This window comes from Moorella mulderi DSM 14980, from assembly GCF_001594015.1.
GTDB classification, from domain to species: Bacteria; Bacillota; DSM-521; order Neomoorellales; family Neomoorellaceae; genus Neomoorella; species Neomoorella mulderi.
This window is the reverse complement of sequence record NZ_LTBC01000015.1, coordinates 1-56841: the sequence shown is the minus strand read 5'-3', so window position 1 is coordinate 56841 and position 56841 is coordinate 1. Positions and strand designations below refer to the sequence as shown.

Genomic DNA, 56841 nt, shown 5'->3' with positions numbered 1-56841 from the left:
GCAAATTACATAAGCACGGCATATTAAAGAAGAACCGGAAGCCAAGAGAAAGGAAAATTCGTCACGCTTTTTTATACGGGAGATGGATTTTTTTATCCTGGGTTCCTGTACGGTATAAGTGCTACCATTGTCATAAGACTTATACCCTTCGTCCTCCGGATACCATCCCCTGGGCCAGATTTACAAAACTAGGAGTACAGACAGTAGTGTATTATGCCCAGAGGATGAGCTTTACCTATGCAGCCCAAATATTAAACCTTACTCCTAGTAGGGTTATAAAATTACTAGACAAGTATATCCAGTTTGGTCTTCCAGCAGATGATACTCAAGAGCCCATAGTCTTAACCTTAGATGAGCTGTCCTTTAGCGGGAATGATTTTGTATGCGTAGTAGGGCGCTTGGAACCGGATAAGAGGCCTTTGACGATTTTGGGTGATGACAGGAAAGCAACTATAAAGGCTTACCTGGAGGGGCTCAAAAAAGCCGGGGTTAAAGTAGAAGCAGTAGTAATTGATATGAAAGACTCCTGGCGCAAGTTAATAAAAGCAATCTTTCCTTCAGCCAGGATAATAGTAGACCCTTTCCATGTAATCCAGGACGCTAACCGTCGCTTAAATGAAGCACGCAAGATAGAGCAAGAAGCAAGCAAGGAGAATATACCCCGACTGCCCTTGCTTAAGGCCAAGGAAAAACTTACTCCCAGACAACAACAGCAGCTAGAGGAAATTAAGAATAAGTACCCGTCCCTCTATGAACTATACCAGCTAAAAGAAGATTTAAGACAAATCATAAAGATGGACCGGGTTGAAGAGGCAGAAATTGCCTTAAGCCGTTGGCTTATAAATGCAGAATGCGCTGAAAATGTAGAGGGACGGGTATGGGCTCGTACTATTAAGTCCTGGAGGTCAGAAATATTAAACCTGGTTAGATACACCCAGCAAGGCCGCCGGTACACCAATGGTTATATAGAAGGCAAGAATACTTTAAGCAAAATGCTGAAACGCTTAAGTTTTGGTTTTAGGAACCGTAATCATTTCATCAAGAAAATTTTCCTGGGATGTTGCCCCCAAAATTTAATCCCACAACTATTGACATAGAGCCGGCGTACCCGGTTTCATTTTTGGGGACTCAGGTAACCTGGAAGTTACAGCAATCTAAAACCAGCTTAGCGCTGGCATAAGTTCCTGGCCCCTTCTACAAAGGGCAGGGCGCCCTCCCGGGTCGGCATAAAACACGGGCCGCTACCCTTGACAGTATTTTAACCCCGCGTTATATTTGAAACAACTTGAGGGGTGATACCTTTGCGGACCCGCATCCTAGTTGTTGATGACGATGCTAAGATTACCTCCATGCTAAAAAGGGCCCTGACCTACGAAGGTTATGATGTAGAAGTCGCCAGCAACGGTCACCAGGCCCTGGCTCTGGCGGCCAGCCAGCCCGACCTCATTGTCCTTGATATCATGCTGCCCGGCATTGACGGCCTGGCCGTATGCCGGCAGTTGCGGGCCCACAGTGATATTCCCATCCTCATGCTGACGGCCCGGGATGATACCGCCGACCGGGTCCTGGGATTGGATACCGGGGCCGACGACTACCTGGTTAAACCCTTTGCCCTGGAAGAACTGCTGGCTCGCATCCGCGCCCTCCTGCGGCGCCGGTCCCGGGGAAAAGAGCCAAAAATCCTCCAGTACAGCGATTTAACTTTAAATACAGCCACAAGGGAAGGAAAAAGAGGTGAAAGAACCTTTACCCTCACAGCCAAGGAGTATGAACTACTGGCTTATTTCCTGCAAAATCCCCTCCGGGTCCTTACCCGCGACGAGCTCATGACCCGCATCTGGGGTTATGATTTCAGCGGCGAATCCAATGTACTGGAAGTTTACATTGGCTATTTACGCTCCAAGCTGGAAGCGGGGGGCGAGCCGCGCCTTATCCAGACGGTCCGCGGGGTGGGCTACGTCCTCAAGGAGCAACAGCCATGACCCTGCGCTGGCGCCTTACCCTTTTAGTTACTGTTATCCTGACCCTCACCTTTCTCGTCCTGGGAGGCCTGGTCTACCTCTTCATGGGGCGCTACCTGACCAGTGCCGTTGATCGTTCCCTGGCTTTCCGCGCCCAGGAGGTCGTCAGCTCCATAAAAGTTGAAAGCAATTTCCTGCGCCAGCAGCGTATCACCCTGCCCGATGTTAACGTTTTTGCTGCTCCCGATATCTTTTTGCAAATAGTCGACAGCGAAGGCTTTGTGGTTACCAGGTCGTACAATTTAGGCCGCCAGACCCTGCCGGTGGGACCCCAAACGTTAATCCAGGCCCGCCAGGGTATTGCTTTCTTTACGACAGAGGCCATCGATAATTACTCCTTAAGGGTTTACAATGTACCCCTCCTTCTCAGGGGCCAACCGGTGGGCTTGCTCCAGGTAGCTACCATTTTGAGTACCGTGGAAAAAACCCTGGGCAACCTGCGCCGGGTACTTATCTTCCTGGGCCTGGTTGCTGTTTTAATGGCTACCATCCTGGGCTATATCCTCGCCCGGGCAGCCCTCAGGCCTATCGAGCGCCTGACCCAGGTGGCGGCACAGATAGGGGAGGGGAGGGATCTGGCCCAGCGCGTTCCTTACCATGGCCCCATGGACGAGATCGGCCGGCTGGCGGCCACTTTTAATGCCATGTTGGGCCGCCTGCAAAGGGCCTACACCCGTTTGGAGGAAGCCTACAGCGCCCAGCGCCGCTTTGTTGCCGATGCCTCCCATGAATTGCGTACCCCCCTGACCACCATCCGCGGTAATGTGGATTTACTGCGTAAAATGAAGGGTGCGGACATGGCAACCCAGGAAGAAGCCCTGGCTGATATAGCCAGCGAAGCCGAACGGATGAGCCGGCTGGTGAATGACCTCCTTACCCTGGCCAGGGCGGACGCCGGCCAGGAAATTAAACGCGAGCCCCTGGAAATAGCCGGCCTTTTACAGGAAGTAGCCCGCCAGGCTCCCTTGCTGGGCGAGGCCTACTTTACGGCCACCGGCCTTGAAAACCTGGCCGGCCGGCAGATCATGGGCAACCGGGATTATTTAAAGCAATTACTCTTTATCTTACTGGATAACGCTTTTAAATATACTCCTGCCGGGGGTGAAATCGAGCTGGCGGCATCTGTTAAACCTGAAGGACTGGTTATCGAGGTGAAGGATACTGGGCCCGGCATTGCTCCCGCAGATCTAGAGCACATTTTTGAACGCTTTTACCGGGCCGACACCACCCGCAGCAGCGGCGGTACCGGCCTGGGGCTGGCCATTGCCCGCTGGATTGTCGAGCAACATCAGGGACAGATTAATGTAGACAGCAGGTTAGGGGAGGGTACGACCTTCAGGGTTATCCTGCCGTTGTTGAGGAGCGCATAATTTCTTATGATTTTCTCAGGTTAATTTCATCTTTTTTTCAACATAGGTGGATAAAATAACCTCCAGAGAGGAGGTGATGAACTTGGCTAAAATCAAAAAGTACCTCAGCCCGGTTTTAATCCTGGTAGTGGTCCTGAGCTTGGCTGCCGCGGGGATAGCTATGGCCCAGGACAATTCCTCTTCCCAGCCCCGGACCAGCTTGAAGCAGCTTTATCTGGAAAAACTGGCCGCCAACCTGGGAATAGGAGTAGACAAGCTCCAGGATGCTATGAAAAATGCCGGGCAGCAGGCCCTTGACGCCGCTGTATCTGCCGGTTTAATGGACAGCGCCAGGGCAGAGAAGCTGCAAAAGTCCATTGCTGCTGAAGACTGGCCATGGTTCGCAGGGCACAAACCCGGACCTCACGGACGGCAGCAATTCCCGGGTAACGCCATTGCCACCGCCCTGGGAATGACGCCGCAGGAGTTGCGCCAGGAACTCCAGAGTGGTAAAACCCTGGAGCAGATAGCTACTGAAAAGGGCCTGACCCTGGCACAGCTCAAAGAAAAGCTAATTAATGAGGCTAAAACCAAACTGGATCAGGAAGTCGCCAGTGGCAAGCTAACCCAAGATAAAGCCGACAAGATTTTAAGTCGCCTGGAGCAACTAGACCTGAGCAAATTTTTCCAGCCAAAGCAGCCCCGTTAGCGCTCCCCTCATACCTCCTCTAGCCATAGATTATTTTTAGGTTCACCAGGCCAGCTCGATACCAGGGTAGAAGTCACCAAACTCTCTTAAATGACCACCCCGGCATTATGCCGGGCTTTTTTCTTTGGCAAAGGATTGACAGATATTTTACCAAGTGATAGGTTAGAGAAAATACATACCACAACCCGGAACCGCAAAAGAACAAGTTTTGAATAGATACCGGTATTAAGCCGGTTTTTACGGAGGATTCCCCCATGAAGACTGGTGCTTATAACGGTGAAGGCATGAAAATGCTGCGCCTGGGAGCCCACCTTTCCATAGCAAAGGGATTACCAAAAACCGTAACTATGGCGAAAGAGATAAAGGCCAATACCTTCCAGTATTTCACCCGCAACCCCCGCGGCGGCGCGGCCAGGGAAATCCCGCCTTCAGAAATAGCCGCCTGGCAGGAGGCCAGGCAAAGGGCCGGCCTCTATCCCATTGCCGGCCACCTGCCCTATACCGTCAACCTGGGAGCTGTGCCGGGCAGGCAGCAGGAATTTGCCCGTATGGTCCTCCATGATGACACCTTGAGGGTAGCTGCCATTGGGGGAGAATACCTGATCACCCACCCCGGCCACCACGAAGGCGACCGCGAGGCCAGTTTAGAGAGGATTATCCAGGTGATTAAAGAGTCCTATTTAAGTATCCCTGAACCAGGCCCAATGCTTTTACTGGAAACCATGGCTGGGCAGGGAAAAGAAGTAGGTTCCCTTGAGGATTTGCGTTCCATCCTGGCATGCCTGGAGTGGCCGGAAAAGGTGGGTGTTTGCCTGGACTCTGCCCATCTATTCGCCGCCGGCTGGGACCTGCGGACCCCATCCGGCTGCCGGCAACTGGTAAAAGAGTTAGAAGCAAAGATCGGCCTGGAGCGGGTTAAGGTCATGCATTTAAATGATTCCCTGGCGCCCCTGGGCAGTCACCGGGACCGCCATGCCGGTATCGGCAGGGGAGAACTGGGGGAGGAGGGGATAGCTGCTATTGTCAACGATCCTTTTCTAGGTGAGTTGACCTTGCTTTTAGAAACACCAGTAAGCACCTATGAAGAATACGGGGCTGAAATAGCCCTGGTGCAGAAACTACGTCTTGACGGCTCCCGGGAACCTGTGCTATAATAATCCCCGGTTGAGGCCCTATCGTCTAGTGGCCTAGGACGCCGCCCTCTCACGGCGGTAACCGGGGTTCGAATCCCCGTAGGGCTACCAGATAATTGCAGAACCAGGTTCCTCTAAGGAAACCTGGTTCTTTTAATTTCAATAGATTATAAAGGAGGGGGCTTAGCCCCCGGCTAACCGGCTGGTTCTTGTTGCTGGCGGCGTCGCAACCATATACTTAACAAGTAACCATCCAGCAAGCCCATGGGGTAAGCCAGTACGGTGAGCCACCAGGGCCAGCCGCGCCGCTGCGGGCGCATGCCCATGGTATAACGGCCTCGAAACACCTGCACATCCCCCCTTTAAAACTTATTATCATACCAGAGGGCAGCGTCTATTCTCTATTTTATTAACATAATACCGGGAATTGCCTGCGTAGAGGTAAGGTAAGGTACATAAACTAGCGATATGAATTACTTTAGAGCTCCGAGGCTCAACTTTTACTCAATAATTAGCATGACCAAAAACCGGTAAAACTTTTTGCAAGGGGGGGAAGAGATGCCCAGGCGTTTTAAACTAAGCCGTAACGGCCCCAATCAGGACCGTCGTTCAAAGGTAAGGGCCAGGGAGCTTCATCATATCCGCGGCAACCAGGTTATCATTGATCCTGAACGGGGCCCGGAAAATAAATAATAAGAGTAGTATTGCTGGTCCTAAAACCTTACCCGGGTTTAACGGGCCAGCTCTTTTAATACTTAAATAAGAAAGGGAGTACTCATAATGACGCATGAAGTCTGCGGTGGTAAAGGCAGGGAAGCTAACACGGCTTGCCCGGTTTGTGGTACAAAGGGGCAAAAAGTACCGGGGATAACGGTAGCTAGTTTACTTAATACGGCAGTAGCGGCTTCTTTTAGCGATATCCGGTACAATTTATGCCTGTCACCATCATGTAACGTTGTCTACTATAGCGATAATGGTACCGTATTTACAAAGGAAAATGTCCGCGTACCGGTCTGGTTTAAAGAAGAATTGCCCCGGATAATCTGCTACTGTAATAACGTTACGGATAGTGAGATATTGGACCACATTGTAACCAGGCAATGCTGCCACAATTTAAAGGATATCCGGGAACATACGGGTGCTAATGCCGGTCATGACTGCCTTACCAAAAACCCGGCCGGAACCTGATGTAGCCCGGCGGTGCAATCGGTGATTGCCCATGGATTAGCTATGCGTGCTAACAAATAATCCGGTGCAGGCACCGGTTTATTTTTATTCCCACAGAAAAAATATCGCCGGGGATTTTGCCCTGACTTATATTACCCTCTCTATTACTTTACATAATAATTATTATAGGAAGTTGTAGCTTCTACAGATTAGTAATCTCCTTCATTTACCTGCTAATCTTTTAGCTGCAAAATACCGGTTGCTGCCTCTGCCAGCAATGTGCGCAGGATTTTAATTTCTGGTATTGCAGGACCTGTGCCTGGATTATTTTCCATACAAATATCAGAAAATATTTTGCTGTTCTTGTAACGAACAGTTGTTTACAGGGTAAAAATATGTTAGGATAAGTTATAGAATGAACCTGGAGGGATTGAGGTTGACGTCCGATTTAACGCCCAGGCAAGAAATGGTCCTTAACTATATCCGCCATTTTATCGATGTGCACGGTTACCCACCTACGGTCCGGGACATCTGCCAGGCTACTGGCCTGCGTTCAAGTTCTACCGTTCACGGCCATTTAAACCGGCTGGAGAAAAAGGGTTACATCCGCCGCGATCCCACCCGCTCCCGGGCCATCGAAATCCTTACTACCTACCCGGGCCCTTCCCATACCACTAGAAACATGGTTTCCGTCCCCCTGTTGGGCAAAATTACCGCGGGTCAGCCCATCCTGGCCGTGGAAAATATCGAAGAAGTCTTCCCTCTCCCCTCCGAACTGGCCGGGAGTGAAGACGCCTTTATGCTCCAGGTCCAGGGCGACAGCATGATTGAAGCCGGTATCCTGGATGGTGATTACCTCATTGTCCGGCCCCAGGACAGGGCCGAAAACGGTGATATTGTCGTTGCTCTCCTCGGTGACGAAGCTACCGTTAAATATTTCCACCGCTATGAAGACCATATAGAACTGGTCCCGGCCAACAGCCGCCTGCAACCCATTAAAACCCGGGAAGTAACCATCCTGGGTAAGGTCACCGGCCTTTACCGCCGTTTCTCCTGAAGCAAACCCCGGTTTACCATTTCCTGGGCCGCCATCAGGAGGGCGACCCTGGTATAGGGATAGGCCTGTCCCCCCTGGAGGAAAACGGCATAGGGCGGCCGTAAGGGGCCATCGGCGCTGAGCTCAATGGAAGAGCCCTGGATAAAGGTCCCCCCAGCCATGATGACCTGGTCTTCATAACCGGGCAGCAGGGCTGGTTCCGGTACCGTAGTCGCCTCTACCGGGCAACCCTTTTGCAGCCCCTGGCAAAAGGCCAGCAGTGTTTCCCGCTGTCTCAGGATAATACATTGTACGATATCCCGCCTTCGTTCCCCGGGCAAAGGGTCAACGTCAAAGCCCAGGCCTTGGAAAAAGGCAGCCGCAACGATGGCTCCCGTAAGGGCTTCCCTGACTACCAGGGGAGCCAGGTATAAGCCCTGGTAATAAAGGCGTTTCTCAGTAAAGGCCCCCAGCTCGCCCCCCAGGCCGGGTGCGGTCAGGCGCGCCGCCACCTCCTCTACCAGGTCCTCCTGTCCCACTATATAGCCACCGCCCGGTGCCAGACCGCCGCCGGGGTTTTTAATTAAAGAACCCACCACCAGGTCGGCCCCTATCTCACCCGGTTCCTGCTCCTCTACCAGCTCCCCGTAACAGTTGTCGACCAGGCAGACGGTTTCCCGGTTGGCCTCTTTAATGGTGCTGATTATCCGGGCCAGTTCCTGGATACCCAGGGAAGGCCGTAAGCTATAGCCCCGGGAACGCTGGATAAGGCACATACGGGGCCGCATGACATCTACAGCCTCGGCCAGCTTTGCCAGGTCCGGACGGCCTTGGGTATCTAAGGCTACTTCGGCGTATTTTATTCCCCATTCCCTTAAGCTTCCCGCTACCCGCGGGCCCAGGCCGATGACCGTAGCCAGGGTGTCGTAGGGGCGGCCACAGGCGGACAGTAAGGTATCACCGGGTCGCAGAAGGGCACTTAAAGCCAGGGTCAGGGCGTGGGTACCGGAAACAATCTGCGGGCGAACCAGGGCAGCATTGCCGCCAAAAAGGCTGGCAAAAAGCCGCTCCAGGGTGGAACGCCCCAGGTCACCATAGCCATAGCCCGTGGAATCCTGGAAATGGTACTCGTTTATCCCCTGCCTTTGAAAGGCCTGGAGTACCTTTAAGTGATTATAGGCGCTGACGGCATTTACGGCCGCGATTGCTTCCCGGCTGTCATTTTCGGCTGCCTCTAGCTTCTCTACCAGCCAGGGGGCAATGGGAAAAAACCTGGTTATACTTTGTGCCAATCCAATTCTTAACCCCCACACCTCAAACTACCGGGAGTTATTATAGCAGATCGGCGGTCCCCCGGGAAGATTGCTTTCCCCTTCCTTTACCCCGGCCGGCAGGGCCGGTCGCAACAGGTCTTCCCTTTCAATACTCATCAATTCCTGCCGGGTAAGGTTTTTCTTATTTACCAACCGCAAGGCCTGGCGGCGCATGGCCCTTTCGATAATATTGCGAACCATGCGGGCATTACCGTTATAGCGGTGGCCAAAAAGGACTTCCCGGCGTAAAATCTTTTCTAGCTCCCCGGCAGCCGCTGGCGTAAGGATATATTGTTTTTCAGCCAGCATCACCTGGGCAATGGCCAGCAATTCCGGCACGGTATAATCGGGAAATTCCAGCTGGATAGGAAAACGGGAACGCAGCCCCGGATTTGTCTCCAGGAAATAGTCCATTTCGTCTTTATAACCGGCCAGGATGAGAATCAGGTTATCGCGGTAATCCTCCATACCCTTGACCAGGACGTCAATGGCTTCGCGGCCAAAATCCTTCTCCCCGCCCCGGGCCAGGGAATAGGCCTCATCAATAAAGAGTATGCCACCTATGGCCTTTTTTAGCTGTTCCCGGGCTTTGTGGGCCGTGTGGCCGATATACTCCCCCACCAGGTCGGCCCGTTCTACCTCAATCAGGTGTCCGTAGGACAAGACGCCGAGTTCTTTGAATAACCGCCCCATCAGCCTGGCGACGGTACTTTTCCCCGTACCCGGGTTGCCTTTAAAAATCATGTGCAGGGTATTGGCGCTGCTCACCAGCCCTTCCCGCTGGCGCCGGCGTTGAATCTCGACAAAGGCCCTTAATTCCTTGATTAAACCCTTGACATTCTCCAGGCCGATCATTTTTTCCAGCTCGGCCATAACAGCATCCACCCGCCGCCTGCTGTTTAATTCATTTTCCCCGCTGCCCCGGTCACGCTGGAGGGGGCGAATCAGGGACCTGTTACTTCCTTTAGTGTTACTGGTGCCAAATTTAACCTGCAATTTTCTCACCCGCCCTCCCCTGCTCTCTTTATTTTATTTATACGCGCCACCGGGCCGGGTAAGAAAAAAGGCCGGTAGAACCGGCCCTGCTATTTCTTTCCTGCTTAACTTTTGCGCTTAAAGGTAAAACAGTTGGTATCCTGGCTTTCGTCGGCATTAACGCCGACCACATCAATCTTTTCGGCCTTACAATGGTTTCCTTCCGCCCAGTAAGTACAGGTATTGACGATACAGGTAACAGAAGGATAAAGTTCTCCTCCTGGCAGGAAGGTATTGCTCACCAGGCCACCCCAGTTGACATTATCCAGGGAGCCCAGCAGGTTGGCCAGCCCCCGGCGGGCATAAAAGGTCTTGCACTGGGTCTGTTCGGGATTCTGGGCCATCTTGCCCTCTTCTTCATGTATAATATCAATATTGCCTGCCGCACAGAGGTCGCCGTTCATCCAGTGGTTGCAGGTATTTACTTTGCACTTTACTTTGGGTCCGGGCATGTAAAATTCCTCCTTGGCCCTATTTTTTAACCTGGAACCGCAGATTATACCCGTCCCCTTAAATCATCCTGACCCGACAGAAAAAACTCCCCGGTCCAGGCCGGGGAGTTCCGGGGGTGGTAAGTATTATTTGGCTTCCGCCTTGCTCTCGGCCATGAGATTAACCGGCCGGAAGGGCATGATGGTGGAAATGGCATGCTTGTAGATCATTTGTTGCTTGCCATCGGCATCCAGGACCACGGTAAAATTGTCAAAGCCCCGTACTACCCCTTTCAGTTGAAAACCGTTAACCAGGTAAATAGTGACGGGGGTATTGTCCCTGCGCAACACATTTAAAAACAAGTCCTGCAGGTTCCCTTGTGTTTTATTCATTTTGTACCCTCCAGGTTGGTATTTTTTGTTTAGTATAACCCTATTCTACATTAATATCAAGGTGTCCTGCAATATAATTAGCAATCTCTGCTGATATTTCCTCTATCCTCCCGGGTTCTACTTCCCACCAGCGCAGGCGTGTATCCCGCTTAAACCATGTCAGCTGCCTTTTGGCCAGGCGCCTGGTATTGCGTTTCAAGAGGGCTACAGCTTCCTCCAGTTCCATCTCACCGCGGACGTAAGCGCCAATTTCCTTATAGCCCACGGCCTGGAGGGCTGGCAGGCGGTAATCATATCTGGCCAGTAAGCCTCGGACTTCCTCTACCAGCCCCCTGGCTATCATGGCATCGATCCGGTTTTCTATCCGGCGGTAAAGTTGCGGCCTGGGCATAGTCAGGGCAACTGCCGCCAGGTGGTAAGGCGTTTCTTGCCGTCGCCGCCATTCTAAGGCCGCCGAAATGGGCTTGCCTGTCATGATATAAACTTCCAAAGCTCTAACCAGCCGGCGCCGGTCATGGAGGTGAATCCGCCGCGCCGCTTCCGGGTCAACTCTTTTTAACTGTTCATAAAGGTATTCATTACCGCGGCTCCGCGCCTGTTCCTCCAGGTGCTGCCGGATTTTTTTGTCCCCGGGCATGGGAGTAAAAAGGTAGGGATCGACTACCGCCTGGTAATAAAGGCCCGTTCCCCCTACCAGCAGGGGCAGGCGTCCCCGTTGGAGAATGGACGTTACCGTTTCCCGGGCCAGCCTTTGAAAATCAGCTACACTAAAGGGCTCGTCCGGATTAACAATGTCGATTAAATGATGGGGTATGGGTACTCCGTCAGGGCCCACCCGTTCTGCCGGCGTTAATTTGGCTGTGCCAATATCCATACCCCGGTAAACCTGGGCGGAATCAACGGAGATTATTTCCGCCTTCAGCCTGGCAGCTACCTGCAGGGCTATGGCCGATTTACCGGTAGCCGTGGGCCCGACGATGGCCGCCAGGGGTTCCTTGGCAGTCAAGTTTTTACATCCTCCATTTACGCTAAAGGCCGGTGAAAATAACGGGCGATGGTGGCCTGGTCCAGGCGGACCACTGCCGGCCGGCCGTGGGGGCAGGTATAAGGCTGGCTAAGGCCCTGCAGTTCTTCCAAAAGCTTTTGCATCTCTGCCCCACTGAGGGGGTCCCCTGCTTTTATGGCCCCATGACAGGCGATGAGCTTCAGGAGCCTTTCCCCTGCCGGCAGATTATCGCCGGCCAAGAAATCCTCAAGGACTTCCCTTTCTTTACCCGGCGGTACACCTAAGGGCACCGACCGCAGTAAAAAGGAATTGGCGCCAAAGGTTTCAACTATAAACCCCAGCTCCCGCAAGGTCACAATCTGGTCAATGAGTTTCACCGTCATGGCCGGGGCCAGGTGTAAGGTCAGGGGGGGCTCCAGCATCTGCGCCGGCCACCTGCCGGAGTTAACCCGTTTTTGCAGGCTTTCAAAGCGACAGCGTTCATGGGCCGCGTGCTGGTCAATGATATAAAGGCCATCCTTGCCTTCAGCCAGGATGTAGGTATTAAGTAGCTGGCCTATGGCCCTTAAAGGCGGTAGGACCTGGCCGTTCGCATCCACCGCTTCTGTTTGTAAGTCACTCCGGCCATCAATTTCCATATCAGGTTTTACCGCCTGAACTTCTCCAACCTTTTCTGCCCTTTTTTCCTCATCCGCAGGCCTTTCCTTTAATATATATTCTCCCCATAACCGGGCTTGTACTTCCTTTCGCTGGAAAGCAAAATCCTGCTGGAGGGCCCCCGGCCCGGCCGCCTTTCTTCCCTCCAGCCGTCCAGTGGTTACCGGCGCGGCGGCAGTGGTTGCCGGCGCGACGGCCCGGGGAGTATGCAGGGCCCTGTTTACCAGGGCGGCTACCTGCCGGGCCAGCTCGTATTCCTGCTGGAAGCGCACCTCCAGTTTGGCCGGGTGAACATTGACATCCACCAGGCGGGGGTCTATAGCCAGTTGCAGGATAAAAAGGGGATGGCGGCCGCTGGGAATAACGGCCTGGTAACACTCCTCCACAGCGCGGGTGAGGAGGCGGTTAAAAATATAGCGACCGTTGACTGTTAACACCTGCTGGCTGCGGCCGGCCCGGTGCAGCCAAGGGGGCGATATGAAACCCTTCAGCGTCCAGCCCTCGCCCTCGCCGGCCAGGGGCAGTAATTCCCGGCCTGTTTCCAGGCCGTAAATGGCCGCCACTACTGCCTGTAAATCACTATTACCCGGGGTAGACAGCAGGCGCCTTCCCTCCAAGTGGAGATTGAAGGCTACTTCCGGGTGGGCCAGGGCCAGCTTTTCTACAGCAGCAACAATGGCGCGGGCCTCGTTAGCCGGTTTCTTTAAGTACTGCCGCCGCGCCGGAGTATTATAAAATAAATCGGTCACTGTAACCGTGGTACCAGGAGGGCAGCCGATTGCAGTAACCTCCGGCTCCCCGCCACCGGCAATCCTTACCCTGGTACCGGCAGTCTCTCCTGGGGGCCTGGTATCCATTTCTACCCGGGCCACGGCGGCAATACTGGGTAAAGCTTCACCCCGGAAGCCCAGGGTGGTAATCCCCCACAGGTCGGCGGCCCGGCGAATCTTGCTGGTAGCATGGCGGGCAAAGGCCAGGGCAGCATCCTCCCGGTTAATCCCCCAGCCGTCATCCCGGACACGGATTAAGGTGAGGCCGCCCCCTTTAACTTCAATGGTAATATGCCGGGCAGCGGCATCTAAAGAATTTTCCACCAGCTCTTTGACCACCGAGGCCGGCCTTTCGACTACTTCCCCGGCGGCGATCTGGTTGGCTGTGTCGGCATCCAGGATGGCTATCCTGGGACAAAGTTCGCCTGTCAAAGGATCATCCCCTGCTTATTTTTGCTATTTCCGCCCCCTGCTGGTGGAGCTGCCGCTGCCAGCGGAAAATCTGTTCCATGGCTTCCAGGGGCGTGGCGGCCATCAGGGCGAAACTCGCCAGCTCATGTAAAACCTGTTTTTCAATGCTGGTCAGTGTTATGTTCTTTACCGTTTTCACGGCAGCCCGGACTTCACCACCGGGTTGCTGTTCTAAAAGCTCCTGGGCACGCTTAAGCACCGCAGGGGGTAAACCGGCCAGGCGGGCCACATGTATACCATAGCTTTTATCGGTACTGCCGGGAACAATGGTGCGCAGGAAGGTAATCTCTTCCCCCTCTTCCCGGACGGCTACGCAGTAATTTTTTACCCCGGCCAGCTGCCCTGCCAGGGTTACCAGTTCGTGATAGTGGGTGGCAAAGAGGGTGCGGGCGCCGGTGACATCATGTAAATACTCCGTGACCGCCCTGGCAATACTTAAACCGTCGGCAGTACTTGTCCCCCGCCCTACTTCATCCAGGATGACGAGGCTCCGCCGGGTAGCATGGCGCAAGATGTTGGCCACTTCCTGCATCTCGACCATAAAGGTGCTCTGGCCGGCAAAGAGGTCATCGGCGGCGCCCACCCGGGTAAAGATCCTGTCTACCACCCCGATCCTTGCCCTGCGGGCCGGCACAAAGCTGCCGATCTGGGCCATAAGCACTATTAAAGCCACCTGGCGGATATAGGTGGATTTGCCGGCCATGTTGGGGCCGGTAATAATATGCACCCGCTGTTCCTGGTCCAGGTAAGTGTCGTTGGGTACGAAGCTACCGTGGGCCTCCACCAGTTCCACGACCGGGTGGCGCCCCTGCTCGATCTGGATAACCATGCCGGTATCTACCTGGGGGCAGGTATAATTATGATCCACGGCCACAGTAGCCAGGGAAAGGAGGGCATCCAGGACCCCCAGGGCCCGGGCCGTGCGCTGGATGCGGGGCAGCACTTTCAGCACTTCTTCCCGGAGGGCTTGAAAAAGCTCATACTCCAGCTGGACCAGTCTCTCTTCGGCTCCCAGGACCTGGCGTTCCAGTTCTTGGAGGCGGCGGGTAACAAAGCGCTCAGCGTTGGCCAGGGTCTGTTTGCGCTCATAATCAGCCGGTACCTGGGGTAGATTCGGCCGGGTAACCTCTATGTAATAACCAAAAACCCGGTTATAGCCTACCTTTAGCGACTTGATCCCCGTCCGTTCCCTTTCTTCAGCTTCCAGGCTGGCTATCCATTCCCGGCCGTGCTCTGCCGCCTGGCGCAAATGATCAACCTCGGCGTTATAACCGGGCCGGATAATCCCTCCCTCATGGATACTAACCGGCGGGTCATCGACGATGGCCCGGCCCAGGAGGTCCACCAGATCCGCCAGGGGATCCATCTGTTCCCTGATTTTAAGTAAAAACCTGGCCTGGACACCTACCAGTAACTCCATAACTTCCGGCACCACCGCCAGGGACCCCCTTAAGGATTGGAGGTCCCGCCCGCCGGCCGTACCATAAGCCACCCGGCCGGCCAAGCGCTCCATGTCCCGTACGGCCTGTAAGGATTCCCGTAACTCCTGGCGCAGGATAAAACCGTCCACCAGTTCCGCCACGGCCTCCTGGCGGGCCTTAATGGCCCTGACATCCACCAGGGGCTGGTCCAGCCAGCGCCTGAGGGTGCGGGCTCCCATGGCGGTCACCGTTTTATCCAGGACCCAGAGTAAAGAACCCTCTCGCTTTTGCTCCCGGCCGCAGGCTACCAGCTCCAGGTTGCGCCGGGTAGCCTGGTCGAGGACCATACGACTGGTGGAAGCTGCCGGTGCCGGGGCATCCAGGTGAGCCAGGGAGCTATGCTGGGTAGCCTGCAGGAAGGATAGAACCATGGCTGCGGCCAGGCCGGCTGCCGGCGGTAATTCCACCTGGTCCAGTTTATCCTTACCAAAGTGGTCGAGGAGCGCCTGCCGGGCAGCTGCCGGGTCGGCTGGCGGGGCCCAGCTGGTAATTACGCCCCGGGTATAGAGCTGCAGGCGCCGGCAAAAGGAAGCATCGGTGGCCAGTTCAGGTGGCAGTAAATACTCCGCGGGCATCAGGCGTACCAGTTCGTCAAGCAATTCTTCCAGGCCTGGGCAAAGGGTAAATTGAAATTCACCGGTGGAGGCATCGGCCCAGGCCAGGCCTAAATTACCGCCCTCACCCACGATGGCCGCCAGGTAATTGTTGCCCCTGGCCGGCAGGGCTTTTTCGTCAATTATAGTCCCTGGCGTAACCACCCGGATAACCTCTCGCCGGACCAGGCCTTTGGCCTGGCGGGGATCTTCCATTTGTTCACAGATGGCTACTTTATAGCCCTTAGCTATCAGGCGGGCTAAATAGCTATCGGCAGCGTGATAAGGAACCCCGCACATGGGAGCCGCTTCCTTGCCGCCCCGGGAGGTCAACACCAGGTCCAATTCCCGGGATACCACTTCGGCATCCTCGTAAAACATCTCATAGAAATCGCCCAGGCGGAAAAAGAGGATGCTGTCGGGATACTGGGATTTAATCTGGCGGTATTGTTCCATCATGGGTGTCAGGGCCTGTCCTTTAGTCACAGCTGATTTCCCCTTTTAATAACCACGTCTGGGCCCGGGTTAACCGGACATTGACCAGCTTGCCGGTTAAGTTCTGGTCCCCCGGGAAGATAACCAGCTTGTTGGTCCGGGTGCGCCCGCTTAACCGGGAAGGATCCGTTTTACTCGGCCCTTCCACCAGCACCTCTACTTCCTGCCCCACCAGGGCTTCGTTTTTCGCCAGGCTGATCTGGTTCTGGAGTTCCATTAAACGCTTTAAGCGTTCTTTCTTTACTTCCAGGGGCAGTTGTCCGGGCAGGGTAGCCGCCACCGTACCTTTACGTGGCGAGTACATAAAGGTAAAGGCATTATCAAACTGTACCCTGGCCACTAGGTCCAGAGTCTCCCTGAAATCCTCTTCCGTTTCGCCGGGAAAACCGACAATAAGGTCGGTAGTCAGGCTAATTCCTGGAATATGCCGGCGTAAAGAGGCGACCAGCTCCAGGTAATGCTCCCGCGTATAGCCCCGGTGCATGAGTTCCAGGATGCGGTTGCTGCCGGCCTGAACGGGCAGGTGCACGTGCTCGCACACCTTGTCCAGGCGGCTGATGGTCTCCACCAGCCGGGGAGTAAAATCCCGGGGGTGGGAAGTCACATAGCGAATACGTTTTAAACCTTCAATGGCATTGACCCTGGTTAACAGGCCGGCAAAACTAATTTTCTCCTCTAAATCACGCCCGTAGGAATTGACATTCTGGCCCAGCAGGGTTACCTCAATAACCCCCTGGTCAACCAGGTCTTTGATTTCTTTTAATATATCTTCCGGCCGGCGGCTCCTCTCCCGGCCGCGGACATAGGGCACGATGCAGTAGGTACAAAAATTATTGCAGCCATAGGTAATGGTTACAAAGGCCTGGGCGCCGCGGGCCCGGCGCCGGGGCAAATCTTCTACTATCGCGCCTTCCTCTTCCCGGACTGCTACCCGGGGCTGGTGCAGTACCCTGATTTCCTCAACCAGCTTGGGCAATTCAGCCAGGTTATGGGTCCCCAGGAGCAAATCGACATAAGGTGCCTGCTGGCGGATCTTTGCGGCCACGCCGGGCTGCTGGATCATACAACCGGCTACGGCAATTACCAGGTCTGGATTGGCACTTTTCAGTCTTTCTATCTGGCCCAGTTTACCGTAAACTTTATTCTCAGCCTTTTCCCGCACGCAGCAGGTATCAAGGACAATGACATCAGCATCTGCCTCGTCAGCCACCGGCTCATAACCTGCTGCCTGGAGGAGGTCGGCCATCATTTCGCTGTCCCTTTGATTCATCTGGCAACCGTAGGTGATAATCTTAAAGGTTTTCCCTTGACCCGCCAAACTTGAACCCTCCGGAAGTATAGAATGTAACTCCTTTTTATTATACATTTTCCTGGCCCTGGTTACAAATAATCCCGGCCTTTTGCCTGGCCGGGATGGAGGACCTGTTAATGCAGGTGCTTTTTATCATCCTCCGGTTTACTATCTACCAGCATTTGCTGCAAATCCTCAACCTGGTCTGCACTGACCAGGTCCTCAATATTTAAGGTATAGGCTGCCACCTTTTCAGTGATATAGAGGGGTGCGTTGGTCCTGAGGGCCAGGGCAATGGCGTCGCTGGGCCGGGCATCAACTACTATCTCTTTATCCCCCTGGCGGAGGTAAAGTTCAGCATAATAGGTACCGTCGCGGATATCCTGGACCAGAACCTTTTTAACCTCCACTCCCAGGTTCTCACACAGGGAGCGTAACAGGTCGTGGGTCAGGGGGCGCGGTGTCAGGATGCCCTGCAGGGCCAGGGCAATAGCCTGGGCTTCAAAGGGACCCACCCAGATGGGCAAAACCTGAGTTCCCTCCTGGTCGCTCAGTAACACTACCGGGCTCAAGCTCTGATCCAGGACTATCTGTTTTACCTTCACCGGTATGAGCATTATCCCCACCCCCAGTAAAATTATTATTTGTCCAGTCTTTAATCCATTCTATTTCCACAGGGCTAATCCGGTCACCGGGTCATAGACCCGCTCCGGCGGTGCCGGGAGCTCAATTTCCTCAATGAAAACTTCCCCGGCATAAACAATGGTTCCCGGCAAGAGATGACCTCCGTGAATTTTTCCTTCGCGGTCGAGGAAAGTGACGTGGGCATGGACAAAGGGTTTACCATCTTTCAGGGAAACATTGCCCAGGCCGCTTAAAATTTCCATCAGCTGGTCCATTTCCATGGTTATAAAACGCTTTTCATCTACCAAAAAATATCCTACTTTAGCCTTCAAAACACTACCCAAAAAGTTAATGGAACCGAAACGTACATCCTCTTCCGCGACTATACCCTGCAGGGCTTCCAGGAGATCGCAACCATAGGCCAGGCGGTACGCCAGCTGCCGGCCGGACCTGCCTTCCAGCTTTTTAACATATAAATTCGCCATTCTTTCGCATCCTCCTGCTAGAGTTTAATCAAGTTATAGTTTCTCGTTCCCAGGCCAATCTCCTCGGCATATTTTAATAAGGGTGTACCGTCATACCCACTGATGGCCAGGAATTTATCTTTAACGCCCTCGTGACCGTCCAGGCGGGTTCCTGGCAGGGCCGGCTGGGCATTGGCCAGGTCGAAACTAGCCTGGTCCAGGGCCACCGGGTCCCAGGAAGCAAGTATGCCGACATCGGGGATAATGGCGGCGTCATTCCAGGAGTTACAATCGCATTCGGGAGCCACATGCATCACAAAGTTAAAGAAGACGCATTTATTTTCTTTATCCTTGATAGCTCCCCGGGCAAATTCTACAATCTTTTCCTGCAATACTACCGGGTCACTCTTGAAGCTCGCTTTAATAGCCCTTTCCGGGCAGGTCACGGTGCACTCACCGCAGCCAATGCACAGCCCGGCATTGATGCTGGCTTTTTCATTTACGGTAATGGCTCCTGCCGGGCACCAGCGGCGGCACCTGCCGCAGCCTATACATTTTTCTTCCTGGACCTTGGGAAGGACATCGCTGTGCATCATCTGCTTGCCGCCCGGGCTGCCGCAACCCATGCCCAGGTTCTTAATAGTCCCGCCAAAACTCGTCAATTCATGGCCTTTAAAGTGGCTCATGACCACCATGCTGTCGGCGTGGTAAATGGCGCTGCTGATTTTAACCTGCTGGAAATGCCTGCCGTTAACCGGTACCTCATAATAATCCTTGCCTTTCAAGCCGTCGGCTATGATCAAGGGAGCACCGGCCACAGCATAGGCAAAACCGTTTTCAATGGCCGTCTGTAAATGGTCGACGGCGTTGGAACGGGAACCTACATAGAGGGTATTGGAATCCGTAAGGAAAGGTTTACCCCGGCTGGCTTTCACCAGTTCCACCACCCGGCGGGCAAAAACCGCGTTAATATAGGCCAGATTCCCCCTTTCGCCAAAATGGATTTTGATGGCTACCAGGTCTTCCGGCGCTATGGCCCTTTGAAAACCGGCTTTACGCCATAAAGCGGCTACCTTGTCCACGAGATTCTTCCCTTTTTCTGTCCGCATATCAGCCCAGAATACTTCTGCCGCCATTGCTTCCACCCCTCTCCAAGTTATGCCCAGGCCTTAAATCCGGTAGTTGGGAGCCTCCTTGGTAATCATGACGTCGTGGGGATGGCTTTCCCTCAAGCCCGCCGGGGTAATGCGGATGAAGCGACCTTTAGCCTGCAACTCGGCAATATTCCTGGCACCGCAGTAACCCATACCGGCCCTCAGGCCCCCCACCAGCTGGAAGATGGTTTCTGCCACGGGGCCTTTATAGGGTACCCGGCCTTCAATGCCTTCCGGTACCAGCTTTTCCGCTTCTTCCTGGAAATAGCGGTCTTTGCTGCCCTCCTTCATGGCCGCCAGGGAACCCATACCGCGGTAACTCTTAAAACTGCGGCCCTGGAAGATTTCAATTTCCCCGGGGCTTTCTTCCGTCCCGGCCAGCAGGCTGCCGATCATGACCGTACTCGCCCCGGCAGCAAGGGCCTTGGTAACATCGCCGGAATATTTAATACCCCCGTCGGCAATCACCGGTACACCAAAGGGAGCTGCCGCCTGAGCACATTCGATAATGGCCGTGATCTGGGGCACGCCGATGCCGGCAATAACCCGGGTGGTACAAATGGAACCGGGGCCAACGCCCACCTTGACGGCGTCAACACCAGCCTCACACAGGGCCCGGGCCCCATCAGCTGTGGCCACATTACCGGCTATTAGTTCTACTGCTGGAAAGGCGGCCTTAATCCGGCGGACAGTCTCCAGCACACTCCTGGCCTGGCCATGGGCCGTGTCAACGACGATGGCGTCTACCCCGGCCCCTACCAGGGCTTCTACCCTGGTCATGGTATCGGCACCTGTTCCCACAGCTGCCGCTACCCTGAGGCGCCCCCTTTCATCCTTGGAGGCCAGGGGAAATTTACGGGTCTTCTCGATGTCCTTAATGGTGATTAACCCTTTCAGGTTGTAATCGTCATCGACCAGGGGCAGCTTTTCAATCTTGTGGCGGCGCAAGATAGCCATGGCCTCGCTTAAGGTAGTGCCCACCGGGGCCGTCACCAGGTTGTCTTTAGTCATGACTTCCCTGATGGGCCGGTCATAATTTTCCTCGAAGCGGATATCCCGGTTGGTAATGATACCCACCAGCTTGCCGTTAACCGTAATGGGTACGCCGGAAATGTGATAATGCTCCATTAAAGCTACGGCATCCCGTACCTTATGGTCCGGTGTCAGGGAAATGGGATCGGTGATGACCCCGTGTTCTGAGCGTTTAACCCGGTCAACTTCTTTGGCCTGGCGTTCAATGGACATGTTCTTATGGATAACCCCGATGCCGCCTTCCCGGGCCATACTGATGGCCATCCTGGCTTCGGTTACGGTGTCCATGGCGGCGCTTACCAGGGGGGTATTGAGGCGAATATGGCGGGTGAAATTGGAACTGATATCCACTTCCCGCGGTAAGACTTCCGAGGCACCCGGAACCAGCAGGACATCATCAAAGGTCAAGCCTTCCCCAATAATCTTATCCATTGTCAAGGTTAAGCCCCCTTAAATCAGGACCAAATTATTGCTTAATTATACCATAAGTCCGGCTGGCAGTACCAGCCTCCTGTCCGGTAAAACGTTGTCAGGTTACTCCTGATTCCAGCCTATTATATCTGAAATTAGTTCCCCGGGAAATATAAAAAATAGCCGGGAAACCCGGCTAATCCTGCCCCATAATGGAATGAATCCCGTAACGTTCAAAGTGGTCCCGCAGGCGAAAAATAACCTGGGAATCCACCCCGAATTCGGCTGCCAGTTCGGTATCGGAGCGGTTGGCAGCCAGGCCGGCCAGGAAGCGGTCAAAATCTATCCCGACCTCAGCAGCCATTTCCTTTAAGCCCGGCCGGGTGCTCCAGGGCGCTCGCGAGGGCTTGAAGGTAGGTTCCACGGCAAACACCTCCTGGAGGTAGTTTGCCTTAAAGGGTTTTCTTTTACCCTGGATTGATTATAAAATACCACTGCCGTCGGGCCCGCCCAGGGTTTCCAGGTGGTGGGTATCGTTTAAGAGCACCAGGATGTGCTTATCGTCATAACAATCGACAATACTGACCCCGGTATTGTCCAGGCGAAAGCGCCAGACAGCAGTTAAATCCAGTTCCAGGATGGCACAAATAAGGGTCCTGAGGCTGCCGCCGTGGGCGACCAGAAGGATGCTGCGCCCCTTTTCCTGCCGGACGATCCCGTTAAAGGCTTCCCAGACCCGCTCCTTGACCTGCTGGAAACTTTCACCACCAGGGACAATCCTGTTACCCGGATCCTGCCGCCATTCTTCCCACTCGCGGGGGAAACGCGCTATTATCTCCTGGTAGGTCAGGCCTTCCCAGGTGCCAAAGTTTATTTCCCGTAAACCCGTAACTGTATTCACTTCCAGTCCATGGGGAGCAGCAATGGTTGCCGCCGTTTCCCGGGCGCGGCTGAGATCGCTGCTGTAAACACCGTCCAGGGAGATATGGCGAAAACGCTCGCGCAACAATTCTGCCTGCCGCCGGCCTTTTGAACTCAAAGCCACATCCGAATGCCCCTGGTAGCGCCCCGAGTTGTTCCACTCCGTTTCACCATGGCGGACCAGGTAAACCCTTGTACCCTGCAATTAACTCTCCTCCACCGCTTTCTCTAAAGCTGCCAGCAGCTTCTGGTTGGCCCACCGCTCACGTACGGCCACGCGAAAATAGGCCGGCCCCAGGCCGGGGAAAGAAGAACAATCGCGAATTAAGATACGTTCCCGGGCCAGGTGTGCTGCCAGCTGGGGAACCGTCAGGCCGCTGGCGGTAATATCCGTCAGGATAAAATTAACTTCGGGATGATAGGGCCGGAATCCTGCCAGCCCCGCCAGCCCATGATAAAGATATTCTTTTTCCCGCCTGATTAATTCCCGCGTCGCCTCTAAATACTCCCTGTCGGCCAGGGCCACAGCACCGGCTATCTGGGCCAGGATATTGACACTCCAGGGGTCCCGCCGGGCTTCCAGCCTGGCTACCAGTTCCGGATGGCCCACACCACAGCCCAGGCGCAGTCCCGGTAGAGCAAAAATCTTGGTCAGGGAGCGTAAGGACAATAATCCCTCCCTGGCAGCCGCCCGGCTGCCCAGGGAAAGTTCCGGCCAGTTGGGAAGAAAATCGAGGAAGGATTCATCGACAAGGAGAAAAACGCCATACCTCTGGCACAAGTCAACTATTTCCTTTAAAACTGCTCTTTCCAGGAGCTGGCCCGTAGGGTTATTGGGGTTACATAAAAAGGCGAGATCTACTTGCGCCAGGTTTTGCCGCCAGCGGGCTATATCCAGGGCAAAGGAAGAAGCCGGGTCAAGTTCCAGCATCAGCACTTCGGCCCCGGCAACTAAAGCGGCGCGGCGATATTCGCTAAAGGTTGGCTCTGGGATAAGGACGCGGCGGGGCTTTAAAGCCTGGCAGATGAGATAGATCAATTCTGTCGCTCCATTGGCGGCTATAATGGCGGCCGCATCTACCTGCAGGTAATCAGCCAGGGCCTTTTTTAACTGCCGGCAGTAGGGATCGGGGTAACGCTGGATGGCCTGCAGGTTTTGCTGCAAGGTTTCGAGGACCCCGGCGGGCGGCCCCAGGGGGTTGATATTAGCACTGAAGTCGAGTATATCTTCCGGCTGCCAGCCGTATTTCTCTACCGCCCCCTGCCAGTCGCCGCCATGAACTGGCCTGGCTAGCTCCCTACCGCTGTTACCTGTTTGCCCATAAACCATGGTTCATCCCTGGCCTCCACTCCACCACCGGTCATGGTAGCCCGGATAAAATGTACATAAGGAAAGACTGCCCGGATTTTTCTTTCCAGTTCGTGGATATCCACTTCTCCAGGTCGATAAAGGATACCCGCTACCGTACCGCTGTGGGCCGCATTTACCCCCAGGGCACCAAGGCTGGTAGCCAGCTCCAGCAGGGTTTCCAGTTCCGGTTTGTATAGAATTTCCTGGTTGGTCAGGGCACTTAAAGTAGCACCCCGGGCAATTAATTCCGCCCGGCCGCGGGCCAGTCCCTCCCGCACCAGGGCCACCGCCTGGCGGACAGCCCCTTCCCTGGCCTGGTTTAAAGTCATTAGATCCCGGCGCTGGTTAAAGAGGACGGTATCAACCGTCCCCCCCAGGTCGACGATTAAAATGGCCAGGGGCGGCGGTTCCCCCAAACTTTCCCAGAATTCGCCCCGGAGGTGATCAAAAAGGACAATGCCCGGCAGGAAGGTACCGTCACTCGGTTCAATGGCCAGGGCTATCCTTTTAATCTCTTCCAGGGATAGTTCTGCCCCCAGGGCTCTGGCCGTAGCTGCGGCTGCCGCAGCCACATCGGCCGTACTGCTGGCCAACCCCTTGCCCGGCGGCAGGGGGTTGTTTATGGCCAGCCGGGCGCCCCATTGCTTCTCTCCCAGCCGGGCCATGGCCAGGCGTACTGCCGCCAGGGCCTTGCTCTTTCCCGGGGGACCCTGAAGCCGGCCTCCTGGGATCAAAGTTACAGTCGCTTCGGCACTAATATTAATCGGGCAGGTAATGAGGAAATATTTACCGTCAACCATCCCCTGGACCAACTCGCCGCAGGCACCACGGGCCAGGGCTACTCCCCGCATGGCTTCCACCCCCTTACCACGGCCTGAAAAAATACGCTGCCAGGATAAAAACCTCGGTTATTTCGGCCAGGGCACCGTAGGTATCGCCGGTCAGGCCCCCGAGGAGCCGCCTGACCCAGCCGCACCAGCCCAGGGACACCAGGGCCACCAGCAGCAGGTAAACCAGGCCCGGTAGCCCCATAATTAACCAGCTCAGCAAGGCGGTTATGAGGGTAGCTATACTCAAGCTCCGGCGGCCCCTGCCGGCCTGGAAAAGGGTGCCAAGCCCTTCTTTACGGGCATAGGGGAAACAGGTCAGGGCCGGTACCATGGCCCAGCGGCTCAAGACAGGCATCAGCACCAGTAGTGGCGGTAGCGGCAGCCCGGCCAGCCAAAGGTGCCCGGGCGGCAGGGCCGTTAACAGGCTGTATTTTACCACCAGCAGGGTAACGACTGCCGTTACGCCGTGGGCACCCACATGGCTGTCTTTCATGATGGCCAGGATGCGTTCCCGCTCCCGGCCGGAAAAAAGGCCGTCCATGCTGTCGATAAAGCCATCCAGGTGCAAGCCGCCACTTAAGAAAACTGCCAGGGCCAGGACCAAGCCGGCCCTGGCGGTAGCAGGAACCAGGTAACTTAGCACCTGCCAGGCCCCGGCAAGGATTAACCCTAAGAGGAGCCCTACCAGGGGAAAAAAGGCTACACTCTGTTGAAAGGCAGCTGGGGAATTCTCCCCGTAACTTAAACGGATACGGGTTAAAAACTGGAGGGCTGTAAGGAAGGCATTTAGCTGGCCTTTCAACTGTCGAGCGCCCCTGAAACGCCGGCCTGGCTGAAGGTAGCCATCTCGTGGTAAATCTTAATGGCTGCCTCCACCATGGTCATCCCCAGGGCGGCTCCGGTACCCTCGCCCAGGCGCATCTGCATGGTCAGCATGGGCTTCAGACCCAGGAGTTCCAGGGTAGCAGCATGCCCGGGTTCTTCGGAAAGATGGGAGGCCAGGATGTATGCTTTGGCTCCCGGTGCCAGGCGGGTGGCCACCAGGGCGGCAGCCCCGGAAATAAAGCCATCGATAAGTACCGGTACCCGGCTGGCTGCCCCGGCCAGGATTACCCCGGCCATACCGGCAATCTCCATCCCCCCTACCTTGGCCAGGACATCTAGGGGATCTTCAGGGTTGGGACGATTTACTTCCAGCCCCTGGCGAATGGCATTAATCTTTAGCTGCAGGCGTTGATCATCAATTCCCGTCCCCCGGCCGGTAATTTTCTCTACCGGCAGGCCGCTGAAGGCGGCCAGGATGGCCGTACTGGGGGTAGTGTTGCCGATGCCCATCTCACCAATGCCCAGCAATTCGCTACCGGCGGCAATTTTCTCATTGGCAACCTCGATGCCTACTTCCAGGGCGGCAATGGCCTGCTCCCTGGTCATGGCCGGCCCCCGAGCCAGGTTGGCCGTGCCCGCAGCTACTTTTCTTTTCAGTAAACCCGGGAGGTCCGGCAGTTCCGCAGCCACGCCAATATCCACCAGGACCAGTTCTGCCCCGGCATGGCGGGCCAGGACGTTAATGGCCGCCCCGCCGCTGGCAAAGTTCAGCACCATCTGGGGTGTAACTTCCTGGGGGAAAGCGCTGACTCCCTCAGCTACTACACCATGGTCCCCGGCCATGAGGATATGGGTCTTGCGGGATAACCGGCGCGGCACTTCCCCTTTAATCCCGGCCAGCTGCCGGGCAATTGTTTCCAGAGTCCCCAGGCTTCCCGGTGGTTTGGTGAGATCGTCGAGGTGGGCCTGGGCCCTGGCCATGGCCTCTTCATCCAGGGGTTTAATGGCGGCCAGGGTCTGGTTTAATAATTGCACGAAGAATTCCTCCTCCGCTGGGTTCTGTATCTCCGGCAGGCTGCCAGGAAATTTAACGCGGCCTGCTGGTTGCCCAGGAAATGTAAATGTAAATAAGAAGCCAGTAGCCTGAGGGTAGCGTAGCCTTCATGGTACTCGCCGCCCCTGGCGTACCAGGTATAGGCAGGGGGGAAGTCTCCTGCCATGCCGGTCAGCAGCGAATAGTGGAACTCGTGTCCCCGGACTGGATCTCCTTTCTTACCCAGGAGGTTATCCTGGTATAAGGTGGCTTCCCGGTAGCCCAGGCCGGCGAGTTTGGTCTGCATCTGGCAGTCGGCCGGGACTATCCCGGCTAGTTTCCAGGTCCGGCCCTCCAGGTCGGTTATCCGCCGGGTCAAGTACATGAGGCCGCCACACTCGGCATAAACCGGCATGCCCCCAGCTACCCTCCGGCGCAGGTCGGTAAGCATAGGCTGGTTGCCTGCCAGGGGCTCCAGGAAGATTTCCGGAAAGCCGCCGCCGATAATCACCCCGGCTGCTTCCCCCGGCAGCGCGGTATCGTGTAAAGGACTGAAGGGTATGAGCTCGGCTCCCAGGGCTGTTAAATAATCCAGAGCATCCTGGTAGTAAAAGCTGAAGGCCTCATCCCTGGCGACGGCCACCGGCACCGGCCCGCCGGCCTGCAGGGCTGCCGAGGCAAAGCTCTGGCTCCCGCCGGCCGGTAGGGGGCCGGCCTTTGTGGCCAGGGAAACAACCTCTTCCAGGTTGATACCTGCAGCCACGGCAGCAGCCAGCTCTTTTAAAACCGCTTTTAATCCCTGTTGCTCTCCGGCCGGGATCAGCCCCAGGTGCCGGGAGGGCAGGGCCGGTAAAGCCCCCCTTTGAAGCCAGCCAACCACCGCTATGCCGGTATAATCTTCAATGGCCCGGCGGAGCAGTTGCAGGTGGCTTTCATTGCTGACCCGGTTGAGGATCACCCCGGCCAGGTGTACCCCGGGATCGAAGGCCCGGTAACCCAGGACTTCGGCAGCTACACTCTGGCCCAGGGAGGTTGCGTCCACAACCAGGAGGACCGGTGCTGCCAGCAGGCGAGCTATGGCGGCCGTACTACCGCTGCCGCTACTCCTGTGGCCGTCATGAAGGCCCATGACACCCTCAATAATGGTTATATCAGCCCCGGCAGCAGCCCGGGTAAATGCCTCCAGGACGTTTTCCCGGGACATTAAAAAGGTGTCCAGGTTGCGGGAAGGCCTGCCGGTGGCCAGGGTATGGTAGCTGGGATCGATGTAGTCGGGACCAACTTTAAAACCCTGGACCTTGAAGCCCCTGGCAGCCAGGGCAGCCATTAAACCGGTGGCGATACTCGTTTTGCCAACTCCGCTGCGGGTGCCGGCAATAACAATCCGCTTGTGGCTCATGCAGGTGCTCCTTTTTAATACCAGTTCCCCTTAAGGGCCAGGATTAATCCGCCAGCCAGGGCAGCTATTACCGTTGCTCCAACCATGAGGTAAACAGCCTGCCAGATATGTTCCTTCCTCAAGCCCTGCCGGGCTTCACCGATCAAGGGGCGCCGGGAAGGTATCCCCTGGTAGTAATTGAGGCCTCCGAGCTGCACCCCCAGGGCACCGGCTACCGCTGCCTCCGGGAAACCGCTGTTGGGGCTGGGGTGCCTGCGGGCATCGCGCAGCATAATCGTCCAGGCCCGCCAGCCATAGCCCAACAGGGCGGCCGCCACGCATAAGGCTATTCCCGTTAGCCTGGCGGGAAGATAATTGGCCAGATCGTCCAGCCGGGCCGCCGCCCGGCCGAAAAAAAGGTAACGGTCGTTTTTGTAACCCAGCATGGAATCCAGGGTGTTAACGGCCCGGTAGGCCATGGCCAGGGGCACCCCGCCCAGGAAAAAATAGAAAAGGGGAGCAATAACGCCGTCGCTGGTATTCTCGGCTACAGTTTCTACCGTCGCCCGGACCACTTCTCCTTCCGAAAGGTTAGCTGTATCCCGGCCGACAATGTAACCCACCTGCTGCCTGGCCCGCAGCAAGTCACCTACCGCCAGGGAATGACCAATCCCTAAGGCCGCTCCGGCCAGGCCCCGGGGGGCAATGGTTGTAGCCAGCAGCCACCCGGCCAGCAATACCTCCACCCAGTAATTAATCCGGCTGGCTACTGCCAGCAACCCCCAGGTGATGGTCCAGCTGGCCCCAACTATGCAAATGACTATCATACCACCCATTGCTAACAGGTAACCCCGGGAAGCATTTGGCCGCCAGAAAAGTTTTTCCAAAGCACCAATACCCGCCCCCATGACCCGGGTCGGGTGCGGGAGCCAGGGCGGGTCCCCCACCGCCAGGTCCAGGAGCAAGGCCAGGACCAGCAAAAGGACGCTAGGCCCCAAGGCCGTCACCCGCCAGGGGGCGATCCAGCCCCATAATCGCCGCCAGGCGTTTTAGATCTAAGTGCCTGGCTACCACCGTGGCCAGGGCATCAAAACGGCGCTCCTGGTCAGCGGCAAAGTCCAGGCCGCTCTCCCTGGCTGGCAGGCCGCGCCTGGCCCTTAAGGCGGCCAGTACCTGGTGGCGGAAGGGATCGTTATCCCAGATACCATGGATATAAGTACCCCAGATAAGTCCATCAGGGCTTAGAGCCCCGTCGTCAATGTCGACCGGGTTATTCCCGCGCCGGGTAATTTTAAAGGCCGGCTGGCCTTCTACCAGGTAACTGGCCCCCATATGAATCTCGTACCCTTTTACTTCCAGGCCCTGCAAAGGTCCCAGGAAGGGCCCCGTACCCGTTACCCGTCCCTGCACCAGGTTGGTGGCCTTGGTTGGTTGAAATACCGTCCGCACCGGTAAGAGGCCCAGCCCGGCGATGCCGTCGCGGTCTGTCTCCACATGGCCGGGGTCGGCAATCTCCCGGCCCAGCATCTGGTAGCCGCCACAAATGCCGACCACCGGGGTCCCCCTGCCCACCAGGTCTTTGATGGCCTCCTCCAGGCCTCGCTGCCGCAGCCATAAAAGGTCGCCTATAGTATTTTTACTGCCCGGCAGGATGATGAGATCCGGTTGTCCGAGGGCTTCTTTATCCTCTATATAGCGCAGGTTAACGCCGTCTTCCCGTTCCAGGGCATCAAAGTCGGTAAAGTTGGCAATACACGGGAGTTTAATTACGGCTATTTCCACCTCACCGGCAGCCGTAGGCCGGCCAGCTGCCTGCTCCAGGACCACGGAATCTTCTTCCGGCAGGCCGTGGGCCAGAAAGGGTATAACCCCCAGGACCGGCTTGCCGGTTTTCCTTTCCAGAAAATCCAGGGCTGGTTGCAGCAAATCCAGGTCACCCCGGAATTTGTTAATAATCAACCCGGCTACCAGTTCCCTCTCGTCGGGGTCGAGGAGTTCCAGGGTCCCGACAATGGCCGCCAGGGCGCCGCCGCGGTCAATATCGGCCACCAGGAGCACCGGGGCCCCGGCCATTTTGGCTACCCGCATATTGGCTATTTCCCGGGCTTTAAGATTGACCTCGGCCGGGCTGCCGGCGCCTTCAATGACAATAACCTCAAATTCCCTGGCCAGGGTGGCGTAAGCCGCCTCTACATGTTGCCAGAGCTCCTGGTTAAAGTGACCATGATATTCCCTGGCCCCCAGGTTGCCTACCGGCCTTCCCAGGAGGATTACCTGGGAGCGGGCGTGGGCCGTGGGTTTAAGCAAGACCGGGTTCATTTCCACCCGCGGCTGCACCCCGGCAGCATATGCCTGTACCAGCTGGGCGCGCCCCATTTCGCCACCGTCCGGAGTAGCGCCGGAGTTAAGGGCCATGTTCTGGGATTTAAAGGGAGCAACCCGGTAACCGGCCCGGTAAAAAATCCGGCACAGGGCTGCCGCCAGGACACTCTTGCCGACATTGGAACTGGTTCCCTGGAGCATAATTGCCCTGGCCATTAATTGTCACCTTCCCCCTCCCAGGCCAGGTGCAGCAGGGCATTGACAGCAGCAACCGCCACTGTGCTCCCACCCCTGGTTCCCCGGACGGTAACAAAGGGTATGCCGGCTGTTTCCAGGGCTGCTTTGGCTTCCGCCGCTCCCACAAAACCCACGGGAGTGCCGATTATGGCTGCCGGCGCTGCCAGGCCGGCGGCCATTAACTCCAGCAGGCGAAAAAGGGCCGTGGGGGCATTGCCTATGGCCACAAGGGCTCCCGCCATCCGGGGCGCCAGGTATTCCATGGCCACCATGGCCCTGGTCACCCCCCGGGCTGCAGCTGCGTTGATGACCTCTTTTTCCCGGATGGCACATATTACCCGGCCGCCGCCCCGGGCAAGCATCTGGCTGCTGATCCCCTGGCGTACCATTTCTATATCGGTGATAATATCCGCCCCCTGGCGCAGGGCTGTCGTTGCTGCCTGGACCAGCCGGGGGTGAATGACTACCAGCCGGGCATAATCCAGGTCCCCGGTGGCATGGATGATCCTGGTTACAATGGCCCTTTCCCCGCGCCCCAGGCCCAAATCCCCCACCCGGGCAGCTATTATCTCCCGGCTATGGGCCTCAATGGCCCGGGGATCATGTATAAACGACACCGGGGGCCACCTCCTGGATACGTTCTACAATAACCTCGGCGATTCTACGGTCGGCACCGAGGTTGGTACCATAGATCAATTCAATGTCCGGAAAACGTTTCCTGGCTATCTCCAGTTGCTCGGGAATATCCCGCTGGACATGAAGGCCATTGCAGAAGAACATTGGTACGACAATAATTTTCTGCAGGCCTGCTTCGACCAGCATGGTTATCCCTTCCATGAGGTCCGGGTGGGTACGCATCATATAGCAGGGTTCTACCCGGATACCCCCCAGCAACTCCCTTACCTGGGCCGCCAGGAGCTTCAGGTGCTCATTGGCCTCCGGTATGCGGCTGCCATGGCCCAGTAAAATAATACCTGTGCCCATTATTACCCTCTCCTTATCTCCCCAGCGCTTCTCCCAGCAAAGGGATGATATCTTCCAGCGGCAAGCTGTCAGGCTCCGGCGGGCGACGGAGGACGACAACCGTTAGCCCCAGGTCCAGGGCGGCCTGGATTTTCTCGACCACCCCACCGGTGGTGCCGCTGTCCTTGGTTACAACTACATCGGCCTTGAACTGCCGGTAAAGGGCCTGGTTTAACTCATAACTGCAGGGGCCCTGGATGGCTACAATATCCCCCGGCCAGATACCCAGCTGGCGGCACCTGGCCAGGGAAGCCTCCTCCGGCAGTACCCGGACAACGAGCCTCTTGCCGGCCAGGGCCGGCGCGGTAGTAAAGTATTCCAGATGGCGGGTGCCGGTGGTTAGAAATATTACCTGTCCCCGGGAAGCCAGTTCCGCCGCTTCCTCTAAACTACCGGCCAGCAGCAGGTTCGGGTGGGAAGGCAATTTAACTTCCGGCCGGCGGTAACGGAAATAGGGCAACCCCAGGTTCTGGCAGGCCTGCCGGGCTGCACCGGTAATAGTGGTGGCAAAGGGATGGGTGGCATCAATAACTGCCCTGATGCCCTGGTCCTTTAAAAAGGCCAGCAAATCTTCTCCTCCCAGGGGCCCTTCCTGGACCGTATCGGCTCCGGCCTCCCTGGCCAGCCTGGCACCGTATGCCGTAACAGCGCTGGCTGCCACCCGGTAGCCTCCTGCCTTTAAAGTGCCGATAACCTCCCTGGCGTCAGCCGTACCGGCCAGTACCAGGATCACAGCCGGTACCCCCGGGGTGTCACCAGGCGTCCATCCAGCACCCTGGTCTGGCTGTTGCCAATGATGACCGTGCTGACCATATCTACCGGTAGTTCCAGGAAAGTGGCCAGGTCGCGGATCCAGGCTTCTTCTCCCTCCCGGCCGGCGTTCCGTACCACCCCTACCGGGGTAGATGGCTGGCGGTACTGAAGAACAATATCCCGGGCGCGGCGGAGGTGATCGGGACGACCGTGGCTGCGGGGATTGTACAGGACCAGGACGAAATCGGCCGCTGCTGCGAGCTCGAGGCGTCTGGCTATAACCTCCCAGGGGGTCAAACGGTCACTTAAGCTGATGACGGCAAAGTCATGCATCAGGGGCGCTCCCAGGGTAGCTGCCGCGGCAGTGGCTGCCGTCACCCCGGGAATAATGCTTACCGCTATTTCTTTCCCCCGGGGGTGTTCGGCCAGGACTTCCAGGATCAACCCGGCCATACCGTAGACACCGGGATCGCCGCTGGAAATAACGGCCACGCGGGCCCCGGCAGCCGCCCGGGCGACGGCTTCCCGGCACCGGGCTACTTCCCCCGTCATGCCGGTAACCACTACTTCCCGCCCGGCCACCAGGGAAGCTATTAAATCAATATAAGTGCGGTAACCGACTATTACTTCCGCCCGGGCCAGAGCCTGCCGGGCCCGGGGCGTCATTTCTTCCTCCCGGCCCGGCCCCAGGCCAATGACCATTATTTCGCCCGGGCCAGGGCTACAGTCACCCCCCGGTAACTCATTTTGGGCCATATTAATTCCCCCTCTCCTGCAGCCAGAATTGCCGCCGGCTCACAAACGCCGGGGATGCCAATGTACCGGTTAACCCTTTCCGAACGATGCAAATGGGGGTTACGTTCCATACAGGCCGCCAGCTGCCAGGGAGTAAAGGTAAGCAACTGGAGACCAAGGCGGCCGGCTGCCCTTTGCAGGCCCGGTTCCTCTCCCTTAAAATCAACGCTGGCCAGGGCTGCCAGGCTCCGGCGGCTGAGGCCCGCTTCCCGCAGGGCCAGGCCCAGGGCGTAGAGGATTGTCCCGGCAGGTACGCCGCGGCGGCAGCCGATACCGGCGCTGATCACCCGGGGCCGCCAGTAAACCCACCGGGGACCAGGCAGGGGCAAGCGACGCCAGGTAACCATGATCCCCGCCCTGCCTTCCCCTCCTGCGGGGCAGCCCGTGAGGAGACGGGGTCGCAAGGAAGGCAGGGCCTCCTCCAGGAACTTGAGTAAAGGCTTTTCTACCAGCAGCTCAACTGTCTCGCCATTGACCAGGGCCGCCATCACTTTGGTAAAGCCAGCTGCCGGCCAGACACTCATATTTAACTCCCGGGCCACCAGGTCCAGGGGTGGTAGCCCCTGTACTTCGCTGGCGGTGGTAACAACCGCCTGGCCACCCAGCAGAGAAGCTACTCTCCGGGCCAGTTCATTGGCCCCGCCCAGGTGGCCGGAGAGGAGGCTGATGGCGTATTTACCTCCCACGTCCACCACCACCACGGCCGGGTCTGCTTTTTTGGAAACAAGGTGGGGGCTCAAAGCCCGCACGGCAATACCGGCGGCCATGACCAGGATTAACCCACGGTACTGGTGAAAAATCTGCCCTAGGAATGGTGATAACGGCCCTGAATAGGACACTACTATGAGCTGGTCCCATATCTCAGGCCTTACCGAAGGAGCCAGGCCGGCCGGGATAAAGATAGTAGTCCCCTCTGATAAAGAGTGGGCCAGTTGCAGGGCCGTCTGTAAACCCGGCCGGGTCAGGGTGACAATGGCTATTCCCTGTCCTTTAGCCATGGGATGCCTTAGCCTCGCGGTAGCCATGGCTAAAGGCCGGGTCATACAGGCAGGAGCGCTGGTAGCTGCCGGCCAGGAAATCGCCAACCAGGAGCAGGGCCGTCCGGTCAATGCCCGCCTCCCTGCTTCTAGCGGCAATATCCCCCAGCGTACCATGGATAACCTTTTCTTCCGGCCAGGAGGCTTTATAGACTATGGCTGCCGGCGTATTTTCTCCATACCCCCGGGCCAGCTCGGCGGTTGCCGCCGCCAGGTCCTGGCTGCTAAGGAAAAGGCACAGGCTGGCGCGGTGGCGGCTCAAATCAGGCAGGCTTTCCCCTTCGGGTACCGGGGTCCGGCCGGCCCGCCGGGTGAGAATTAATGTCTGGCTTATCCCCGGCAGGGTAAATTCCCTCCTTACGGTGGCAGCTGCCGCCGCAAAGGAGCTGACGCCGGGCACTATCTCATAAGGTATTCCCAGCCTCTCCAGGGCGTCCATCTGCTCCTGGATAGCCCCGTACAGGGAAGGATCGCCCGTATGGAGGCGGACCACCTTTTCGCCTCTGGCCACAGCCTCCTGCATGATGGCCAGGACCTCTTCCAGGGTAAGGGAAGCGCTGTTATACAGCTTTGCTCCCGGTGGCGCATACTTTAAAATTTCCGGGTTAACCAGGGAGCCGGCATAGATAATGACCCCTGCTTCTTCTAAAAGACGGCGCCCCTTGACGGTAATTAACTCCGGGTCTCCCGGTCCGGCCCCGACAAAGTAAACCTTCATGCCTGCCCCGCTCCTCCCAAAATAGCGTTCTGCTAAAAATGGTGCCTTCTGGTGGGGACATATCCCCACCCATAATCGCCGCCGAAGCTTTTCTATCTCTTGTCTGTTAACAATCACCCTTGTTGGTGGTGCCTTTGACTATAATTAACGACAAATAATCCTGTTTCTTGCCCTTTTCGGCTACAAGGTCCTGGCTAAAGCTCTCCCCTGGCTGGCCGCAGCGGCTGGCCAGGAACGATTGCCCGGCTACGCCTGCCTCCTCCAGAACTGTAACGATGGCGTCATAATGGCGGGCGACTTTCATTAAGACTAGATTGGGGAAAAGGGAGAGGTATTCTTTTAATTTAGCCGGGTCCTTGAGGGCCGGGATGATGGCCAGGGGTTCGTCCCCTACCGCCAGGGGTACATTCAAACTGGCAGCAGCCGCAGCAAAGGAAGTGATCCCGGGAACGGTAACAATCTTTAAATCCGGGTTGAGTTTTTGTAAGCGTTGCATTAAGTAACTATAGGTGCTGTAAAGGGAAGCATCCCCCAGGGTCAGGAAGGCGATATCCTGGCCTGCTGAAAGGTTTTTCAAAAGTTCTGCCGCTGCTGCATCCCAGGAACGTTCCAGGTAAGCCCGGTCATGGGTCATAGGCATGAAAAGATTTAGTATTTTCTGCTCAGGCCGGAGAAAGGGCCGGACCACCTGCAGGGCCAGGCTTTCCTCGCCCCGCTGGGAAACCGGTACCGCCAGGACCGGTACCTGTTCTAAAATGGCTTTAGCCTTCAGGGTTAACAGGTCAGGGTCTCCCGGTCCAACCCCGAGGCCATAGAGGGTTCCACTCACCAAAAGCCTCCACTCCTTATCCCACCATGCCACCATTTGATGGTATTCAGTAATCAACCGCAATTATTAACCCGGTATACTACTGTCCATAATGTCCATCTTTCACCAGCTGCACTATATATACCGGATTCAGGGCGCGCCAGATGTGGTAACGGCCGGCCGGTTCCAGGCGGGCCAGGTTAGTTGCCAGGGCCTCTACCTGGTAACCCTGGTGATAGCCGAAAGCCAAGGCCGTACTCAAGGTTTCGACGGTTACTGCATTGAGGACGATAATGCCTCCCGGCCGCAAAGCTTCATGGCAGGTCCTTAAAATCTCTTCTAAGTGCCCACCGCTGCCCCCGATGAAAACCCGGTCCGGCGGCGGCAACCCCTCCAGGGCTGCCGGGGCCCTGCCGGCCACCACCTGGACATTATCCAGGCCAAAACGTTTTACATTCTCCCTGATAAGGGTACAGGCCTCCGGGTCTACCTCCACGGCCAGGACCTGTCCCGGAGCCACCAGCCTGGCCGCTTCAACGGCCAGGGTCCCGGTTCCAGAGCCAACATCATAAACGTTCATACCCGGACCCAACCGGGCTTTGGCCAGGGTAAGGATCCGGACTTCCTCTTTCGTCAGTGGAACCTGGCTGCGGCTAAAGTAATGGTCAGGTATCCCCGGCGTACTGTAGGGCCAGTTAATCCGGTTCATAACCGGCTATCACCACCCCCGGCCTGGTTAAGGGCTGCCGGGCCAGTTGGGCCGCCGTCAGCCAAATTGTTTGCTCCTGGTCGCTACCCAGGTCGGTACCCACCCACAACTTTATACCGGCCAGGCCGTGGTCGGACAGGTATTTACCTATAGCTGCCGGTGTGTTGGCCCCGCCGGTCAACATGGCCAGTTTCACCTTCCCGGCTGCCAGATCGGGCAGGTAGGGTTCCAGGTCCTCCAGGGAGCGCCCGTGGAAGCTTAAGAAAGTGGCTTCTTCCCAGCCTTGCTCCAAGCGGGCAAAGGCAAGCTGGACGGAACTGATGCCGGGGATAACGTTAATTTTTTCTCCGGGAAACTGGCGCTTGAGCCACGAGAGGAGGCTGTAAAAGCCTGGATCCCCCGATACCAGGATGGCCGCCGGGCGGTCGCGTATTTGTAACAGAAAGGAACGTAACCCTTCCAGGTCGCCCGTGATCACCCTTTTCTCGCGTTCTAAATCTTGAAAAAGGCTCAAAGCCCGGGGCCCGCCGATAAGGACTTCGGCCGCCGCCGCAGCCCGGCGGGCCGCCGGCGTCAGGTATTCCTGGTTGCCGGGTCCAACCCCGATGACGGTCAGCCACCGGCCTTCAGCTCCCATGACCCCACGCCTCCAGTATTTGCTGGGCCATCCCATCCCAGCCTATAATTTCTCCCTGCAGGTTGAGCATGACCGTGCCCACTGTGAGTTCTCCACGGACAAGGGTCTCCGACCGCTGGCTAGCCCGGGCCGCCAGGGAGTCCCAGAACTCCCTCCCCAGGCCCTGGTTGTCGATAATTTCCCGGGCGACCTCAACTGTAGTTACCTCTAAAAGCTGCCGGACTACTTCCCGGGATGCCCCCCGCGCCGCGGCCCAGGCGGCCAGGATTTCCTGGCGGGCATCGGCCAGGCGACTGTGGGTATAAAAGATACCTCCTGCCACCTTGATGAGCTTGCCGCCATGCCCCCACAGGAGCACCTGCTTCACCCCGCGCTCGGCGCAGGCCTCCAGCATGTAGCCAATAAAGTTGCTGGTTAAAACAATGGCCGTAGCCGGTAGATGATAGCGTTCCTCGGCCTGGCGTTGCCCCAGGCGGCCGGGTGTCAAGATCAGGGTTTCCCAGCCGGCAGCCAGGGCGACATCAATCTGGGGTACCAGGGAGGTACGGTAGGCCTCTTCGGACATGGGTTCGACAATGCCGGTAGTGCCCAGGATAGAAAGGCCGCCCTCAATCCCCAGGCGGGGATTGAGGGTCCGCCGGGCCAGTTCTTCGCCACCGGGGATACTGATCTCCAGTTCCAGGCCCTGGCCGGGCGGGGTTACATCGGCTACTGCAGCGGTAATCATTTGCCTGGGAACAGGGTTAATGGCTGGTTCCCCTGGAGGTATGGCCAGGCCGGGGCGGGTTACTGTCCCGACGCCAGCTCCGCCGCGTAAAGTCAATCCCCCGCCAGTTTTCCGGGCGCGGACATGGATGGCAGCCCCGTGGGTAACGTCAGGGTCATCACCGGCGTCTTTAAACACCACGGCTTCGGCCCAGTCCGGACCATGATGGACAGTAACCGGTAGAGTTACCTTTTCCCCCCGGGGCAGGGTAAGGGTAACCTCCCTCACCAGCTGCTTCTGCCATAAAGCCAGGGCCGCCGCCCTGGCTGCTGCTGCCGCGCAGGTACCTGTGGTATAACCCCGCCGTAATTCTCTCCCCAAGGTTTTTCCTCCAGGTAGCATTTATTTTATCTTAGTTTCCTTTGTATTTGCGGAGAAGTTCCTCCCCGAAAGTAGCGTCCTCTTTAGTATCCTTTAAAACTAGAGGCAGGCCTGCTACCACCAGGTAGACTTGGTCAGCCTGGCGGGCTATCTCCTGGTTGGCCAGGCCCAGCAGGTCCCGGAAAACCCGGCCCAGGGGATAGGGAGGAATGAGTCCCATTCCCACTTCTTCAGTAACAATAATTACCCGCGCCGGTACCTGCCGGGCTACGGCCGCCAGTTCCCTGATTTTAACCATGATGGCTTCTATAGCAGCCGTGTTTTTTTCCCAGCTATCTTCTGCTTCAGTTGTTTCCTGGCTCAAAAGGTTGCTAATCCACATGCCCAGACTATCAAGGATGATGGTGGTGCCGCCACGCTGGCCTTCCCGGGCTACGGCTTCCGTCACGGCCAGGGGGGCTTCTACAGTTTGCCAGTCAGCCGGCCGCCGGCGCCGGTGCATGTCCACCCGGGCAGCCATTTCTGCATCGCCCACGGTAGCCGTGGCCAGGTAGACTACTTTTGCACTCCCGGCAGCAGCCAGCTCTTCGGCCAGGCGGCTTTTGCCACTCCTGGCACCCCCGGTTACCATGATTAACGACCCGTATCCCAAGGTATGGCCTCCTAAAATAAAAACTCCAGCCCCCCACGAAGTAGCTGGAGTTACATAACCTAACTTTCGGCCCCTTAACGCGAGGGTGAAATGAACAGGCAGGTTTCCTGGCTCCGGCTCCTTGCCTGGCTTCGCCTTCCCGGTAGAATACCAGTGGCCTTGAAGCAGGCTCCCCGGTTACAGTGGCGCGACCGCTCAGGATTTACACCTGATTCCCTTTTAACCTTTCAGGCACCTGTTCCCTATTAAGTTAATTATAGTATAAATCGCCCTCTCCTATCAGTCAAGCCCTGGGCAACGATATGCCCTGTAGCTTATTGGTGAGCAAAACCAGCGCTTTATTCTTTTCCCAGATGGCCCGGGCGTAGCGCCGGTTGCGGAGCTGGATCTGTTCCTTTTCCTGGCGCAGGCGATTTACCAGTTCCCACTTTTCGGCTTCGCTTTTTTCCACCAGGCGCATCAGGACACGCCGGCTGACCCTTAACTGTTCCACCTTGCTTTCCAGCTCTTGAATGCGCCGGTAAAGGGCGCCTGCATCATTGCCAGCCAACGGCCCCACCTCCTCATTATTAGTTTGCTTAAAATATATGCCCGGAAGTCAAACCTTAGTCGCTTGGACTTTAATCTTTTCAGCCCGCCTCTGTAATTGCTCCAGTTCGGCTGTGCCCACCTGGCAGGCCCCCAGGCCGGCATGGCTGCTTTCAACTATGCCGTGGAAATCCGACCCCCCGGTTACCACCAGGTTATACCGGGATGCCAGTTCCAGGTAACGCCCGGTGGCAGCGGCATCGTGGTGGGGATAGTAAGCTTCAATACCCTGCAAGCCGCTGCCCACCAGGGCAGGAATAAGACCATCGGCCCGGCTCAAGCCCGGGTGGGCCAGGACCGGGACCCCTCCAGCCTTTAATATTACCTCCACAGCCCGGGCAGGTGAGACTTTGGCCCGCGGGACATAAGCAGGCCGGCCCCGCTCCAGCAAAGTGCGGAAGGCAAACTCTACCGATGGTACATAACCTTTGCGAACTAGAACGGCCGCGATATGGGGACGGCCCATGGCCTCGCCCCGGACTTCCTGCTCTACCTCACCCATGCTAATATCATAACCAAGCTCTTTAAGCCGGCCTACCATCCTGGCCGTGCGCCGGTAACGCGCTTGGCGCATGGTTTCCAGGAAAGCCAGCAAACTTTCCTTTTGCCAGTCGATATAATAACCCAGGATATGGATCTCCCCTTCTTCCCCCTCGGTGCTCAGCTCAACCCCGGGAATTACCTTGACACTGTAACTGTTACCGGCAGCCAGGGCTTCTGCCAGGCCGGCTACCGTATCATGGTCGGTAACACCCAGGGCCGTTAAGCCTTTTGTCTTCGCCAGCCTGATTAGTTCAGTGGGTGACAGCCGGCCGTCGGAGGCCGTAGTATGGGTATGTAAATCAGCTGCCATCTTTACCCGGCTCCAATCTTTTTTAGCTATTGTAACACAAAAGCCTGCCTCCCTTACCGGTAAGCAGGCTTTTTAGCGTTGTTTGATGGTTAACTTATGCCGGCCCGTAGTATTGCAACCGCTGGATAGCGGCTGCCCGGCCGGTACCGGGATCGATATCTACCAGTACGGCTTCCAGTTGAATAACTCCACCGGCAACTTCAAAACGCACCGGCAACTGGGTAAGAAATTTTTTGATGATAAGTTCTGCCTTCACTCCCAGGACAGAATCCCTGGGACCGGTCATGCCTACATCGGTAATATAGGCCGTCCCCTGGGGCAGGACCCGGGCATCAGCCGTCTGGATATGGGTATGGGTCCCTATGACGGCACTTACCAGGCCGTCCAGGTACCAGCCCAGGGCAACCTTTTCCGAAGTTGCTTCAGCATGGAAGTCTACTAAAATGATGCGGGTTAACGCACCGATTTCTTCAGCCAGGCGGCGTCCCAGGCGAAAAGGACACTCCAGGGGTGATAGAAACACCCGCCCCGATAAATTAATAATTCCTACCTGCAGGTTTTCCTTAACCTTTACCAGGGTATAGCCCCGGCCGGGGGTACCAGGAGGATAATTGGCCGGCCGGACAATGCGCTCATCCTCCTCCAGGAGGGTCAGAGCTTCACGCTTATCCCAGACATGGTTGCCCATGGTTAAGATATCAATACCACCGGCAAAAAGTTCACCGGCAATATCTGGGGTAATGCCATTGCCGCCGGCAGCATTTTCGCCGTTTGCCACCACCAGATCCGGCCGGTGTTCCTGGAGCAAAGGTGGCAGGAGTTCCCGGACGGCTTTACGGCCCGGCCGCCCCACCACATCGCCGATCATTAGAACCCGCAAAAATAAAGCTCCCCTCAATTTGCCTTAAATATTATTATTGGCCCCGGGTCTATTTATTAAACACCATGACCCGGCCTTCTTCCCGGAAGGCAATTAGCTGGCGCTCCGGGACGGTACCCCGGACACTTTCCAGCATACGGTCAATTAACTCTTCCTGGATCATAAGCTCTTCTTCCATGATATTATCATTGTTCTCCGCTACCAGGCTGGCGCCAAATTCCTCCCGCACCAGGGCGATAATGAGGTCAATTTCATCCCGGGAGAGGGTAATTACATCCCGTTGTACCTCCAGGGCCATTAACTGGTCATAGGGTGTATATTTCAGATTAATAACCTTCGGTTCCCGGTCTTCCAGGTAGTTATATACTTCCAGGGATTTGCGGAATTTCTTTTCGAACTGCTGGATGGCCTCCCCGGCCAGGGGTTGGGCCATCATAAAGGTAAAGCGTAAAACCTGGTCTTTGGGCTCATAGTTAATGGTACCTACTTCTGGATAACGTACCAGGATGGAAATAAGGAGACCAATACTGTCAGATACTTCGCCGCCATGTTTGTACTTCAGGCTCAAGGTAAACACCTGCCCCGTACTTTATGTATAAGATGTTACCACCAACAAAACACTACTTCTGCACCCAAAAGCAAATTCCTGCCTGCCTTGTCCGTCTTTAATGATGAAAATTTAATGGCAGGGATGGAAAAACTTTTACCCTCCCTGCCATTAAATTATTTGGCATAATCAACAGCGCGGGTCTCGCGGATCACCACCACTTTAATCTGGCCCGGGTATTCCATCTCCTTTTCAATCTTTTTGACGATATCCCTGGCCAGGTGGACGGCCATGGCATCATCGATCTTGTCAGGCTTAACTAAAATCCGGATCTCCCGGCCGGCCTGGATGGCATAGGATTTTTCCACGCCGGCAAAGGAATCGGCAATCTCCTCCAGTTTCTCGAGGCGTTTAATATAGGCCTCCAGGGTTTCCCGCCGGGCTCCCGGCCGGGCTGCCGAAATGGCATCGGCGGCCTGGACCAGGCCGGCTTCAATGCTGCGCGGTTCCACATCACCATGGTGGGCTTCAATGGCATGGATTACCTCCGGGGATTCCCGGTATTTTTTAGCCAGTTCAACCCCCAAGGTGACATGGGGTCCCTCAACTTCAAAATCAACGGCTTTACCAATATCATGGAGCAACCCGGCCCGCTTGGCCAGCTGGACATCGACCCCCAGTTCGGCAGCCATGGCCCCCGCCAGGAAAGCTACTTCCAGGGAGTGTTTAAGGACATTCTGGCCGTAGCTGGTGCGGTATTTAAGTTTACCCAGCAGGCGCACCAGCTCTGGATGCAGGCCATGAATGCCGGCTTCAAAGGTAGCTCGCTCCCCTTCTTCCCGGATCTTTTGCTCCAGTTCCCGCCGGGACTTTTCTACCATTTCTTCAATCCGGGCCGGGTGGATGCGCCCATCGATAATTAACTTTTCCAGGGCAATGCGGGCCACCTCCCGGCGAATAGGGTCGAAGCTGGATAGAATAACGGCTTCCGGTGTGTCATCAATGATGAGATCAACACCCGTCAGGGTTTCCAGGGCGCGAATGTTACGGCCCTCGCGGCCGATAATGCGCCCCTTCATCTCATCGCTGGGTAGATTCACCACCGATACCGTGGCCTCGGCCACATAATCAGCAGCACAGTGCTGGATGGCATGGGTAATAATTTCCCGGGCTTTTTTATCTGCTTCTTCTTTGGCCTCAGTTTCAATTTGTTTAATCATCATGGCTGCTTCATGCCTTACTTCTTCCTCGACACTCTGCAGCAGGATGGCCCTGGCTTCTTCGGTCGTCAAACCGGAAATGCGTTCCAGTTCGCTGACCTGCCGGCGGCGCAACTCTTCCAGTTCTTCCCTCAGTTTCTGAGCAGCTTCTTCCTGCCGGTGGAGGCTGGCCTCTTTGCGTTCGAGGGCTTCGGTCTTGCGGTCCAGGGCCTCTTCCTTCTGCATCAGGCGCCGCTCGAAACGCTGGAGTTCATTGCGCCGTTCCCGGCTTTCCCGCTCTATTTCATTACGGATGCGGTGGGCTTCTTCCTTGGCTTCCAGGACCGCTTCCCTCTTTTTAGCCTCGGCTTCTTTTTTGGCTTCTTCGATAATGGTGGCTGCAGCCTTCTCGGCCGAAGCAATTTTGGCCTCGGCCAGGTACTTGCGGATGGTATAACCGCCGGCCGCACCCACCAGGAAAGCTATCAGGGCATAAAGGATATACTGGATTGTTCTTCACCTCCCCTTCATAAAATAAAGCCGAGTCGAAACTCGGCTTGAAGTTAGGCACACCAACCAAATATACCCTTATTTGGTTCAAAACCAGGACCTCGCATACGCCTGTTGGGAGCCAAAAAATACAGCCCTTCTATCTATTTTCAGGTCAGAAGAGTTATATTCCATCCAGGCTAAACCCGGTAGTGAAATCTATAAATTAAGGGTAATGGTGGTGATCCTACACCTAGTTTCTCCCAAAATAAATTTTATAGGTTTAAATGATTACTGTCAATATAATTATCTTCTTTAGCCAGCTCTCCCAGCACCTGGCGAACTACATAGCCATTAAAACCTCGCTGCCAGAGAAAACGGGCCAGGCGCTGGTAATAATGATCGGCAGTTTCTCCCTGCCGCCGGTGATATTTACCCGCCAGTTCCCGGGCCGCCGCCAGCTCTGCTTCTGGAGGAAACATGTCGCCTGCTATCCCTTCAGCCAGGGAAGGGGCCACGCCATGCTCCTGCAACTCGCGCCGGAGGCGCCTCGGGCCTACCGGGTGGGTAGCCAGCCGGTAAGTGGCCCACTCTCTGGCAAAACTGGCATCATCTAACAAACCGGCATCCTTTAACCGGTTTAAGGTTGCCGCCACTACCTCCCCAGGAAAACCCTTTGCCTGCAATTTCCAGCGCATTTCCTGTTCACTCTGCTGGCGCCGGGTTAATATTTTCAGGGCATACTCCCAGGCTGCCGCCGCTGAAGGATTATTCGTTTTGCGCACCTTCATCTTCTATAGCCGTTGCCGTCTTGACTAAACCTGCTTTAGTACGAATCTGGGTTTCAATACTGGCCGCCAGTTCGGGGTGGTCACGCAAGAATTCCTTAGCTGCTTCACGGCCCTGGCCAAGGCGATCTTCCCCCAGGGAATACCAGGCCCCACTCTTCTTTACTATATCCAATTCCGTGCCCATGTCAAGGAGGCAGCCTTCGCGGTCAATACCCCGGCCGTAAATAATATCAAACTCGGCCTGGCGGAAGGGCGGCGCTACTTTATTTTTAACAACCTTTACCCGGGTGCGGCTGCCAATAATCTCGGTCCCCTGCTTGACCTGCTCTATTTTGCGCACGTCCAGGCGCACCGAAGCGTAAAATTTTAGCGCCCGTCCCCCTGGTGTTGTCTCGGGACTGCCAAAGAGGACCCCTACCTTTTCCCGCAACTGGTTAATAAAAATGGCAACCGTCCGCGATTTGGCAATAACGCCGGCCAGCTTGCGTAAAGCCTGGGACATGAGCCGGGCCTGCAGGCCTACATGGGCGTCGCCCATTTCACCGTCCAGTTCGGCTTTGGGCACCAGGGCAGCTACGGAATCGATGACGATGACATCGATGGCGCCGCTGCGCACCAGAGCTTCAGCGATTTCCAAGGCCTGCTCACCGGTATCGGGTTGGGATACTAAAAGGTTATCAATGTCGACTCCGAGGTTCCTGGCATATACCGGGTCGAGGGCGTGCTCGGCGTCGATAAAGGCTGCCGTACCGCCGCTCCGCTGGGCCTCGGCAATAACATGGAGGGCGACCGTCGTCTTACCTGAGGATTCCGGGCCAAAGATCTCCACCACCCGGCCCCGGGGCAATCCGCCTACCCCCAGGGCCAGGTCCAGGGGCAGGGCGCCGGTGGAAATAGCTTCCACATTGAGCCGGGCACCGGATTCCCCCAGCTTCATTATGGAACCCTTACCAAAATGCCTCTCGATCTGGAGCAGGGCATTTTCCAGGGCCCGCTGCTTGTCCGATAAAACCACTATGTAAGTTCGCCTCCTACGAAAATAAAGTTCTACTTTGCCCAAACTGCATTTTCATTGTTCGTTGGAGGGGGCGTCAGCCCCCGAGGGACCCCTCCGAACCTGGCAACGGGCCGCCCCCAGGGGACAGCAAAGGTACTGTTAGGACCGGCCTATAAATAGCCCCGCGGGGGGTCAGGCTGCTCTCCATGAGGCTTACCGCCGTCACCCTTTCCCTCCCCCAGGACACGCCGGCCAAACTCTGGAGCCTGTCCTGCAATGGCCTGGAGGCTGTCCCCGGCCGCAAGCGGCCCAGGGTTAAATGGGGGGTAAAGGAATCGGCCGGAAAACCCAGTTCCAGGTATTCCCTGGTTACCTGTTGCTGTAAAACATACAAGGGCTTTTCCGACTCCACCCCCACCCAGACAACCCGGGGGTTGCGCCAGTTGGGAAAAACCCCGGTGCCTTTTACCTCCAGGTGCCAGGGGTTAACCCCCACAACGGCACGCCGTAAGGCTGCTCCTATTTCCTCAACTCTAGCCGGGGCCACTTCACCTAAAAACTTGAGGGTTAAATGAATATTCTCCGGGGGCACCCATTTAACCGTTACCGGTAACTGGCGTAATTCACCCAGTAACCCGGCCAGGGCACTTTGCAGAGCCGGGGAAAAATTTATGGCAACAAACAGCCGCATCCCGATCACCTGTTTTTAAGATCTATTCGCTTCCCAATCCTGATAATCCTGCTGCCACGTGACAAAATTTTCAAGAGGCCATGGCCTGTTCCTGTAACAGGGCCCGCAATTCCCGCCCGGTTACCGTTTCCTTTTCTACCAGTTGTCCGGCTAAAGCCTTTAAAGCCCCCTGGTAAGGCCGGAGGAGGGAAGCCACCTTTGCTTCTTCCCGGCTGATGATAGTTGTAGAAGCATTGTGCATCTGTTCCTTGGTCAAATTTTCTTCGGCCACTACTCCCAGATCCGACAACCCGGAGGTAATAATCACCCGGGCCAGGCGGATGGCTTCTTTAAAGTCATTGAGGGACCCCGTACTGCGACTGCCCAGGATTAAGGTCTCAGCCACGGCCCCGGCCAGGCAGATATCCATCTGGTTCTCAAGGTATTCCCTGGTATAGAGGTAAATGTCGTGTTCCGGCTTTTGCCGGGTATAGCCCAAAGCCTGGCCCCGGGAAGTAATGGTCACATGGGAAATGGACTGGGGCCTTAAAAGCTCGCCGGCAATGGCGTGGCCAGCCTCATGGATGGCCAGCCGGTACAATTCGTCCGCTGCCGGCTTGCGGCCCAGCTTTTCCCCCAGCATTACTTTATCGACGGCTTCCATTAAATGTTTCTGGGTGATAAGGGGGGATTTTTCCCGCAGGGCCAGGATGGCGGCCTCATTGGCTACGCTTTCCAGGTGAGCCCCGGAAAACCCGAAGGTTTCGCGGGCAATGGCTTCCAGGTCTACCTCCTGCGCCAGGGGTTTATTGGCCGTATGCAGTTTTAAAATAGCCAGGCGCCCCTCCTTATCAGGCAGGTCAACCTTAACTTGCCGGTCAAAACGGCCCGGGCGTAAAAGGGCCGGGTCCAGCAAGTCAGGACGGTTAGTAGCGCCGATAACCAGAATCTGGACATCATGTTTGCTTTTTAAACCATCCATTTCTACCAGGAGCTGGTTTAAGGTCTGGTCATACTCTAAATGGGAGGTGTGGCTGCCGCGTTTACCACCCAGGACTTCCAGTTCATCTATAAAGATAATGGCTCGCTTTTTCTGCTGGCGCCGGGCCAGTTCCCGGGCCCGGTTAAAAATTGCCCGAACCCGCTGGGCGCCAACGCCAGCATACATCTCGATAAATTCACTGCCGCTGGCCTCAAGAAAAACTGCATCCGTGTAGGTAGCGGCCGCCTTGGCCAGCAACGTCTTTCCCGTTCCCGGCGGGCCACTCAAAAGGATGCCCTTCAGGGGCCGAATGCCCATGGCCTCAACTTCAGCACTGCGGAGCAAAAACTCCAGGGCTTCCTTTAATTCGCAGATAGCCGTAGCCTGGCCGCCGATATCGGCAAAAGATACCTTGACCGGCGGCGTATATCCCTTCCCCCCCATGGTTGAAGGGAGCAATCCCTTTTTTTCAATCACCCAGTAGGCCAGGAAACCCATGCCGGCCAGAAGCAAAAAGGGAGTAATATCCACCCCTTTAATGATTAAAAAAATCATTAACCCTAAACCCGTACCGGCAATTATTTCTTTTATTTCCTTAAACACTTTGCCCCTCCCCCCGGGTTACATAATTTTGCCGGGGTACTACCTGGTAAAGGTAAGCCTGTCCCTGGCTGAATTGGAGATAAATATAGTTATCGTCCACATTGACGGCATAATGGTCGATGCCTGCCTGGCGCGCCAGCCGGTCAACGGTAGCCGCCATCTGGGTAAAGTTGCCCCGTACTGCCGCTTCATAGATGGTAAACTGGCTTTCCCGCCACAAACTCTCCAGGGCCGGGGAACGGCGGTCCTGGATGACCAGCTTTACCGGTTGCCGGCCATAAAGCTTGTGTACCGTTTCCTGTACCTGCCGGTAGGCCTGCGGTAAATCGGCTCCGGGGCCGAGGATAACCCTTACTTCCAGGCCTGCAGCCGTCCGGATTACTGTTGCCTCCTGGACCGCTGGATCGGACTTTAAGGTATCAGTCAGGGGTTTTTCCTGGCTGTAGTGCCGGTAGGCCCACTGGCCCCCGGTTAATAAACCTAAGGTCAAAAGGGCTGCCAGAAAAACAAATTGAAGGCGCCACCCTTTGAAGTGCAAAGATAACACTCCTCTCCCATGGATAACACCTTCAATTATAACAAATTTCAACTGGTCAGGCCTTATGAATTACCTGGCAGGATTGCCACATCTACCTTTTCGTCTCTACCTCCCCCATTAAATCATAATTACTATGGACCCGGGTGAGTTTAACTGTCGTCATAGTTCCTGCCGGCATGGTACTTCCTTTAATATAAATCAAGCCGTCTACCTCCGGGGCCTGGCGGAAACTACGACCCACCCCCGGCCCTTCTATTAAAACTTGCACCTGCCGTCCCACCCACCGTTCATTGCAGGCCCTGGTAATGGGCTGCTGGTAGAGCATTAATTTGCGGTAGCGTTCTTCCTTTACTTCTTCCGGCACCTGATCCGGCAAATCTGCGGCGCCTGTACCGGCTTCCGGGGAATATTTAAAGGCACCCACCCAGTCGAACTGCATAGAGCCCAAAAAGTCCAGGAGAATCTGGAAATCCTCTTCATCTTCTCCCGGAAAGCCGACAATAAAGGTGGAGCGCAGGGTTATTTCCGGCATGGCCCGGCGCAGGCGTTCAATAGTCTTTACGCCGGCGGCAAGGCTGCCGGGACGGTTCATCCGCCGCAGGATGGATTCACTGGCATGCTGGAGGGGCAAATCCAGGTAAGGTAATACTTTCGCTTCCGTGGCCATCACTTCCACCAGTTCCGGTGTAATCCTGGTAGGATAGGCATAGAGGACTCTTAACCACTCTATTTCCGGAATCCTGGCCAGTTCCCGCAAGAGCCGGGGCAGGCGGTACTCGCCGTAACAGTCCAGGCCATAAGCGGTAGTGTCCTGGGCCACCAGGATTAATTCCTTCACGCCTGCGGCGGCCAGGGTCCTGGCTTCGGCAACCAGCTTTTCCAGGGGGCGGCTGCGGTAAGGTCCCTTGATGGCGGGGATGGTGCAATAACTGCAGCGATTATCACAGCCCTCGGCAATCTTTAAATAAGCATAGGGCCTTCCCTTCTCCGTAAGGCGGGGCAGTTCCCCTTCCTCTTTATCAGGAGGCGGGACGTCCACAAGCCGTTCCCCCTTTAATACCCGCTCAATAATCAGGGGCAAACGGCCGATGGCTCCCGGACCAATGAAAGCGGCGACTTCAGGTAATTCCTGCCATAGGTCCCGGGCGTGCTGCTGGGCGAGACACCCGGCAACAATAATATAGGGCCGTGGCTCTCCCTGGGCCAGCCCTAAAATAGTTTCCAGGGCCTCCTGCTTGGCCGCCGTAATAAAACTGCAGCTATTGACGATAACTACTTCAGCTTCACCGGGATCGCTGACAAGGGCAAAATGGCTTTTATCCAGGACACCCAGCATATATTCGCTGTCAACTTGATTCTTGGCGCAACCAAGGGTTATAACGGCAGTTTTGATCATGGTTTCCTCGTTATTCTAGCCTGGTTGGAATCTTTAGTAGCCTCAAAGGTAACTACATCGCCCACCCTGCCCAAGGGTGGCTGGACCTGGCCATTTACGGTTATTTCCACCGCGCCGGCGTTGCCAAGGGTAACGGTAATTTTCTCTTTCCCCTGAAACACCTTATTTTCGCCGGCCTTTAAAGTCCCGGTAAAATCATTTTTACCATCAATGGTAACACCTACCCAGCAATCCCCTGAAGCCCTGACTTTGACTTCCACCCCCTGGGCCCGGGGGGTTGTCGCTGCCGGCGGTGGCTGGGTGACAGGCTGTTGCGGTTCAGGGGTTACTGGTGCCGGTGCCGGTTCTGTTACCGGTGGTGGCGAGGGCCTTTGCTCCAGGGAAGGACGATAATGGTTGTATAACCAGTTGATACTCCAGAGAACAAGAAGTACTGCCGGGACTAGCAACCAGCGCTTCCTTTTCCCGGGGGACAATCCCGTTGCCGTCAGGCTACTTTCTTCCGCCGGGTAATTATCCTCGTCAGACGGGTATTCTTGTTTAAACTGCTGCACTACCGCCTGGACATCCAGCCCTAAAAAGCGGGCATAATTTCGCACGAAACCCAGGGCATATACCCGGCCGGGAATCTGGTCATAGGCGCCCTTTTCCAGGGCTTCCAGGTAGCGCAGGCGAATTTTTGTAGCTTCTTCCACTTCGCGTAGAGAAATCCCCTTTGCCTGGCGGGCAGCACGGAGCATTTCCCCTACCTTTTCCATGGCCTCACCTCCCGGTGTTTAAATCATCTTCGACATCATATAGAGAGATTCCTGCATTATCATTCTTTTTTCGCCATCATTCTTCTTTTGTGCCAAATAATTCCTGGTATTCCTCCCAGTTAGTAAGGATGGCGCGGGCCTTGGTGCCTTCATGGCCGCCCACAAACCCCCTGGCTTCCATCATATCCATTAACCTTGCCGCCCTGGTATAACCTATCCGCAGGCGTCGCTGCAGCATGGAGATGGAAGCCTGTCCTGTTTCCAGGACCACCCGCACAGCTGCGGGGAAAAGCTCGTCTTCTGCCCCGCTATTGTCTTCGCTGCTTTCCTCTCCTTTCAGGAAATTAGGGTTATATTCCGGGCGACCCTGCTGTTTGACATAAGTCACCAGGTCTTCCACCTCCCGGTCGGAAACATAAACCCCCTGGACGCGGATGGGCTTGCTGGCTCCAATGGGTAAAAAGAGCATATCACCGCGGCCCAGTAACTTCTCGGCCCCGGCCATATCCAGGATAGTCCGGGAATCAATCTGGGAGGAAACGGCAAAGGCAACCCGGGAAGAGATATTGGCCTTGATTAGGCCGGTAATGACATCTACTGAAGGCCTCTGGGTGGCCACAACCAGGTGAATACCGGCCGCCCGGGCCATCTGGGCCAGGCGGCAAATGGCGTCTTCTACATCGGCCGGGGCCACCATCATCAGGTCGGCCAGCTCATCAATAAGGACTACTACCAGGGGCAAGGCCCCCTGGCCGCTGTTTTCCTTTTGCATCAAACGGTTGTAGCGGGTAATATCCTTGACCCCGGCGCCGGCAAAAAGCTCATAGCGTTTCTCCATTTCACTTACCATCCACTGCAGGGCCGTAGCCGCTTTTTTAGGCTGGCTGACCACCGGTGCCAGCAGGTGGGGAATACCATTATACTGGGTTAACTCCACCATTTTGGGGTCAATCATCAAAAGTTTTAGCTCCTGAGGGGTGGCTTTAAACAGCAGGCTGCAAATCAGAGCGTTCAGGCAGACGCTCTTGCCAGAACCGGTAGTCCCGGCAATAAGGAGGTGAGGCATTTTCGCCAGGTCGGCAATTACCGGGTTGCCGGCAATATCTTTACCCAGGGCTACCGTCAGCTTGCTGCTGGATTCTAGAAAAGCAGGATCTTCCAGTACCTCCCGCAGGTGGACCACAGCTATCTCCTTATTGGGCACCTCAATCCCCACCGCCGCTTTGCCCGGAATGGGGGCTTCAATCCGCACCTGGGCGGCCGCCAGGCTCAGAGCAATATCGTCGGCCAGGCTGACGATCCTGCTCACCTTCACCCCCGGTGCCGGCTGGACTTCATAGCGGGTCACCGTCGGGCCACAGCTGACCTGCGTCACCTTGACTTTGACACCAAAGCTTTCCAGGGTGTCTTCCAGGATCTTGATGCGGTCGGTAATATCCTTTTCCAGGCGGGGATTTTTTACCCTTACCGGGCGGGTTAAGAGACTCAAAGGCGGTAAAACATAGGGGCCGGGTTGCTCGGAGGTGGTGCCTTCCCCCTCTTTCCCGGCAGGATCCTCCGCCTGAATATTAACTTTGGGCCGGCGCCGGGCCTTTTTCTCGTCTTCGCTGACCGGCGGTGCCGGGCTTTCCGGGTAGACCCTGGCCTGGGCCGGCTCTTCCGCACTGACTACCGGCTGAATGAGCGGCGGCGAAGGTTCCGGCGGCGGGTTAATGACCACGGGCACTACTTCCCGGTCCCGCGGCATAGTTTTCCCCCTGGCCTTCAGGCTTTTCTTTTCCTGCACCTCCGGCTCCTCTTCTTCAACCTCGGTAAAAAGAAAGGCCAGGAGCCAGCCCTTAATGGCCTGGAAGGTCACATAGAGCAGTTGGCCCAGACGCCCGGTAAAGCGGGTCAAAGAAACACCGGTGGTCAGGAGAAAGGCAATAAGACCTAAGGCCACCAGCACAATCCAGGTCCCCACCCGGCCGAAAATGGACCGCAGGAGCAAGGAAACCAGGGCACCAAGCAAACCGCCACCCTGGCCGGCGACACCAGAGGCCAGGGCTTCTTTATAAGTACTGCCATTTAAGAAAGGCTGGTGCAGGGCGCTTAAAAAAGTAAGAAAAAGTAAAATGCCTCCTATCAAACGCGGCCGGGAATCCTTCACTTTACCCCCCGTAATGAGGCGGACGCCCCAGGCAGCCAGGAATAAAGGAAATACATATTTACCCTCGCCGGTCAGGGCTTTTAAAAAACCCACCAGCAATTGACCCACGGCGCCAATACTGGCAGCAGAACTTATGTAACCCAGATCCAGGACATACAACCCCGCCAGGCAGAGGAGGGCTAGGGCCACCAGGGCCACACCGATAATCTCATTTTTTATCTTTTCATTCAGCGTCCTGGCAGGAGCCATTTTCCATCACCCCGGTTGCTACTATTCTACACCAAGGTTTGAAATTCCTTGCTTCTTAAATAAAAAGATGGCGATGCATGTTTGCGGGCTTTATTTCCTATAATAACCCTGCGCAGGTCTTTACTGAGCCAGGTTTAAATTAAACAAGGGGGAGTTGCAATTATGCCCAGCCCTGATATCAGTCCCAACCCTGTACCCAATCAACCGGCCACACCCCCGCCCCGGCCGCCGGGAGAACCAGTGCGCGTCACCGCCCGCCCCCCTGCCAGCCCCGAGGTAGAAAATATTAAAGAACTGGGGCAAACTAATGTCGCTGATTATAAAAGTGAAATTCAATGCCTGCAAATCGTAGGCCAGATCGAGGGTCACCTGGTCCTGCCGCCGCAAAACAAAACCACCAAATATGAGCACATTATTCCCCAGCTGGTGGCCATCGAACAAGACCCCGGCATCAAAGGTCTCCTGGTGGTTTTAAATACCGTAGGTGGCGATGTTGAAGCCGGCCTGGCCATTGCCGAAATGCTGGTCAGCATGTCCAAACCGGTGGTCTCCCTGGTCCTGGGCGGAGGGCATTCCATCGGCGTGCCCATAGCAGTGGCGGCCAACCATTCCTTCATTGCCGAAACGGCCACCATGACCATCCACCCCATTCGCCTTACCGGCCTGGTCATTGGTGTCCCCCAGACCTATGAATACCTGGACAAAATGCAGGACCGGGTTATTCGTTTTATCGTGGAGCACGCTAATATTTCGGAGCAAGAACTGCGCCGCCTGATGTTCCAGACAGGCGAGCTAGCGCGGGATATCGGTACCATCCTGGTGGGGAAGGATGCTGTAAAGGTGGGCTTGATAAATGAAGTCGGCGGGCTTGCCCAGGCCGTCCAGCATTTAAAGAGACTCATTGCCGAAGGCGTCCCCGGCCCGGGGAAACTCCACTGAGAGGGTGATAATTATGTACATCTACAGCCCTATGCCGTGGGAGCTTATCTGGGAGGGGGCAGAAAATTTCTGCCCCCTCCACCAGGAAATCAAGGTTGGTCACCTGACCCTGGAAATCGAACCCTTAAGCTTCAACCAGGCCCGGGTGGTCCGCCTGATCAGCACCGACCCGGCCGACTACCTGGCAGGGCCCTACCAGCCGGGCGCAATCCTGGAATTTGCCCCCCGGCGTGTCTTTAACCCTGTATAGGTTTCTGCATGACCACCGTTTCCGCGGGTGGCGTTGCCCAGGGGCACGAAGGTGGTGGGCGTCCGGCCGGCAATCAGCTGTTTTTGCCGCCCATGCCGCTGTCAAGGCCGCGAAGCGCCACCGCAGGCGGTGGCCCGACGGACCAACCTTGACAGCATAGATTGAGGCGGTGGTATAATCTAAGGCCTTCTTGACAGTAATTCAACTTGCTTGCCGCCCACCGAAACACTTCCTCGTCGATAACTCATAAATAATCTCCCCGGCTTACAACTAATACTCTATTATTCCGGTTAGGTCAAGATATGGCTGATAAAGTTTCCTTCCCGTTTCATTAAGGCTTCAATTTTTCAGGGAGTATTAGCTAATGGTTCTACCGGCTCCATGATGCGGGCAACAGCTTTACCAAGGTCCTCCCACCTGCGCCAGGCCGACATTTTAGAAAAATCACTGGAGATTATTATAAGGTCTATCTCGCTGTTATCGTTAGCTTCACCCCTTATCTGTTAAACTTACCTAGCAGCCCGTGTGAGTATTAACGTTTATAATCCTATCACCGGACGCGTTGATTAAATGTAAGATATAACAACAATAATGGTGTATAAAACCATGATATTTTCCCTTAAGCGGCGGGATATCTGGGAGAAACTGAAGCTCTCCAGGTTGATGGCCCGGCTGAATTTCGGGTCATGAAAGCTGTTGCTGATATCCCGTAGGCCGTCAAGTTGTTCCAGCTGGGCAAAGGTTATAAGTTCAACGAGTTGAAGGGTCGTTAACTTCTTTACGTATTTATCCACCTCCAGGCCTTTGGTTAATTGCCAAAAATAGTCGTCAGAAACCGGAGCAAACAGTGTCAAGGGACAGTGAAAATGTCATAGTAAAAATGCTTCATCAGGAATGAGAAAATGTCATCACAAAAGGCCCAAAATTAAGTTTCAGCGTAAAGTTTCTGCAGCCGAATTTGCGAATTTTTATCTTTCATGGCGAAATAGGACTCTACGGGATCAGGCTTTGGAGGACGAGGTTTTTCCTTCAAAGAAGACCGCCACGGATGATTTTGGCCTGGTACCGGGGAGCGGCGGGCAGGTTTAGATTGGGATTGAGAGGGAACCTGCCCCGCCTTCTCTTCCCCCGAGGAAGGCTTAGAGTGGAATTCCTTGAGGGAAAAGGGTTTATCCTGATATAAGGCGCTTAAAGAACCGTCCAAATGAGTAAGAACTGTGACATTACTCTTCGGCAGGAGGAGGGCCACATTCCCTTTCTGGTCAATCAGCTTGTAAGTATGGCTGGCAAAAGAGATAGTGGAACCATTAGTGGCCTTACGCTCCTGCTTAAAGCAAATAATACACTCAAGGTCCTTTAGAGAAGGTGCCGGGCGGAAAGCAGGCTCAGGGTCAGCCGGGTCCACGGCAAAGCGGGCATTAAATTCAGCGATAAAACCCGGCAAGAAGGCATTGGCCTCCTCCAGGGAAGAAATACCCGAAAGACGCATCTCAATGACCAGGCGGCCCTGGAGAGTGCCCCAGAGGCGCTCCACGCGGCCTTTAGCCTGGGGGGAGCGGGCTGGTATGTGGGTGATACCCAGTTCGTCTAAAGCGCGGCCGAACTGGGTCAAGGGGGCCTTCTTACCGGCCAGCTCCTCCTCAATAGATAACTTATCTTTATAGTGTGGCGGTCACTGTAAAGGCTACGAGGGATACCGTGATTTTTAAGTATCTGGAGAAGGACATAAAGATAGCCCAGGGTATCCTCCTCTGGACGGAAGTAGAGGCCTAAGATTTTACCGGTGGCGTCATCAATGGCGCCATGAAGGCTCATTTTAGGGCCCCTATCCTCGAGCCAGGCAAAAGGGCTGGCATCCATCTGGACCAGCATCCCCTCTTTAGGCATACGATCGCGGGAGCGCCTTCTACGGGCAGCCTTATGAGAATGGGGATTAGAAATACCAGCCTGGGCGAGAATACGGGTAATAGTCTTAGAGCACAAAGAAATACCCTGAAACCTGGCCAGCAATTCGGCCATATGCTGGCAAAAGCGTCACGGAACAGCCCTAAGGCCAGAGAAATAATTAGTTCACGAACTTCCTGAGGCACAGCATGTTTAGGCTTTCGACCACGGTTTTTATGGGCCAGGGCCGCAACACCTTCATTTTTCATTCCTCCCTTGAGGCGGAACACCTGGCGTTCACTGAGGTCAAGAAGCTCTGCTGCTTGCCGGACAGTGATTTTCCCGGCTAAGACCTGTTCCATGACATAGACCCGTTTGGCTTCTTTTTCATTCAAAAAAGTTTCTCCTCTCATACTGACATTTTCTCAGTCCGCTTACACTATGACAATATCATAGTCCGGTAACACAAACCGGAGCAAACAGTTGATGAAATGTGGATAATGTGGTATCCTTGCCTTGCATTGTGGCCTCCTTATATTAGAGGTTGGGGCAAGGACTACCCTTAGTCTCTACTATAAGGAGTTTTTTCTTGCAAGGCCAGGTAGGCCGCTATTGCCATTGACAAATTAATATTTTCTTTATGCAACGCTAGTGATTACCACTCTAGTCATAAATCATAACAACAGAAATTATTTCCTTCTAATTCCACAGTCCAGCCACCAATGGGAAGATTGAGCGTTTCTGGCGTACCCTCAAAGAAGAGGTGCTGGAGAAGGAATGGTTTAAAAGCCTGGAAGAAGCCCAGGTCGTCCGAAACTACCAAGTCAACGCCTTTTAACCTACGCCTCTTCAGCCAGGTGAAACTCCGACCAGTTAGCCTCAGATTCACCGTCCCCAATCTCTTCAGCCCTAAAATCTCCCGATATCCCTCCCGGTTGATCCTAGAGCCTTAAGCACACTTTATGTTCGTACCCAGCCACATTTCCGCACCTTTATGACCAGGGCATCCACCAAAAGAAAGGGATACTCCTTTTCACTTAAGTCCCGTTCACTCCAAGCTTTTACAATCGGGTCAAGACGTTTGCATAGCTCGGATACGGTCGACTTTGATACCCCTGTGCCATACAACTCCTCGACCACGGCTTTAACCTTCCGAGTCGATACTCCGTTGATTAGCATCTCCATGAGTGCAACCAGTAGTGCCTGCTCACTCCGTTATCGACTATCATGTAGGTTTAACCTGTGAAACCAAGCATGCTGTTTACACCTTAAAAACAGCATTATGGAAACGCCAGCTTGATAAAAATGCTACCAAACCGGTTATAAGGACAGATAACGGTCCCCAGTTCACCAGTAATCTTTTTGAGCTGAACCTGTAGGAATATAGGGGTGGAGCATGAGCTTATCCCCTACAAAACGCCCAACAAAAATGCTTATATAGAGTCCTTTCACAGCATCCTGGAGGAGGAATGCCTGTCATGGCACGAATTCAATAGTTTCAGGGAGGCCTACGAGGTGCTACATAAGTTTATGGACTACTATAACAACGTCCGTATCCACTCGAAGATAGGTTACTTAACTCCGGCGGAATATTATGATGCTTTTAAGCGTAATTCTGTAAAAGCCTTACCAATTTGCGCTTGATGTCCAAAATTAGAGGGTTAGCCCGCTTACAGGTGATGGTGGCTTAACTTTTTGTGGAAGTAATGGCCAGCATAGACCGCACCCAAAGGATTATGCGCTAAAACACGATCTTTAGCCGCCAAAACTGTCACCGGAGCCTCGGAGTACTTGATAAATAAGGTATCGTGCCCTACACACAGGCAGACAATCACGTTCAAATCGGTCCCGGCCGCATTTAAAAGCTTGGCCTGGCCTATGGGATTGCACATGGGTTCATAAGAACCAGAGTGCACTTTTTCTTCGT

The 56841-nt window shown here is 55.6% G+C and carries 63 protein-coding genes, 1 tRNA gene, 1 pseudogene and 1 riboswitch (1 of these 66 only partly in view); of the genes and pseudogenes, 14 read left to right on the top strand and 51 right to left on the bottom strand.

The window, feature by feature from the left end; genetic code table 11:
- The 6 genes from MOMUL_RS13035 to MOMUL_RS13010 all read left to right on the top strand — a co-directional run.
- Window positions 1-1097: the 3' portion of an ISL3 family transposase gene (locus MOMUL_RS13035; RefSeq protein WP_084785651.1), read on the top strand. Its footprint begins 148 nt before the window's first position; the window shows 1097 of its 1245 coding nt (coding positions 149-1245); the start codon falls outside the window, past its left edge; its stop codon occupies window positions 1095-1097.
- A 204-nt stretch (window positions 1098-1301) separates the two neighbouring features.
- Entirely contained in the window at window positions 1302-1982 is a 681-nt protein-coding gene (locus MOMUL_RS13030) for a response regulator transcription factor (protein WP_084785650.1), read from the top strand.
- The gene (locus tag MOMUL_RS13025; RefSeq protein WP_062285459.1) at window positions 1979-3391 is read left to right on the top strand and encodes a sensor histidine kinase; all 1413 of its coding nucleotides are present in this window, start codon (window positions 1979-1981) and stop codon (window positions 3389-3391) included. Before MOMUL_RS13030 ends, MOMUL_RS13025 begins: the two co-directional genes overlap by 4 nt.
- A gap of 82 nt (window positions 3392-3473) precedes the next feature.
- A complete protein-coding gene (locus MOMUL_RS13020) occupies window positions 3474-4079 on the top strand; it encodes a hypothetical protein (RefSeq protein WP_062285457.1) in 606 nt (201 codons plus the stop codon).
- 254 nt (window positions 4080-4333) lie between these two features.
- Window positions 4334-5233, top strand: coding sequence for a deoxyribonuclease IV (locus MOMUL_RS13015; RefSeq protein ID WP_236713116.1), 900 nt, complete (start codon window positions 4334-4336; stop codon window positions 5231-5233).
- A gap of 14 nt (window positions 5234-5247) precedes the next feature.
- Window positions 5248-5323: transfer RNA gene (locus tag MOMUL_RS13010), tRNA-Glu, on the top strand.
- 83 nt (window positions 5324-5406) lie between these two features.
- Here the strand turns inward: MOMUL_RS13010 and MOMUL_RS16710 are convergent.
- On the bottom strand, window positions 5407-5559 hold the full coding sequence (locus MOMUL_RS16710) for a hypothetical protein (protein WP_156274924.1): 153 nt from the start codon (window positions 5557-5559) through the stop codon (window positions 5407-5409).
- Between the two features lie 211 nt (window positions 5560-5770).
- Here MOMUL_RS16710 and MOMUL_RS17575 point away from each other — a divergent pair, with 211 nt between their 5' ends.
- The 3 genes from MOMUL_RS17575 to lexA all read left to right on the top strand — a co-directional run bounded on the left by MOMUL_RS17575 (window position 5771) and on the right by lexA (window position 7436).
- A complete protein-coding gene (locus tag MOMUL_RS17575) occupies window positions 5771-5905 on the top strand; it encodes a hypothetical protein (RefSeq protein ID WP_256370596.1) in 135 nt (44 codons plus the stop codon).
- An 87-nt stretch (window positions 5906-5992) separates the two neighbouring features.
- On the top strand, window positions 5993-6400 hold the full coding sequence (locus MOMUL_RS13005) for a (2Fe-2S)-binding protein (RefSeq protein ID WP_062285454.1): 408 nt from the start codon (window positions 5993-5995) through the stop codon (window positions 6398-6400).
- Window positions 6401-6815: 415 nt separating this feature from the next.
- On the top strand, window positions 6816-7436 hold the full coding sequence (gene lexA, locus MOMUL_RS13000; protein WP_153018406.1) for a transcriptional repressor LexA: 621 nt from the start codon (window positions 6816-6818) through the stop codon (window positions 7434-7436).
- Here lexA and MOMUL_RS12995 read toward each other — a convergent pair.
- The 45 genes from MOMUL_RS12995 to MOMUL_RS12775 all read right to left on the bottom strand — a co-directional run bounded on the left by MOMUL_RS12995 (window position 7418) and on the right by MOMUL_RS12775 (window position 51841).
- Entirely contained in the window at window positions 7418-8707 is a 1290-nt protein-coding gene (locus MOMUL_RS12995) for a methionine gamma-lyase family protein (protein ID WP_236713115.1), read from the bottom strand. The genes lexA and MOMUL_RS12995 overlap by 19 nt on opposite strands.
- Window positions 8708-8734: 27 nt before the next feature.
- The gene (locus MOMUL_RS12990; protein WP_064774428.1) at window positions 8735-9724 is read right to left on the bottom strand and encodes an AAA family ATPase; all 990 of its coding nucleotides are present in this window, start codon (window positions 9722-9724) and stop codon (window positions 8735-8737) included.
- A gap of 104 nt (window positions 9725-9828) precedes the next feature.
- Window positions 9829-10215: a DUF1540 domain-containing protein gene (locus tag MOMUL_RS12985; protein ID WP_062285450.1), complete on the bottom strand. Its 387-nt coding sequence runs from the start codon at window positions 10213-10215 to the stop codon at window positions 9829-9831.
- 126 nt (window positions 10216-10341) lie between these two features.
- Complete coding sequence (gene hfq / locus MOMUL_RS12980; protein WP_062285448.1) at window positions 10342-10587, bottom strand: RNA chaperone Hfq; 246 nt, start codon at window positions 10585-10587, stop codon at window positions 10342-10344.
- A 40-nt stretch (window positions 10588-10627) separates the two neighbouring features.
- Window positions 10628-11593: a tRNA (adenosine(37)-N6)-dimethylallyltransferase MiaA gene (miaA, locus tag MOMUL_RS12975; protein ID WP_062285446.1), complete on the bottom strand. Its 966-nt coding sequence runs from the start codon at window positions 11591-11593 to the stop codon at window positions 10628-10630.
- Between the two features lie 17 nt (window positions 11594-11610).
- Window positions 11611-13452, bottom strand: coding sequence for a DNA mismatch repair endonuclease MutL (mutL, locus tag MOMUL_RS12970; RefSeq protein ID WP_062285444.1), 1842 nt, complete (start codon window positions 13450-13452; stop codon window positions 11611-11613).
- Between the two features lie 4 nt (window positions 13453-13456).
- On the bottom strand, window positions 13457-16024 hold the full coding sequence (gene mutS, locus MOMUL_RS12965; RefSeq protein WP_062285502.1) for a DNA mismatch repair protein MutS: 2568 nt from the start codon (window positions 16022-16024) through the stop codon (window positions 13457-13459).
- A 19-nt stretch (window positions 16025-16043) separates the two neighbouring features.
- On the bottom strand, window positions 16044-17426 hold the full coding sequence (gene miaB, locus MOMUL_RS12960) for a tRNA (N6-isopentenyl adenosine(37)-C2)-methylthiotransferase MiaB (protein WP_062285442.1): 1383 nt from the start codon (window positions 17424-17426) through the stop codon (window positions 16044-16046).
- A 59-nt stretch (window positions 17427-17485) separates the two neighbouring features.
- Window positions 17486-17968 carry a bifunctional nuclease family protein gene (locus tag MOMUL_RS12955; RefSeq protein WP_062285440.1) on the bottom strand — a complete coding sequence of 161 codons (483 nt, stop codon included), beginning with the start codon at window positions 17966-17968 and terminating at the stop codon, window positions 17486-17488.
- 48 nt (window positions 17969-18016) lie between these two features.
- On the bottom strand, window positions 18017-18460 hold the full coding sequence (locus tag MOMUL_RS12950; RefSeq protein WP_062285438.1) for a PPC domain-containing DNA-binding protein: 444 nt from the start codon (window positions 18458-18460) through the stop codon (window positions 18017-18019).
- Window positions 18461-18477: 17 nt separating this feature from the next.
- A complete protein-coding gene (locus MOMUL_RS12945) occupies window positions 18478-19575 on the bottom strand; it encodes a DUF362 domain-containing protein (RefSeq protein ID WP_062285436.1) in 1098 nt (365 codons plus the stop codon).
- A 33-nt stretch (window positions 19576-19608) separates the two neighbouring features.
- The gene (guaB, locus tag MOMUL_RS12940) at window positions 19609-21057 is read right to left on the bottom strand and encodes an IMP dehydrogenase (RefSeq protein WP_062285500.1); all 1449 of its coding nucleotides are present in this window, start codon (window positions 21055-21057) and stop codon (window positions 19609-19611) included.
- 175 nt (window positions 21058-21232) lie between these two features.
- A complete protein-coding gene (locus MOMUL_RS12935; RefSeq protein WP_083476759.1) occupies window positions 21233-21460 on the bottom strand; it encodes a hypothetical protein in 228 nt (75 codons plus the stop codon).
- A gap of 57 nt (window positions 21461-21517) precedes the next feature.
- Window positions 21518-22162: an alpha-ribazole phosphatase gene (cobC, locus tag MOMUL_RS12930; RefSeq protein WP_062285434.1), complete on the bottom strand. Its 645-nt coding sequence runs from the start codon at window positions 22160-22162 to the stop codon at window positions 21518-21520.
- On the bottom strand, window positions 22163-23287 hold the full coding sequence (cobD, locus tag MOMUL_RS12925; protein WP_062285432.1) for a threonine-phosphate decarboxylase CobD: 1125 nt from the start codon (window positions 23285-23287) through the stop codon (window positions 22163-22165).
- Entirely contained in the window at window positions 23248-24159 is a 912-nt protein-coding gene (locus MOMUL_RS12920; RefSeq protein ID WP_062285430.1) for a GHMP family kinase ATP-binding protein, read from the bottom strand. Before MOMUL_RS12920 ends, cobD begins: the two co-directional genes overlap by 40 nt.
- Before the next feature lie 13 nt (window positions 24160-24172).
- A complete protein-coding gene (gene cobS / locus MOMUL_RS12915) occupies window positions 24173-24940 on the bottom strand; it encodes an adenosylcobinamide-GDP ribazoletransferase (protein WP_062285427.1) in 768 nt (255 codons plus the stop codon).
- Complete coding sequence (cobT, locus tag MOMUL_RS12910; RefSeq protein WP_084785649.1) at window positions 24937-25998, bottom strand: nicotinate-nucleotide--dimethylbenzimidazole phosphoribosyltransferase; 1062 nt, start codon at window positions 25996-25998, stop codon at window positions 24937-24939. Before cobT ends, cobS begins: the two co-directional genes overlap by 4 nt.
- Window positions 25986-27395: a cobyrinic acid a,c-diamide synthase CobB gene (locus MOMUL_RS12905; protein ID WP_062285425.1), complete on the bottom strand. Its 1410-nt coding sequence runs from the start codon at window positions 27393-27395 to the stop codon at window positions 25986-25988. Before MOMUL_RS12905 ends, cobT begins: the two co-directional genes overlap by 13 nt.
- A 14-nt stretch (window positions 27396-27409) precedes the next feature.
- Window positions 27410-28381, bottom strand: coding sequence for an adenosylcobinamide-phosphate synthase CbiB (cbiB, locus tag MOMUL_RS12900; RefSeq protein ID WP_236713113.1), 972 nt, complete (start codon window positions 28379-28381; stop codon window positions 27410-27412).
- Window positions 28362-29912, bottom strand: a complete 1551-nt coding sequence (locus MOMUL_RS12895) for a cobyric acid synthase (protein WP_062285420.1) — start codon at window positions 29910-29912, stop codon at window positions 28362-28364. The genes cbiB and MOMUL_RS12895 overlap by 20 nt, the downstream gene beginning before the upstream one ends.
- Window positions 29912-30550: a precorrin-8X methylmutase gene (locus tag MOMUL_RS12890; RefSeq protein WP_062285419.1), complete on the bottom strand. Its 639-nt coding sequence runs from the start codon at window positions 30548-30550 to the stop codon at window positions 29912-29914. Before MOMUL_RS12890 ends, MOMUL_RS12895 begins: the two co-directional genes overlap by 1 nt.
- On the bottom strand, window positions 30534-30917 hold the full coding sequence (locus MOMUL_RS12885; protein ID WP_062285416.1) for a sirohydrochlorin chelatase: 384 nt from the start codon (window positions 30915-30917) through the stop codon (window positions 30534-30536). Before MOMUL_RS12885 ends, MOMUL_RS12890 begins: the two co-directional genes overlap by 17 nt.
- Before the next feature lie 13 nt (window positions 30918-30930).
- Window positions 30931-31689 carry a precorrin-6A reductase gene (cobK, locus tag MOMUL_RS12880; protein ID WP_062285414.1) on the bottom strand — a complete coding sequence of 253 codons (759 nt, stop codon included), beginning with the start codon at window positions 31687-31689 and terminating at the stop codon, window positions 30931-30933.
- A complete protein-coding gene (cobJ, locus tag MOMUL_RS12875; RefSeq protein ID WP_062285496.1) occupies window positions 31686-32411 on the bottom strand; it encodes a precorrin-3B C(17)-methyltransferase in 726 nt (241 codons plus the stop codon). The genes cobK and cobJ overlap by 4 nt, the downstream gene beginning before the upstream one ends.
- The gene (locus tag MOMUL_RS12870) at window positions 32411-33502 is read right to left on the bottom strand and encodes a cobalt-precorrin 5A hydrolase (protein WP_062285412.1); all 1092 of its coding nucleotides are present in this window, start codon (window positions 33500-33502) and stop codon (window positions 32411-32413) included. Before MOMUL_RS12870 ends, cobJ begins: the two co-directional genes overlap by 1 nt.
- The gene (gene cobM, locus MOMUL_RS12865) at window positions 33495-34259 is read right to left on the bottom strand and encodes a precorrin-4 C(11)-methyltransferase (RefSeq protein ID WP_062285408.1); all 765 of its coding nucleotides are present in this window, start codon (window positions 34257-34259) and stop codon (window positions 33495-33497) included. Before cobM ends, MOMUL_RS12870 begins: the two co-directional genes overlap by 8 nt.
- A gap of 106 nt (window positions 34260-34365) precedes the next feature.
- Window positions 34366-35088: a precorrin-2 C(20)-methyltransferase gene (gene cobI / locus MOMUL_RS12860; protein WP_062285494.1), complete on the bottom strand. Its 723-nt coding sequence runs from the start codon at window positions 35086-35088 to the stop codon at window positions 34366-34368.
- A 79-nt stretch (window positions 35089-35167) separates the two neighbouring features.
- A complete protein-coding gene (cbiT, locus tag MOMUL_RS12855) occupies window positions 35168-35776 on the bottom strand; it encodes a precorrin-6Y C5,15-methyltransferase (decarboxylating) subunit CbiT (protein ID WP_062285405.1) in 609 nt (202 codons plus the stop codon).
- Window positions 35763-36413, bottom strand: a complete 651-nt coding sequence (cbiE, locus tag MOMUL_RS12850) for a precorrin-6y C5,15-methyltransferase (decarboxylating) subunit CbiE (protein WP_062285403.1) — start codon at window positions 36411-36413, stop codon at window positions 35763-35765. Before cbiE ends, cbiT begins: the two co-directional genes overlap by 14 nt.
- A complete protein-coding gene (cbiD, locus tag MOMUL_RS12845; protein WP_062285401.1) occupies window positions 36403-37521 on the bottom strand; it encodes a cobalt-precorrin-5B (C(1))-methyltransferase CbiD in 1119 nt (372 codons plus the stop codon). The genes cbiE and cbiD overlap by 11 nt, the downstream gene beginning before the upstream one ends.
- Before the next feature lie 10 nt (window positions 37522-37531).
- Window positions 37532-38152, bottom strand: coding sequence for a bifunctional adenosylcobinamide kinase/adenosylcobinamide-phosphate guanylyltransferase (gene cobU / locus MOMUL_RS12840; protein WP_153018402.1), 621 nt, complete (start codon window positions 38150-38152; stop codon window positions 37532-37534).
- A gap of 80 nt (window positions 38153-38232) precedes the next feature.
- A riboswitch (cobalamin riboswitch) is annotated at window positions 38233-38406 on the bottom strand.
- 29 nt (window positions 38407-38435) lie between these two features.
- Entirely contained in the window at window positions 38436-38702 is a 267-nt protein-coding gene (locus tag MOMUL_RS12835; protein WP_062285399.1) for a hypothetical protein, read from the bottom strand.
- A 48-nt stretch (window positions 38703-38750) separates the two neighbouring features.
- Window positions 38751-39593, bottom strand: a complete 843-nt coding sequence (locus MOMUL_RS12830) for a PHP domain-containing protein (RefSeq protein WP_062285397.1) — start codon at window positions 39591-39593, stop codon at window positions 38751-38753.
- Between the two features lie 94 nt (window positions 39594-39687).
- Entirely contained in the window at window positions 39688-40473 is a 786-nt protein-coding gene (locus tag MOMUL_RS12825) for a TIGR00282 family metallophosphoesterase (protein WP_062285395.1), read from the bottom strand.
- 49 nt (window positions 40474-40522) lie between these two features.
- Window positions 40523-41050: a hypothetical protein gene (locus MOMUL_RS12820; protein ID WP_236713111.1), complete on the bottom strand. Its 528-nt coding sequence runs from the start codon at window positions 41048-41050 to the stop codon at window positions 40523-40525.
- A 146-nt stretch (window positions 41051-41196) separates the two neighbouring features.
- Window positions 41197-42729: a ribonuclease Y gene (rny, locus tag MOMUL_RS12815; protein WP_062285391.1), complete on the bottom strand. Its 1533-nt coding sequence runs from the start codon at window positions 42727-42729 to the stop codon at window positions 41197-41199.
- 254 nt (window positions 42730-42983) lie between these two features.
- Window positions 42984-43493 carry a regulatory protein RecX gene (locus MOMUL_RS12810; protein WP_169802207.1) on the bottom strand — a complete coding sequence of 170 codons (510 nt, stop codon included), beginning with the start codon at window positions 43491-43493 and terminating at the stop codon, window positions 42984-42986.
- The gene (recA, locus tag MOMUL_RS12805) at window positions 43477-44514 is read right to left on the bottom strand and encodes a recombinase RecA (RefSeq protein WP_062285387.1); all 1038 of its coding nucleotides are present in this window, start codon (window positions 44512-44514) and stop codon (window positions 43477-43479) included. The genes MOMUL_RS12810 and recA overlap by 17 nt, the downstream gene beginning before the upstream one ends.
- A 76-nt stretch (window positions 44515-44590) precedes the next feature.
- On the bottom strand, window positions 44591-45187 hold the full coding sequence (thpR, locus tag MOMUL_RS12800; RefSeq protein ID WP_062285385.1) for an RNA 2',3'-cyclic phosphodiesterase: 597 nt from the start codon (window positions 45185-45187) through the stop codon (window positions 44591-44593).
- Window positions 45188-45257: 70 nt separating this feature from the next.
- Window positions 45258-46703 carry an AAA family ATPase gene (locus MOMUL_RS12795; RefSeq protein WP_062285490.1) on the bottom strand — a complete coding sequence of 482 codons (1446 nt, stop codon included), beginning with the start codon at window positions 46701-46703 and terminating at the stop codon, window positions 45258-45260.
- A gap of 40 nt (window positions 46704-46743) precedes the next feature.
- Window positions 46744-47289 carry a hypothetical protein gene (locus MOMUL_RS12790; protein ID WP_062285382.1) on the bottom strand — a complete coding sequence of 182 codons (546 nt, stop codon included), beginning with the start codon at window positions 47287-47289 and terminating at the stop codon, window positions 46744-46746.
- Window positions 47290-47380: 91 nt separating this feature from the next.
- A complete protein-coding gene (gene rimO, locus MOMUL_RS12785; protein ID WP_062285380.1) occupies window positions 47381-48685 on the bottom strand; it encodes a 30S ribosomal protein S12 methylthiotransferase RimO in 1305 nt (434 codons plus the stop codon).
- Complete coding sequence (locus tag MOMUL_RS12780; RefSeq protein WP_062285377.1) at window positions 48682-49443, bottom strand: helix-turn-helix domain-containing protein; 762 nt, start codon at window positions 49441-49443, stop codon at window positions 48682-48684. The genes rimO and MOMUL_RS12780 overlap by 4 nt, the downstream gene beginning before the upstream one ends.
- Before the next feature lie 76 nt (window positions 49444-49519).
- Window positions 49520-51841 (bottom strand): FtsK/SpoIIIE family DNA translocase, encoded by a 2322-nt coding sequence (locus tag MOMUL_RS12775; protein WP_062285376.1) that lies wholly within the window; start codon window positions 51839-51841, stop codon window positions 49520-49522.
- 162 nt (window positions 51842-52003) lie between these two features.
- Here MOMUL_RS12775 and MOMUL_RS12770 point away from each other — a divergent pair, with 162 nt between their 5' ends.
- Both MOMUL_RS12770 and MOMUL_RS12765 read left to right on the top strand, forming a co-directional pair.
- Entirely contained in the window at window positions 52004-52780 is a 777-nt protein-coding gene (locus MOMUL_RS12770; protein WP_062285374.1) for a ClpP family protease, read from the top strand.
- Between the two features lie 13 nt (window positions 52781-52793).
- Window positions 52794-53030 (top strand): YlzJ-like family protein, encoded by a 237-nt coding sequence (locus MOMUL_RS12765; protein WP_062285372.1) that lies wholly within the window; start codon window positions 52794-52796, stop codon window positions 53028-53030.
- Window positions 53031-53596: 566 nt separating this feature from the next.
- On the opposite strand, the gene MOMUL_RS17380 is transcribed toward MOMUL_RS12765, so the two are convergent.
- The 3 genes from MOMUL_RS17380 to MOMUL_RS17095 form a co-directional block, all read right to left on the bottom strand.
- Window positions 53597-53884, bottom strand: a complete 288-nt coding sequence (locus tag MOMUL_RS17380) for a DUF4372 domain-containing protein (protein ID WP_062285370.1) — start codon at window positions 53882-53884, stop codon at window positions 53597-53599.
- Between the two features lie 71 nt (window positions 53885-53955).
- The gene (locus MOMUL_RS17100) at window positions 53956-54474 is read right to left on the bottom strand and encodes a hypothetical protein (protein ID WP_201786526.1); all 519 of its coding nucleotides are present in this window, start codon (window positions 54472-54474) and stop codon (window positions 53956-53958) included.
- 367 nt (window positions 54475-54841) lie between these two features.
- Window positions 54842-55309 carry a helix-turn-helix domain-containing protein gene (locus MOMUL_RS17095; RefSeq protein ID WP_201786525.1) on the bottom strand — a complete coding sequence of 156 codons (468 nt, stop codon included), beginning with the start codon at window positions 55307-55309 and terminating at the stop codon, window positions 54842-54844.
- Window positions 55310-55644: 335 nt separating this feature from the next.
- On the opposite strand from MOMUL_RS17095, the gene MOMUL_RS17920 reads away from it, so the two are divergent.
- Window positions 55645-55752, top strand: a complete 108-nt coding sequence (locus MOMUL_RS17920; protein ID WP_084785654.1) for an integrase core domain-containing protein — start codon at window positions 55645-55647, stop codon at window positions 55750-55752.
- Here MOMUL_RS17920 and MOMUL_RS15885 read toward each other — a convergent pair.
- Window positions 55720-56129, bottom strand: a pseudogene (locus tag MOMUL_RS15885) (transposase); the annotation flags it as partial. The gene MOMUL_RS17920 and the pseudogene MOMUL_RS15885 overlap by 33 nt on opposite strands.
- Here MOMUL_RS15885 and MOMUL_RS16705 point away from each other — a divergent pair.
- Window positions 56102-56293, top strand: coding sequence for a transposase family protein (locus tag MOMUL_RS16705; RefSeq protein WP_161485019.1), 192 nt, complete (start codon window positions 56102-56104; stop codon window positions 56291-56293). The pseudogene MOMUL_RS15885 and the gene MOMUL_RS16705 overlap by 28 nt on opposite strands.
- Before the next feature lie 10 nt (window positions 56294-56303).
- A complete protein-coding gene (locus MOMUL_RS17915) occupies window positions 56304-56558 on the top strand; it encodes an integrase core domain-containing protein (RefSeq protein ID WP_062285363.1) in 255 nt (84 codons plus the stop codon).
- Window positions 56559-56584: 26 nt separating this feature from the next.
- Here MOMUL_RS17915 and MOMUL_RS12735 read toward each other — a convergent pair.
- The coding region (locus tag MOMUL_RS12735) for a DUF1847 domain-containing protein (protein ID WP_153018400.1) at window positions 56585-56841 on the bottom strand (257 nt) is incomplete at its 5' end.

Bases quoted from the DNA above. Each gene is read 5' to 3' on its own strand.
- MOMUL_RS13025 (WP_062285459.1), top strand. From the start codon at position 1,979: ATGACCCTGCGCTGGCGCCTTACCCTTTTAGTTACTGTTATCCTGACC.
- MOMUL_RS13015 (WP_236713116.1), top strand. From the start codon at position 4,334: ATGAAGACTGGTGCTTATAACGGTGAAGGCATGAAAATGCTGCGCCTG.
- MOMUL_RS17575 (WP_256370596.1), top strand. From the start codon at position 5,771: ATGCCCAGGCGTTTTAAACTAAGCCGTAACGGCCCCAATCAGGACCGT.
- MOMUL_RS13005 (WP_062285454.1), top strand. From the start codon at position 5,993: ATGACGCATGAAGTCTGCGGTGGTAAAGGCAGGGAAGCTAACACGGCT.
- MOMUL_RS12985 (WP_062285450.1), bottom strand. From the start codon at position 10,215: ATGCCCGGACCCAAAGTAAAGTGCAAAGTAAATACCTGCAACCACTGG.
- hfq (WP_062285448.1), bottom strand. From the start codon at position 10,587: ATGAATAAAACACAAGGGAACCTGCAGGACTTGTTTTTAAATGTGTTG.
- mutS (WP_062285502.1), bottom strand. From the start codon at position 16,024: ATGATGGAACAATACCGCCAGATTAAATCCCAGTATCCCGACAGCATC.
- miaB (WP_062285442.1), bottom strand. From the start codon at position 17,426: ATGTATAATAAAAAGGAGTTACATTCTATACTTCCGGAGGGTTCAAGT.
- MOMUL_RS12955 (WP_062285440.1), bottom strand. From the start codon at position 17,968: ATGCTCATACCGGTGAAGGTAAAACAGATAGTCCTGGATCAGAGCTTG.
- MOMUL_RS12950 (WP_062285438.1), bottom strand. From the start codon at position 18,460: ATGGCGAATTTATATGTTAAAAAGCTGGAAGGCAGGTCCGGCCGGCAG.
- MOMUL_RS12945 (WP_062285436.1), bottom strand. From the start codon at position 19,575: ATGGCGGCAGAAGTATTCTGGGCTGATATGCGGACAGAAAAAGGGAAG.
- guaB (WP_062285500.1), bottom strand. From the start codon at position 21,057: ATGGATAAGATTATTGGGGAAGGCTTGACCTTTGATGATGTCCTGCTG.
- cobD (WP_062285432.1), bottom strand. From the start codon at position 23,287: ATGGTTTATGGGCAAACAGGTAACAGCGGTAGGGAGCTAGCCAGGCCA.
- MOMUL_RS12920 (WP_062285430.1), bottom strand. From the start codon at position 24,159: ATGCGGGGAGTAGCCCTGGCCCGTGGTGCCTGCGGCGAGTTGGTCCAG.
- MOMUL_RS12905 (WP_062285425.1), bottom strand. From the start codon at position 27,395: ATGAGCCACAAGCGGATTGTTATTGCCGGCACCCGCAGCGGAGTTGGC.
- MOMUL_RS12895 (WP_062285420.1), bottom strand. From the start codon at position 29,912: ATGGCCAGGGCAATTATGCTCCAGGGAACCAGTTCCAATGTCGGCAAG.
- MOMUL_RS12885 (WP_062285416.1), bottom strand. From the start codon at position 30,917: ATGGGCACAGGTATTATTTTACTGGGCCATGGCAGCCGCATACCGGAG.
- cobJ (WP_062285496.1), bottom strand. From the start codon at position 32,411: ATGGTCATTGGCCTGGGGCCGGGCCGGGAGGAAGAAATGACGCCCCGG.
- MOMUL_RS12870 (WP_062285412.1), bottom strand. From the start codon at position 33,502: ATGGCTAAAGGACAGGGAATAGCCATTGTCACCCTGACCCGGCCGGGT.
- cobM (WP_062285408.1), bottom strand. From the start codon at position 34,259: ATGAAGGTTTACTTTGTCGGGGCCGGACCGGGAGACCCGGAGTTAATT.
- cbiT (WP_062285405.1), bottom strand. From the start codon at position 35,776: ATGAACCGGATTAACTGGCCCTACAGTACGCCGGGGATACCTGACCAT.
- cbiE (WP_062285403.1), bottom strand. From the start codon at position 36,413: ATGGGAGCTGAAGGCCGGTGGCTGACCGTCATCGGGGTTGGACCCGGC.
- cbiD (WP_062285401.1), bottom strand. From the start codon at position 37,521: ATGCTACCTGGAGGAAAAACCTTGGGGAGAGAATTACGGCGGGGTTAT.
- MOMUL_RS12830 (WP_062285397.1), bottom strand. From the start codon at position 39,593: ATGGCAGCTGATTTACATACCCATACTACGGCCTCCGACGGCCGGCTG.
- thpR (WP_062285385.1), bottom strand. From the start codon at position 45,187: ATGCGGCTGTTTGTTGCCATAAATTTTTCCCCGGCTCTGCAAAGTGCC.
- MOMUL_RS12795 (WP_062285490.1), bottom strand. From the start codon at position 46,703: ATGATTTTTTTAATCATTAAAGGGGTGGATATTACTCCCTTTTTGCTT.
- rimO (WP_062285380.1), bottom strand. From the start codon at position 48,685: ATGATCAAAACTGCCGTTATAACCCTTGGTTGCGCCAAGAATCAAGTT.
- MOMUL_RS12780 (WP_062285377.1), bottom strand. From the start codon at position 49,443: ATGGAAAAGGTAGGGGAAATGCTCCGTGCTGCCCGCCAGGCAAAGGGG.
- MOMUL_RS12775 (WP_062285376.1), bottom strand. From the start codon at position 51,841: ATGGCTCCTGCCAGGACGCTGAATGAAAAGATAAAAAATGAGATTATC.
- MOMUL_RS12770 (WP_062285374.1), top strand. From the start codon at position 52,004: ATGCCCAGCCCTGATATCAGTCCCAACCCTGTACCCAATCAACCGGCC.
- MOMUL_RS12765 (WP_062285372.1), top strand. From the start codon at position 52,794: ATGTACATCTACAGCCCTATGCCGTGGGAGCTTATCTGGGAGGGGGCA.